The following is a 57,671-nucleotide window of genomic DNA, read 5'->3' as shown; positions in this document are numbered from 1 at the left end:
CCTGCACGTTCTGTCAAAACCGAAACAGGCATCCGGTTAGTTCATTGCACACATCACTCACAGTAACTTTCCGGTGCTGTGAATGCAACAATCCAATGAAAAACAGCACCACATAAACATGTTTGTGCAGCACATTAAATTGAAAAATATGAGGGTGGAAGTCAATTTTTGGGGAAAAAGCTACATATTACAAGAATATCCACCTTTAGACATTGAAACATACTATCGAACAGCCGCCTGCCCGCAAGCTGGAGCGGGGGCTTCAAAACCGGCACATTCAGCTGATCGCCCTCGGGGGCGCTATTGGTACAGGTCTTTTTCTCGGCATTGGTCCGGCAGCCGTACTGGCAGGTCCCTCAGTTATCCTCGGATATGCTGTGGCAGGCCTGATTGCATTTTTTATTATGCGGCAACTGGGCGAAATGGTAGTGGAAGAACCTGTTTCCGGGAGCTTCAGCCACTTCGCCTATAAATACTGGGGCACTTTTGCCGGCTTTGCTTCCGGATGGAATTACTGGGTATTATACATCCTGGTAAGCATGTCTGAACTTACCGCCATCGGCATCTATGTACAGTTCTGGTGGCCGGAGATACCCTTATGGGCTTCCTCCCTCTTCTTTTTCCTCACCATCAATGCACTCAACCTCAGCTCGGTAAAAGTATACGGTGAAGCAGAGTTCTGGTTCTCCATTGTAAAAGTGGTAGCCATTATAGCCATGATTATTTTCGGGGGCTACCTCCTGATCAGCGGCAATGGCGGCACACAGGCCAGTATCAGCAACCTCTGGAATGATGGCGGCTTTTTCCCTAAAGGGCTCCTTCAATCAAACGGAGCGGGCGGATACCAGGGCCTCCTGGCGGCACTGGCCCTCATCATGTTTTCCTTCGGCGGCCTCGAACTGATCGGGATTACCGCCGCAGAAGCCGACAAACCGGAAAAGACCATCCCCCGCGCCACTAACCAGGTGATCTACCGCATCCTGATATTTTATGTAGGCGCCCTCATTATCCTGTTTGCCCTTTCTCCCTGGAAAGGAATCACAACGGAAAGCAGTCCGTTCGTTACCGTGTTCGAAAGCCTCAAAGGCTTCGAGTTCACACTGTTCGGCAAAACGGTTTACTTCACCAGTCTTATCGCCAACGCCCTCAACCTGATCGTACTTACGGCTGCCCTCTCTGTTTACAACAGCTGCGTATACAGTAACTCCCGGATGCTCTACGGTCTGGCGGAACAGGGCAATGCTCCGGCTTTCCTGTCGCGGCTGAATAAGAATCACGTACCAGTACTGGCTACCATTGTATCAGGCCTGTTTGTAGCAGTTTGTATCATCATCAACAAACTGATGCCCGAAAACGCGCTTCATGCGCTGATGTCGCTGGTAGTATCTGCCCTGATCATCAACTGGCTCATGATCAGTGTGGTGCATATGAAATTCAGGAAGCATTATAAAAACGGGCTGGCAAAAACCAAATTCCCGTCTTTCCTTTATCCGCTTTCTAATTACATCTGCCTTATATTCCTGACAGGCATCCTCATACTCATGTTATTCACGGGCATGAAGCTCCCGGTAATACTCATTCCCATCTGGCTGATATTCCTGTTCATCTGCTTCTACGTCATTAAGAAAAGTAAGAACGAAACACGCTAAGCGTTACCTGATAAAGAAAAGCGGCAGGCCCTGGTGGACCTGCCGCTTTTTTATTTCCGGATGAATCTGTCAGTGTCTGCAATTATCCGCCGGGGTTTCCTGTAAGCAACCCGCAGTTACAGTAAGTATACCGTAATGGTACTGTAATGTATATAAAACCCTGCTTTTCCTTTACTGTATTGGGTTTGGTTCCGTTTTATATACATTTGATATACAGTATCCCTTCTTTTAACCTTCAGTAACCCTGCTTTATGTAAGGCTTACTTCAGCCATATGCATGCATCAAAGCACTACCAAACACGACAAAACAGTATAAAACGGCATTTTCTTCCCTGTGCTATTGAACCACCCACCAGTTGTAGCTTTCCGGTGGCAGCGTTACTGTCATTTCGGCTTCGAACTGGCGGTTGAGGGTATACACCTTAGGCGTTACTCCATTGGCCAGCAATCTGGCGGTGGTAGTAAGTCCGGTGTAGTACAACGGTACGCGGATGGTACGGGTAATGGCGGTTTTAAGCGGATTGTAAAGGATGAGGAAGCCCTTTTCTTTACCCTGCGGGTCGGCATGGAGGATGCCATCCCAATCGCGGCCATCGGCGCGGCGCAGGTGAATCACATCGGCATTGAGGATGTTGCGGTATTTTTTGTACCAGTTAATCATATCCTTTACCACGGTTTTCGTTTCTTCCGTATCATAAAGCCTCGGCCCGCGGTAACAGGCCTGGATGCCGGAACCATAGTACTGGAACATGAGCTGCTTATAGTCGTCCAGATGATCTTTCAGCGGCTCCAGCACAGCTTCGGGCCCACCGCCCTGGTACCTGGTGAGCGGTACAAATCCCCAACCCATGGAAGGCGTCTTCTCCCAGGTGCCATCATAAATATTGTGGCGGTTCAGTATTTTCTGCTGATCGCGGGAAAGAGAGAAGTTCACCTCACGATAGCCTAATGCAATTTTGTGAGTGCCGTCCAGGAAATACCAGTCGGGTGCATTGATGTAAATGCCCTGCTCGTTCAGATCGCGGTACAGCTTTTTCTGGATCTCCATCTGGCGCCATTGCGAATCATGCGCGTCTTTATGGCCGGGGTGCGTGGTGGAAGCACATACATCGCCTGGGTAAGGACCATCATTCTCCCAGATATCGAACCCGGTTTGGGTGATGAAATATTTGATTTTGTCGCGGTACGCAAGGCCCCATTCACTGCCGAAGCAGGGAGCGTTGCCAAAGAAGGCACCGCCCGGTTTGCCGGTAGCGGGGTTGATCACATCGTCTTTATCACTGATGCGGCGGGAGCTGAACAGGGAATAACCACCGATGAGGATGCCTTTGCCATGTGCATAATCGCTCAGCGATTTCCAGCGGGCAATATTGGCGGCAGCGGTATCTTCCATGTTAACATGACTGCCAAAGCTGAGGATCACGGCTTCGTACCCGGTAGCAGCGCATTGGTCCACCGCGTTCTTCACTTCCGCATCGTTTTTGCTGACAAGGTGCATGAAAATGGGGTTACCTGTTGTCCAGGGGGCGATGGTACGGTACATCTTCCGTACAGCCAGCCCTCTCCTTTCACGGTCGTAGCTGTCCATCAGCAGCTCCCAGGTGGCGGGCGATGTGATGCTTTCGCCATCGGCAACGGGCACATCGGTTACCTTATCAGGATATGCTTCAAACAGGCAGGGCGAATTGTAATCGTAGTTTACCTGCGAAGTGTAGGAAGAGTCGATTTTCCAGTGAGCCGTCTGATCACTGACGGGGTAGTTCATCGCGTTATTGAAAGCATAATTCGTTTCGAAGTAAATGCCCTGCGGCTTCTTCAGTTTTTCAGGCGAGCCTACCACGGTGCTTTCTTCTTCCACCATGCCTAAAATCTCATGTACGATGCGGTTCACCGAAACTGTGGCGCCGCTGTGGTTTTCCACGGTAGCCCATTTGGCGATGAGCGGCAAACCATCATAGATGGCGTAGTGTACAATCACCGTAACGCCTTTGGCTTCAGGGGCTTTGCTTTTAAAGTAAAACTCGAGCTGCTTACCCGTTGGCTGTTTACGGTTAGCCGCCCAGAAAGTGCCTTTCCATTGCACACGGGGTTTGATTTCTGAAATGGTATGACGTTCGTAGATAAAATCATTTTCTCCGGCCGTAAATCCATCGAGCCAGGCGGGCAGCAAATATGCATTCTCCTTCTGGCCGCGGAGGCCGCCTACGTTATACGATTTACCGTTGATTTCCACACGGGCTTCAGGCTTCACAGCCCGGAGGAGCTGCTGGCCGGTTACAGGATTGAGGTAATCATAGCAGGCTACGTTGGGCGCAATGCGGAAGGTACGCTGTACAAGGGTATTGCTCAGCGTGATATCCTTACCTTTTTCCAGCACCTGCGCTTTGGCAGTAACCGGTGTTACGAGCCAGTCGGGTTTGTAGGAACGGGTTACCTGCGCACCAGCCGAAGCGGCCAGTAACATGCATCCCATCATCAAAGTCCATTTCATATTCATATGGTAATAATAATTGTTTTACAGGAAAGTGACAGGGCCTTCAGGATTAAAAAGCCCGTGCCATAGCATTATTTAAAATTGGTAACATGATTTGTTTGTAAAAGGGCGCATACATGAGCAGAAACATTCTGTGTTTCCGCCCATGCGGTAGCGCCACTGCTGCTTTTCATACAAACCGGATTTCTTAATTAATATCGTTGTTCACTACGTGTTCCCCTAATGTACAAACCCCAAAGTTTTGGTTCAATTACCCTCAATAAACAATCGATTGAAATTTAATTCCTCATTACACATTAGCAAAATGCTATCAGGGTCAGATGAGGATAGCGATAACACCAGCGATTGGGCTTGCACCAGATGGGGAGATACGGGTTTGGGTAATGCATTGTTAATTAAGGGGCATTCTGCACGGCAGATTAAAACTTTTATTGAAATTTGTGAAGCAGTTATGGACGCATATCTCTCCTTCCACCATCCTCCTCCACTGCAGGCGCCACCATTTTGCATATATCCTTGCGCCAAATGAAAAACCAGACCGTGATCATCAATCAAGTAAAACTGATATCATATGTCCAGGTTATCTTCTAACAATTATCCGTCACGCCGCGATTTTATTGGACAGGCCGCCGTAAGTGCAGCTTCGCTGGGGCTGGCATGGCTTTCGTCTCCATTACCTGTGGCTGCTGCAGAAAACACTGCAATGGTCAATTCGGCGGACGATTGGTTCAAAAAAATTAACGGCAAACACCGGCTCGTGATCGATGCACCGCGGCCGCATGGTATTTTTCCCTTTGCATGGCCCAGGGTTTTCCTGATCACCAATTCCATGACCGGTACTGATGAAAAAGAATGCTCGGTGGTGGTGGTGTTACGGCACGATGCCATCCCATATGCCATGCGGAGCGATCTGTGGAGTAAGTACAAATTCGGTGAGATGTTCAAAGCCGATGATCCCGCCACAAAAGCTCCGGCTGTACGCAACCCCTTCTGGCAACCCGGGCCCAATGATTTCAGTGTGCCGGGTGTGGGACCGGTAGAAATCGGTATCGACCAGTTGCAGAAAAGCGGCGTTATGTTCTGCGTTTGCAGCATGGCTATTACGGTGTACAGCGCAGTTGCAGCCCAGGCAATGGGCATGGATGCAAACGTGGTAAAATCCGAATGGCTGGCTGGTGTATTGCCGGGCATCCAGGTGGTACCATCCGGTGTATGGGCTATCGGCCGGGCACAGGAAAAAAACTGCGGGTACTGCTTTGCAGGCTGAGCCATGCAATACCTATTCATTTTGCCGCTGGCCTTCCTTTTACTGATGGCCTGCCGGCGGCAGCAACATGCCCCGGCAGTTATCTGGACACCGCCGGATACCGCCACCATTGCACATTCACCTGCAGGCGATGAAATCCGTTATGGCCGTGAACTTATCGCCAACACCGCCAGGTACTTCGGTCCGGGTGGTTCCATTGCGAAAATCAGTAATGGCATGAACTGCCAGAACTGCCACCTGGCTGCCGGTACCATACCCTGGGGCAATAATCTCAGTGCGGCCCGGGCTACCTATCCCAAATACCGCGACCGCAGCGGCACTGTGGAATCGCTGGAGAAGAAGATTAACGACTGCTTCGAACGGAGTCTCAACGGGCGGCCGATAGACAGTACCGGGCGGGAAATGCGGGCTATGGTGGCATATATGCAATGGCTCTCCTATAAAGTACCCCGTGGCAACCGGCCCGCGGGCAGCGGCATTATGCAACTGCCGCTGAAGCCATCTGCCGCAGACCCTAACCGGGGCCAGCTGGTGTACATGCTGCATTGCGCATCGTGCCATGGAGCAGACGGCCGCGGTAAGCCCGCCGGTGCGGGATTCCTCTATCCTCCGCTATGGGGCCACCATAGCTTCAACACAGGGGCAGGCATATACCGTATCAGCAAAATGGCCGGGTTTATTTACAACAACATGCCCCAGGGCATCACCTGGCAAAAGCCCCTGCTCACCACCGAAGAAGCATGGGATGTAGCTGCATGGATATTGTCGCAGCCACGGACTTACAAACCTTACCGCGCCGACTGGCCCGATATACGGACCAAGCCTTTCGACCATCCTTTTGGCCCCTATGCAGATACCTTTTCAGAAAACCGGCATAAATACGGGCCTTTCGGGCATATGGTGCCGGCATCTTCCGTTAAACCTTAAATACAAACTGTATGAAAACACTGGTTTCCTTACTACTAATCTTATTCAGCACTGCTGCAGTTGCACAAAGCGTACCTTATAAAGTGGTGTTCGACCTTACGAGTAAAGACCCCGCCAACCACCAGGCCGTTGTGCGGCAGGCTAAAAGCATACTGGACGGGCGGCCCGATGCGCAGCTGGAAGTGGCAATTTACAGTGAAGCGCTCCCCTTCGTATGTGCAGAGAAATCTACCGTAAAGCCTGAAGTGGAAGCGCTTTTAAAAACCGGCCGCATGAAGTTTAAAGTATGCGGAGAAACGATGAAACGCAAGCAGGTAAATACTTCCGAACTCATTACCGGGGTAGAAGTAGTACCTGACGCGATTTATGAGATCCTTACAAGGCAGAAAGAAGGATGGGGATATATTAAAGTAGCGCAATAATGCAGGGTGCCTGCGGTGCATTTTTTCGCAGCCGGAAGCTTCGCTGAATTCATTAACTTGTGACGTTCGCGGCTCAATACGGCGACTGGCTTATGGAAAACACCAACGGCTCAATGCATACCAGAGGGCTTTTATCAATTTTTGTCGTGCTCCTGATCTGGGGCAGTTCATTTTCTGTCACCAAGTTCGTGGTATCGGAGCTTCCTCCGCTTACAGCCGCTACCATCCGCAATACCATAGCATGCCTGGCGCTGCTGCCTTTCTACATCGTGCGCAGGCGTAAGATGCGGGCGCCCCTGCCCTGGGGTAAGCTTACGCTGATGGGCCTATCCGGCACTACTTTTTATTATCTGTGCTTCAATACCGGCATGCATTATATACCTGCCAGCACGGGGGCTATCATTGAAGGTCTTGTTCCGGTAGCTATTGCCATACCTGCAGTCCTTTTCCTGAAAGAGCAGCTGAGTGCAAGGCTGGTGGCCGGCATCGTACTGTCGGTAGCTGGTGTGATACTGGTGGGCTTTGTCGGTAGTCCGGGAAAAGGGGACGGCAGTTTATTGGGCAGTACGCTCATCGTAGCGGCAGTGTGCCTTTGGAGTGTATACACCCTGCTGTCGCGCTCCGTAAAAGATCATGACACGCTGCAGGTAACGGCTGTGAGTATGATGATCGGTACGGTATTATCGGTTCCGTTCGGCTGGATGCAGGTGCAGCAACAGGGCTGGCCTGAGATTTCCTGGAAAGCCTGGCTGGGGCTTTGCTATTGCGGCATCCTAGCTTCTGCGGTAGCGTATTTCCTGTATAATAAAGCGCTGGAAAACCTGCCTGCCGCACAGGTGGGTAATTTCCTCAATCTTAATCCCGTGATCGGCGCCATCGTGGCATTCATCTTCCTGCAGGAATCTTTTACCGGCCTGCAATGGGCGGGAGGAATACTGGTATTGGCGGGTATCTGGCTCAGCTCCCAAAAGAGCACTCCCCTGCCGGAAAAATAGTTGTTCATTTTCCGGTTGCCTGCATTTCCGCGCGGGCCTATCTTTGATTAAAATCAACGCCATGCTTACCCGCGAAAGAATGTACCAGGCCATTATCGAAAAAGACAGCACGTTTGAAGGCACTTTTTTCACCGCCGTTAAAACAACCGGCATCTTCTGCCGACCCACCTGCACTGCGCGAAAGCCCAAACCCGAGAATGTGGAGTTCGTATCCACCGCAAAAGAAGCGATTCTCAAAGGATACCGTCCCTGCAAAGTGTGCCGGCCGCTGGAAAAAAGCGGTGAAACTCCTGAACATATCCGTACCCTGCTCGAAGCCCTGAGTGCCGACCCTTCGAAGAAATTCCGGGACGAGGCACTGCTGGAAATGGGACTGGAGCCCAGCGCCATCCGCCGCTGGTTCCTGAAAAACCATGGTATCACCTTTCACGCTTACCAGCGTATGTTCCGCCTTAATTCCGCCTTCCGCCACCTGCGCGATGGCGCCCCTGTTACCGGAACTGCGTTTGAATCAGGATACGATTCCCTCAGCGGCTTCGCAGATTCATTCAAATCAGTTTTTGGCGTAGCCCCGTCTAACAGTAAAAGCCGCAACGTCATCAACGCCATCCGGCTCGAAACTCCCCTGGGTACCATGTTTGCCTGTGCCGCAGATGAAGGCGTTTGCCTCCTCGAATTCTCCGACCGTAAAATGCTCGAAACCGAATTGAAAGATATTGCCCGGCTGCATAACGCAGAAATCATCCCCGGCGATAACCCTCATTTCAGGCAGCTGCGCAGTGAACTGGATGAATATTTCGAAGGGAACAGGAAAGTCTTTACCGTACCGCTCTTCACCCCGGGAACGCCCTTCCAGCAGGAAGTATGGCAACTCCTGCAAACCGTGCCTTATGGTACTACCAGCACCTACAAGCGCCAGGCTAATACACTGGGAAACCCATCAGCCATCCGTGCCGTAGCCCGCGCCAATGGAATGAATCGCATTTCCATTATTGTGCCCTGCCATCGTATTATCAGTGAAGACGGACAGCTTACCGGTTACGGCGGAGGTGTTCACCGCAAACAATGGCTGCTCGATTTTGAAAAACGGAATTCCTGATCCGGAGGCGGACACCTACTGTTCCAAAAACGAACACTTTATATTAATTCACAATTTGTATAGATTTAATAATAAAACACTCCCCGGTATGGCATTGCCTTGGCAGGGAGCATTGGCATGATCAGGAACTATCTAAAAATCGCATGGAGGAACCTCCTCAAGAACAAGACTTTTTCGCTGATTAATATCGCGGGACTGTCTATCGGCATGGGCGTGGCGCTGCTCATTGGCCTGTGGATCTACGATGAAGTGACGTTCAGTAAAAATCATAAAAACTACGACCGCATTGTGCAGGTGATGCAGCACCAGACCTTTAACGGTGAAACCAGCACACAGCAATCAGTCCCTTATTTGCTTGGCGAAGAGCTTCGGTTACAATATGGCAGCGACTTCAAACACGTTTCCATGGCATCCTGGAACAACAGCCACATTCTTACCCATGGAGAGGTGGCCGTATCGCATGTAGGCAATTTCTTCGAACCTGCATTCCCGGAAATAATGAGTCTGGACATGGTGGCCGGCACGCGCAACGGGCTTACCGATGTTAATTCCATCCTCCTCTCCCAGTCTTCCGCCAAAGCGATTTTCGTGGATAAAAACCCACTGGGTCAGATCATCAAACTCGACAATACTGCCCCCGTTAAAGTAACGGGCATTTATAAAGACCTGCCGGAAAATTCTGCATTTGGCGGATTACAGTTCATGTCTACCTGGGCGCTGTACCTCCGTCAAAACCCATGGATCGGGGAGATGACAAACCCCTGGCGTTCCAACTTCGTGCAATCATTCGCACAGCTGGCCGACCATGCAGACCTTGAAACTGTTTCTAAAAAAATCACAAAGGTGAAAATGGAAAAAGTGCGGGAAGAAGATAAAGGCTTTAACCCGCAGGTATTCCTTTTCCCCATGAGTAAATGGCATCTTTACAGTGAATGGAAAGCAGGTAAAAACGCCGGTGGCAGAATACAGTCTGTATGGCTCTTCGGCATCATAGGTGTTTTCGTACTGTTACTGGCGTGTATCAACTTCATGAACCTCAGTACTGCCCGAAGTGAAAAACGTGCGCGGGAAGTGGGTATCCGGAAAGCAGTCGGCTCACACAGAAACCAGTTAGTAGTGCAGTTTTTCAGTGAATCCATCCTGCTGGCTTTCATCGGATTCATATTGTCATTAGTATTGGTTCAGCTGGCATTACCCACCTTTAACGATGTGGCCGGCAAACACATTTCTTTGCCGCTCCTAAACCCCTTATTCTGGACGGCAGGGATGGGGTTCATGATCCTGACAGGACTTATGGCAGGCAGTTACCCTGCTTTATACTTATCCTCCTTTCAGCCGGTGAAAGTATTGAAAGGCACCTTCAAAGCGGGCCGTAATGCCTCCACTCCCCGGAAGGCACTGGTAGTGCTGCAATTCGCCGTTTCTGTAATACTTATTATTGGAACCATCATAGTATTCCGGCAGATCCGGCATGCGCAGAACAGGCCTGTGGCCTATAACCGCGATGGGCTGATCAACGTTTTCATGTCTACCAACGAACTGCGTAAAAACTATGACCTCATCCGGCAGGATGCACTGGCATCCGGAGCAGCCACCGATGTATCTCATGCCTCGTCTCCGCCCAGTGAAATTTATGCCATCAATAATGGCTATACATGGGAGGGAATGCCTCCTTCTGCTCAGGGCAACTTCGTAGCTGTAGATGTATCGCACGAATATGGGAAAACGGTGCAGTGGGAGCTGTTGGAGGGCCGCAACTTCAACCGGCAGCTTGCCTCCGATTCCAATGCTATTGTCCTGAACGAAACCGCAGTGAAATTCATGCAGCTGAAAGATCCTGTCGGGAAAGTCGTTAAAAAAGACGGAGTAGCATTTAACGTGATCGGCGTGGTGAAGGATATGGTCATGCAATCGCCCTACAACCCCGTGTTCCGCACCATATTCAGCCTGGATAAAGAACGTGGTAATATCATACTGCTTCGGCTCAACCCGAACAGACCCGTTGCCAATTCTATAAAGGAACTGGAAACAGTGTTCGCGAAACATAACCCCGGCGTGCCTTTCATGTACGAATTCGTGGATGTGCAATACGGACAAAAGTTTCTGTCCGAACAGCGCATCGGTAAACTATCAGCCTACTTTGCAGTGCTGGCCATATTTATCAGCTGCCTCGGCCTCTTCGGCATGGCGAACTTTATGGCCGAACAGCGTGTGAAAGAAATTGGAGTGCGTAAAGTAATGGGCGCTTCGGTATTCAGCCTTTGGCGGTTAATGTCCACCGACTTCGTAGTACTGGTATTCATTGCACTGGTCATCGCCATACCACTGGCATGGCTGGGTATGCAGCACTGGCTGAACGGGTTTGAATACCGCACCGAGATTACCTGGTGGCTGGTAGGCGCTACGGCCCTTGGGGCCCTGCTCATTGCACTGCTCACCGTTAGTGCACAGAGCATCCGCGCTGCGCTGGCCGACCCTGTTAAAAGCCTCCGCTCAGAATAGCTTTTCTTCTATCACTTGTATTTCACGGCCCCGTTTCCGGGGCCGTTTTTGTTACTGGAAGCCATTATCCTGCAATACAAACACCCCAACCGCCAGCCGGAATCACCTCCCTTCCATAGCAGGGAAGGAAGGATGTAAATTCCCCGAAAATCACTATCAAATGAAGAAGCTGTGTTACATCCCTCATTTCGGAGATATCTTCTATGAAAGTCCTGCAGAATACTACGATGCAAGCATCAAACGCAATGGGGTATACCTTGATTTTGACATCAGCTTTTCCGGTGAGCCGGTAGCACTTTCACAAATGGAGTCTATGCAAAAGATGATGGATGAGCTGGACGCTGCTGATGAAAAGTTAATGCGGTACCTCAGGGAGCAGGCTGCTGAGGAAAATGGTGGCATAGTGGGTAACTATACCAGCATGCTGATAAAAGAATTACCACCAGAGAATATGGCGGCACTTATTGCGCCTGAAAATTCTGATCCTCCGCATCTGCAGGTATTACGGCAAATGAACCTCGTAAGACTGGGCTTCATCCCGGAAGATGATTTCCAGTTCGCCATCTTCGACTATAGTATAGACATTTTTCTTACCCGCACCGTCATCACCATATATGTAAATGAGAAAGGGGATATTCTGGATTCGATGATAATTAAATGATTACCTCCGCATAAACAATCCCGACAGCAGGCGTACGATCAGCAGTGATAAAATACTGAATCCTGCGGTGATCCACCAGTCTATAGCCGGCATCATCTGTAGCCTTAATGCCGCTGCTACCGGGGGTATGAAAAGGCAGGCCAGTGTAACGCCCGCACTGAGGAAAATGGAGCCGATCAGGTATTTATTGCGCATCACAGGGCCACCCAGGAACTTCTCACGGGGTTCTTTCATGCTCAATGCATGGAGGAGCTGGGATAGGATGAGGGTATAAAACAGCACATTATTAGCTGCCCGCGCATCTGTGACACCTTCCCTGAAATACTCCGCGGCAAAAGCCGCACCCAGCGCACTGCCACCTATCACGGCGGCATATACCCAGATCCACGTCCACCCGTTCCTGCTGAGGATGGGCTTGCGCGGATCACGGGGCGACTTCTGCATCACGGTATCGTCGCCCTCCGTGAAGCCCAGCGCCATAGCGGGGAATACATCAGTGATGAGGTTGATGAAAAGGATTTGAATGGCGGCAAGCTGGAAGGGAATATTGAAAGTGGCAATTCCTCCTATGACCAGCAGCTCGCTCAGGTTGCAGGACAGCAGGAAGATAATGAAGCGGCGGATGTTTGTGAATATCACACGCCCCTGCCGTACTGCCATCACAATAGATTCAAAGGCATCATCCTTCAGCACCATATCCGCTACTTCCTGCGATACCTGCGTGCCCCGGATGCCCATGGCGATGCCGATATCGGCCTTTTTCAGTGCGGGAGCATCGTTGACCCCGTCTCCCGTCATGGCCACGATATGATGATCTTCCTGAAGGCCGTTCACCAGGTCGAGCTTCTGGCGGGGGCTTACCCGTGCAAAAACCGCGGCACCTTCCCAGGCAGCGGGGTCTTTTTCCAGCTCCCGGCCTGTAACAACCGGCTTCTCCCCTTCCTGAACGATATCAAGTTGCCGGGCAATGGTAGCAGCCGTAGCCGGATGGTCACCCGTAAGCATCAGCACCCTTATACCGGCTCCATGGCATTCCCGGATCACCTGCTTCACCCCATGCCGCGGCGGGTCCATAAAGCCCGTTATACCGAGGAATACGAGCTTCTGCAGCATCTCATCCGGACTTTCATTTTCCAGGCGGCAGGCATAGCCTAATGTTTTTAGTCCGGATGCGGCCAGCTCCTCTGTGGCAGCCATCCAATGTGCCTTTTCTTCCGCGGTTAATGGCTCATGGTTGCCGTTTTTCAGGATAGTGGTGCAATAGTCCAGCAGATCTTCCGTGGCGCCTTTGGCAGATACCCGGTATTGCCCGTTGCTTTGATGCAGGGTGGCCATTACACGGGTATCGGAGTTGAAGGGGGCTTCGTCCTGCTTACTGAATGCTGAACGGAGGCTGTTTACCTCCGCTCCGGTTTCTTCTGCAAACTGCAACAGGCTCACTTCAATAGGGTCGCCGATGCCTTTTTCCCCTTCCAGCGTGGCATTATTGCATAATACTGCCGTTTCCTTCAGGAGCCGGAATACGTCTTCTTCAGGCGCCGGTTCGCCCTGCTTCCAGGTTAAGGCATATAGCCGGGCGTCTGTCACCTGCATTTTATTCTCCGTGAGGGTACCGGTTTTATCTGTACAGATCACCGTAGTGGCCCCGAGGGTTTCTACGGCAGAGAGCTTTTTGACGATTACATTCTGCCGGGCCATACGGATCATGCCCCTGGCCAGGCTGAGGGTGGCCACCACCGGCAAACCTTCCGGGATGGCGGCAACGGCCAGTGCAATGGAGGTTTTCAGCATTTCAAGGATGGGCACCTGGTTAAGGACGCCGGCCACGAAAATCAATATCACGATGCCGACGGTGATGCCGATCAGGCGTTTACTGAAGCTTTCCAGTTTCTTTTCCAACGGGGTGGCCGACTTTTTCGCCCCGGCCACCAGGTGGGCGATATGGCCAAGCTCCGTTTGCATGCCCGTGGAAGTGCAGAGCACTTTCGCATTGCCGTTCCGGATGAAGGTGCCTTTATACACCATATTGGAGCGCTCGGCCAGCGGGGTGTCTTCCGGGAGTTCACCGGCCGATTTGTCTGCCGGGAGGGATTCCCCGGTGAGGGCCGACTCATCTGCCTGGAGGCTGGTGGCTTCCAGGATGCGGCCGTCGGCCTGAACCATATCTCCTGCATCGAGCAGGATGATATCGCCGGGAACGATGCTGGTGGAGAGGATTTCGGTGACATGCCCGCCCCGGAGTACCCTGGCAGACTGGGTGGTCATTTGCCTGAGGGCGTCCATGGCTTTACCGGCCTGGAATTCCATGATAAAACCGATGATTGCGTTCAGGAGGATCACAACGGCAATAGCGATGGCATCGAGCCATTCCCGGAAGAAGAGGGACATGCCCATGGCAATAACCAGCAGGTAGATGACGGGGCTCATGAACTGGTGCAGGAGGATCATCCATGGAGACTCCCTGTGGGTGGCCGCCAGCTCGTTGGGGCCATGCTCTGCCAGCAGCTGTTCCGCCTTTTCAGGGCTGATGCCGGTACCGGGATCGGTGCCATACTGCTGTATTAAATCTTTGATATTTACGGGATGGGCTTCCATGCGCAAAGTATTGGTTTGTCAAGACTTTACAAATCAGCTACAAATTTGTTTCCGAAACAATGATCCAAACACGCGTTTATATGGAAAATTCGTTGTAAATTAAATCAGAATCAGACTTCCTATAACTGTTACATATGCCAGCGCGTATCTTCGCTTTCGTGTGCCTTTTGATGCAGGGCAATGTCCTGCTTGCGCAAAACATTCATTTTGACGGCATTTATTCCGCCAGAGTTCATCATGTTTCCCAGTCAGACGACCGGCAATCTTACCTCCGTTTTTACCCGGACGGGGCAGTATTTCTGCAATCCGGGGTTTCGGACGATGCTAAGTCTGTGGCGGGATGGTTCGGGAGAGACAAAAGATACGCGCAAAAAGGCACCTACAGCTGGAAAGACGGAGAGCTGATCCTGCAATTAAATACCGAAACCCGGCCGGAGGGTGTTCAAAACCTTGCCCTCCGCGGCAAAGTAAATGATGGCCGCCTTCAGTTAACTGATCCGCTAGATTGCAGCGAGCTTTCTTTCGAATTCCATGAAGTAAAGGATACCACCGTTGTAAAATACAACCGTTATCAGCCCGAATTGCGCCTCCCCGGCACCTGGCAGATGCACCGTAATTCCAAAGATCCCCGTCAGGTAACCTTCACCAATGCAGATTCCACTGTGATCGCCATTGCCGTAATGCCCGGCGAAGCACTGGATGTATTCGTCAGCGAACGCACCGATTTCGAGAACGCCCTCGCTTATTATAACTGGGATAGCCGCACCCTGCGCGATGAAGCCCGCATGACGGTACGCAAGCTTTCTGAAAACCGTGAAAAAGCTTACATCTGCTGGCAGGCGAAAAACAGCCAGCAAAACATGTACTTCCTCTTCGGTACCCGCGGCAACAAACTCTTCAATTGCATGATCAAAGCTCCCGACATGCCGGAGCAGCAAAAAATCGACCTACTGGAAAAGGTATATGAAATGAATCACTTGTAAACCGTATACAACGGCTTCCAGTCGCTCTTCGGTTCAAAATGATTCCAGATCACTGCAGATACATTCCTGATAAATACTACCGCTTCATTATCATCCGACCAACGCTGGTCTTTATTGTTCTTCGTGGCTACATGAAACACATAATCGCCATGCGGCGCATTTACCAGCACCACTTCCGACCTTGTTGCATCCACTGATCCCGTTTTATGTGCGGCCTGCACATATGGAGGCAACTGCGAAAGAGAGGATTCGTCATAATATCCTCTGCACATTAACCGGTACATACGGTCACTCGCAGCCGGACTGATAATCTCTCCCTTCCTGATCATTTTTACAAGACGCGCCATTTCGCGGGGCGTGGTTTGCCCCCAGCCGTACTTCTTCCAAATCTCCGCCCTGCCCGGTGTTCTTGAATTCACGCGGGTATCCTTCAATCCGTATTGCTCCATCAGTTCATTGACCCGCGCACCACCGCCGGCCATAGACTGGATCATGAGCGAAGTGGTATTATCGCTGTAAGACATCATGAGCGCTGCCAGCACGCTTACTTCAGTAGCAGCACTGTCGCGGAAAAACTGCATGATGCCCGATCCTCCGTATTTGGAAGAATCCCGGTAAGTCCATGGCTGATGGTACTTCAGCTCCCCTTTCTCGATTTTATCGAACAGTCCTACCAGTAATGGCACTTTCACTATGCTGGCGGTAGGGAACACCGTATCCGCATTTATAGCCACAAATCTGCCTGTTTTTAGATTTTCCACATAGATGCCTGCCTCGCCCTGAAAGTTGGCAGCAAGCGCCTGCAATTTGGCAGTAAGCTTATGATCTTCTTTCTGGCAGAATGCAGCAATGGGAAAGGCCAGTAACAGGCAAAGGAAACGGAGTTGTAAGCGATGGTTTAACATGTTGGGAGATCTTGGGTTTGGCAAGGAATACTCCCAAAATAAAAAAAATCACCGGTATTCCATACTGTTATACGCCTACGTGCAGAAACAGGTTAACGCCTTCGGGTTCATGTTCCACCTTTATCTTCCCCGGATCAGCACCGGCGCTGATGGCCAGCTCCTTTAAATGCGCAGCGGAGCGGTGTATGAGATACCATTCACTGATGATCTCCATATAGCCACGGGTGGGGTTATGGTCTCCAAAATTTCCGATAATCACTTCACCACCGGGGTTCGTCCATCCCATCATTTTCCGGAGCAGCCGTACAAACACGGCATCGTCGAAATAATCGAACAGGCCTGCGCTCCATACAATATCAAAACGCTGGTCTGTATCAAAACGGAATACGTTGCGGTGAATGAATGTAATGTGATCCATGTTTGGAGCATTCAGCTCCGTTGCATATGCAATAGCCTGTGCATCTGCTTCCACGCAAACAGTCTGAAGCCTTGAGGGATCAATACGGGCATAGGCTTCTGACAGGTCGCGGCCCGGGCCGCTGGCAATATTCAGGAGGGAAGCTTTGCTTTTTCCCCTGAGCCATCTCCGGACCATACGGATGAAATAATCCTTACGGTTACGCACTGCGCGTGTGGCGGGCTGCTGATGCCAGAAGATGTCCCACTTACGAAGCAACGCATCCGCAGTTACTTCTTCGCGGTAGATCTTATCGATGATAAGGAAATCGCCTGCATAACCGAAAGGTTTGGCCCGGGCATGGCCCAGTATGGTGTGCCCTATTTCATCATCGGTTCCAAAGCCATTGTACAATGCTGCTTTTTCTGATTCGGAGAAAGCACCGCTCCGGAGTGCCGCGGCAATGGATTCAAAAACTTCATTTAATGCGCCGTATTCGCATGCTTCGGGGCCGCCATTACCAATGATGCGGCGGAGGAACTGTACGGGGGAGGATGTTGTATTCATATGGGGTAACGATTTCAGTAAAATTGGGCAGTTGGCCGCTATAAGGGATGGTGCAATTAACGGGAACGGCATCCGGGTTAATCAAAAGCACCCAATCATTAATCGGCATCCCGGCGCAGGACAGGGCTTATTACTTTCACGGAACAAAACCCCACTGTTATGCAACACATCGGCATCATCGGCGCAGGCCTCAGCGGCCTGGCTACTGCTAAAACCTTTATCCGCGCAGGTTACCGCGTTACCCTCATCGAAAAAGCCGCAGGTATTGGCGGCGTATGGGAAAAAAGCCGCTCCTACCATGGTGTAGCCACCCAAACCACCCGCGACGAATATGCGTTCTCCGACTTCCCCATGCCACAGGATTATCCTTTATGGCCATCCGGTGAACAGGTACAGCAATACCTGCAATCCTATGCGGATCACTTCGGTATTACACCGCACATCCGCTTCAACACCGCCGTATCCTGGCTCCGCCGCGAAGACGGCAGCTGGCTGGCAGATATTACGCACCTGCCTTCCGGCAATACCGATACTGTATCGTTTGATTTTGTAGCCGTTTGCACCGGCACATTCAGTACCCCCAGCATACCATCCTTTCCCGGTGCTGAAACCTTCCCCGGGAAGATCCTGCATTCCAGCCAGGTATCAGACCCCGCCATACTGAAAGGGAAACGCGTAGCCGTGGTAGGCTTCGCCAAATCCGCCACCGATGTGGCTACCCTGGCGGCAGACATTGCCCCTGAATGCCATCTCCTTTTCCGCAAAGCGCAATGGAAGGTGCCCCGCTATTTCGGGAACCTCATCAACATGCGCTACCTCCTTTTCTCCCGTTTCTCCGAAGCATTCTTCAACGCTCCTTATAAAACACCCTTTCAGAAATTCCTGCATACCGCAGGTAAACCCATGGTATGGATGCAATGGCGCGGACTGGAGCTGCTGCTCAAAAAGCAGTTCAGTCTAAAAGCCTGTAACATGCTCCCCACCCATAAAATTGAAGACCAGATCAGTTGCAGTTTAGGCGTTGCGCCTGAGGGGTTTTATGAAAAGGTAAAGAACGGCTCCATCCGCGCACAACAAACCGAAATTGAAGCGATCGACGGCAACACATTGCATCTTCGTAACGGCCAATCCATCCAGGCAGACATACTCGTGTGTGGTACCGGCTTCCGGCAATCGCTTTCCTTTCTCGATACAGAACACCGCCGGCATATTATTGGTGAGCAGGGGCACTTTCAGCTGTTCCGCAACATCCTGCATCCGGAGGTGCCCAACCTGGGATTTGTAGGGTATAATTCCAGTCTTTTCACCACACTTACATCCGAGATTGCCGCCAATTGGCTGCTGCGCTATGCACAGGGCCGTTTGCGTCTTCCCGCGCCTGATCAGATCCGGGACGATATGGCATATATGAATAACTGGCGGAAAACAGGCCGGCCAATTGCCGGGGAGTTTAGCGGTACCTGCGTGGCTCCATTTAATTTCATGCACCTCGACCAGCTGATGCGTGATATGGGCCTGCGGACTACTGCCACCCGCTGGGCTCCTTATGAATTTTTTAAGCCAATCAACCCGAAAGATTATCGTATTTTACTGGCAGATTCCGCGCAGAAGGAACAACCCCAGTCGCAACCGGCCTCCCGGTCTGCAGACGCCATTGCCTAGAAAACATGAAAGCTTCTGAACAAATCGCAGCATTGAAAAACCGGATCAGGGAACTGGAAGCAGCTGCTTCCTCCTCACATCCTCAACCAGCTTCCGATGCCCCTTCCGTTAAAGTACCGGCGGCATTCGATCTGTACTTCCGGAAAGCGGAAGAAAAAGTAAAAGCCTATTTCTCCGACATACGGATGCGGCCATCAGAAGGCACCATCGAAATTTCAGGAGAAAGGTATGTGCTGATCAGGGCATCGGCTTTATCGAAAGACTTTCTGGACAGTATTCTCAAACTTTATGGAGACAGAGGAGAAAGCGAAGCATTCGGAATAGGGAGAGATTTCCTGTTTGATATATCGCATGCCATCGGTATCAATGATGCCAAATCATTTCATGGTAAAATGCATGTCACCGATCCATTATCCCGGCTGTCTGCCGGGCCGGTGCATTTCGCATATACGGGTTGGGCATTCGTGGATATTTTACCGGAAAGCTCCCCTACTCCTGACGATAATTTCTTCCTCTACTACCATCATCCATTTTCGTTTGAGGCGGATGCATGGTTGCGGGCGGGTGTGCAATCCGCAGCACCGGTGTGTATTATGAGTGCGGGCTATTCCACAGGCTGGTGCCAGGAAAGCTTCGGCGTTCCGCTAACGGCAGTAGAGGTAAGCTGCCGGGCAAAGGGTGATGAAAACTGCACCTTCATTATGGCTCCTCCTCACCGCATCAGCGGGCACCTGGAGCGTTTTGCCAGAAACAAAGGACAACATGCAGCTCCGGTAACCTCACCGGATATACCTACTTTCTTTCTTCGTAAAACCATTGAAGAGCAACTGGAAAAAGCACGGGTGCTGGCGGAAGAATCCTCGCAGGCCAAATCGGAGTTCGTTGCCAATATGAGCCATGAACTGCGTACCCCGCTCACCGCTATATTGGGCTTCACTGAACTGCTGAAGAAAACCCGGCTGTCGGCCCGCCAGACCGAGTACCTGGAAGCCATTTGCACTTCCGGCAGCAACCTGCTGTCTACCATCAACGATATCATGGACCTCAGCAAGCTGGATGCCGGCAAGATAGCCGTGGCCTCTGCCCCGTTGAGCATCCCCCAGATGCTGCATGCCATTGGCCTCATGCTCGATCCTAAAGTGCGCAGTAAAGAGCTGCAGTACACCTGTACCATTGCGGAGCAATTAGCACAACCCTTACTGGGAGATAGTATGCGTGTATCCCAGATTCTATTGAACATCATTGGTAATGCGGTGAAGTTCACCGAAAAAGGAGGCATTTCGATCACCTGCAGCGTTGAATCGGAAACCCAGCATTCCCTGCGTGCCATCTTCCGGATACGCGATACCGGTATAGGTATTTCCGCATCTAAACAGGCGGCAGTATTTGAACGATTTACCCAGGCCGACACTGCCATATCCCGCAAATACGGTGGTTCCGGATTGGGTCTGGCCATTGCAAGAGAGCTGGCGCAGATCATGGGCGGAACAATTGAGCTGGAAAGTAAGCCCGGTAAAGGAACCGAGTTCATCGTAAAACTTCCTTTTGTAAAAGCCGCTGCACATATTGTTGCGGAACAGCATGAAGCCCCTGCTGCGGTGGAAGGCGCGGGCTGCAGGGTGCTGGTAGTGGAAGATAATGTGCTGAACCAGAAAATGACGCGCCTCATGCTGGAAAATAACGGCTACACCGCCTTCGGGGTTAACAGCGGCACCAAGGCCCTGGCATGGCTGCGGAAGAATACGGCCGATCTCATCCTTATGGATATTCAGATACCCGGCATGGATGGCTACGCCGCCACCCGTAAAATACGGGAAGAGCTGGGGCTGCAAACCCCAATTATTGCCATTACGGCGCATGCCTTTAGTGGTGAAAAAGAGAAATGCATTGCAGCGGGTATGAACGGTTATCTCTCCAAGCCTTTCCGGGAGCAGGAGTTACTGTCGGTGATGGCAGGTAACCGTGCGCCGGCGGTGGTAGACCTCCGCTTCCTCCGGGAGCAAACGCGGCAAAATACCGCCTTTATGCAGGAGATGATCCGGACCTTTCTGCAGCAATCCCCTAAAGACCTGAAAGCCCTTGAAAAAGCAGCGGCTACGGGCAACGGGGAGCAGCTATATAAGATCGCACATACCATGAGTACTTCGGCAGGCTTCTTCGGGCTGTCGGAACATATAGGTCCGGAGTTGCAGGTACTTCAGCGTACACGCACAGCGGAGCCTGCGCAGCTGCAAAAAGTGAGGCGGGTGCTGGAGCAGGCATGGGATGAGTTGCGGCAGGTTACACCGTCCGCTTTGTCATCAGCATCATAAAATCTTCTTTCTTTTTAGGGGAAATAGCTACCATGGCACCATCGCTCATAATAGCGTAGCCACCGTCGGTCTTCACCCAGCGCTTTACATCTTTCAGGTTGATGATATTGGAGTTATGGATACGGAAGAAGCCGTATTCCTGGAGGGTATTTTCATATTCCTTCAGGTTGCGGCTTACCATGATCTGGCGGCCGTCTTTCAGGAAGAAAATAGTGTACGGCCCTTTGGCTTCGAGGCGTATGATGGTGGAAAGCGGTACGAAATCAACACCTTCGGAGGTGGAGAGGCTGATGCAGAAATCTTCGCCGGAAGGGCGGGAAATATTCTTTAAGAGGAGATCGAGGCGGTTATCATCTCCGGTATCATCCATTTGCCGCAGGGCTTTGGCTACAGCCTGCTGCAGCTCGTCGAATGCGATGGGCTTCAGCAGATAATCTACTGCAGAGAACTTGATGGCGCGGATGGCATAGTGGTCGAATGCGGTGGTGAAAATGACATGAAATTTGTGGCCTGCAGCGCGTTGCAGCACGTCGAACCCGGTGCCCGTTTGCATCTCAATATCGAGAAAAACGAGTTGCGGGGCATGTGATGCGATCATCTGAACGGCTTCGTCTACATTAGACGCGGTGCCGGCAAGCTCCAGCTGGGGACAGTGCTCGCGGACCATATTGGAAAGAAACTCGCGGCTCAGGATTTCATCCTCTACAATGAGCGCTTTGCATTTCATATAAGGGTTTTGAGGTGGCAACAAGATAGGATATTTTTCTCAGCGGATCGTGATGACGGCGGTGTTTTCGCGGCCATTCCCTTCCACAGCTCTCCGGCTTTCTATTGTTACATGTTTATCGTGTAATGCATTGTACCTGCGGATGCGTTCGTGCAGCATATCGGCATGCCCTTCAGCATCGCGCCCGAAAGCGCCGCTGATCCCGTTATCGGTTACTTCCATGCGGATGCTGTTGCCTTCCGGCTTCACCAGCACACTGATAAGCCCTTTCTCGGTATGGCCCAGGTGGAGCACGCCTTTGTAGAGGGCTTCTTCCACCAGGTGGTGCGTCAGGAAAGGCGGTATATCTTCCAGTCCCGCATCGCCCTCCAGCTGAATTTTAAAATCGAACCGGTCGGGGAAACGGTATTGCTCCAGTAACAGGTAATCGCGCACCAGCTCCGTTTCGTCGTGCAGCTGGATGGCGGTTTCATCTCCGAACTGGATCATTTTACGGAGAAACGCCGAAAAACGCCCGATGTACTGAAGGGACGTTTTCTTATCATCCAGACTTATGAAATACTGTATGGAATTCAGGGAGTTGAAGAGAAAATGGGGGTTGAGTCTCGCCTGCAACATTTTCAATCCCAGCAAACCCTCCATTCTCTCCAAATCAGCCCCTTGCTTACGGAGCAGTTCTTTCTGAGCCCTCAATCTTTTACGCAGCCGAACCGTACATCCATACGATCTTACCCCCCACATGATCAGTAACCCCGATGCAACTGCGCCGAATATCCAACCTGTAACCATAGAACTGCTCCTCTGCTTTGAACAACGAAGTTGACGAAATAAACGACTGTAAGCCAGGGTGAATTAACGGATGAGGCATTTGGGTTAACGGACAGGGATACGGAGGTAACAGCTACTTTTACCCGGATATTTCCGTAGATTAGCCCTTATTGCTATTTTTTATCGTTTTGTATGCAACCACGCCGTGAATTTCTGAAGCGCGCAGGATTGGGGGGCCTTGCCACCCTGCTGCCATCGCTCTCCTTCGCTATCCCTCATTCTACGGGGTACCGTAAGCCTGTCCGCATTGGGTTTATTACTGACCTGCACCATCTCCAGTTCGGGAAAAATGAAGAACAAAGGATGCAGGCCTTTATGAATGCCGTCGTGCAGGAAAAGCCTGATTTCATCCTCCAATGCGGCGATTTCTGCCGGCCTAAGGGATCAGACCGCATCATGGCCGAATGGAACCGGTTTACCGGTCCTAAATACCATGTTATCGGCAATCATGACATGGATGTATGCGACAAAGCCACCATTATGGCGCTATGGGGCATGAAAAGCAGGTACTATTCCTTCGACCTGGGTGGTTTCCATTTCGTGGTACTGGACCGCAATTACCTCCGCGATAAGGAGGGCAAACTGGTGCATTACGATACCTCTAACTGGGGGCCTTTACCATCCGAACAACGGTCTTTCACCGATCCGGAACAACTGGAATGGCTCAAACAGGACCTGGCAGGGGCTAAATACCCCACCATCGTATTCATGCACCAGCCGGTTTTCCTAAGCGAATGGACGACCGAACTTGGCAATGCGGAAGAAATTCTGTCCATTTTTGACCGGCATAACTACACCGCCAGCCAATCCGGCTCAAACGCCACTGTATGTGCGGTGTTCATGGGGCACGACCACGACGACCGCTATGGCGAACGCAATGGGGTGCATTATTTCATCATCAACAGTGCCTCCTATGTTTATACCGACACCGGGGCGCATTACTATAACGATTCCCTTTTCGCCTTTATCACGCTCGACCCCTCAGGGAAACTTCATATTGAGGGCCGCAGCAGCAGTTATCCTGCAGGCACTCCGGAAAAGGTAAAGGCTGTGTATCAGCCCCGTATCAACGACCGAAGTATGCGTGTGTTTACGCCATCAGGTAAAAAAGGCTAAAGGCACATTCGTGGGATAGGGGATTTGCCGGAGAATCGTATCTTACGGGTGCATATTTTTATCCTATCCTATGAAGAAGACCCTGCTCATTGCCCTGGGAGCCTTGTGCCATACCTATGCCTCCGCCCAGGAAAATCTTTACCAGATAGCCGATTCCATCCGTTCGGAAGGCATATTGCTCTACCAGCATCTGCAAATCTGCAGAACAGGTGTGGAACTGCTGGAAGCCGATACCACCGGCCGTGTACAATTACAGGCCTCCGGGTTTCTCAGCTACCGCGATGGTAACGGTTACATGCTGATGATGCCACACAGGGCATCCAGCAACCGGCCCGTTATTACCAGCTACCGGTTCGACTCTACGCTTAATGCGCAAACCGCCCGCCGGCACGTAGGCCGTGAGATGACTACCTATGAAGCGGAAGTATGGGAACTGTGGAAAATGGTGACCCTCATGGTGCAGAAAGACCCGGGCTTCAAAAAGGTACGGGACACTTACTTTATGGTGGTACCCATGATAGAAGGGGAATCGCGGAAGGTGTATGTTTTATCTGCCGCCACGAGGAATAATTTCTTCGCACTGGGAAACGATTATCTCCTGCACTTTAACAGCGCATTTGAACTCGTTTCGAAACAACAGTTCCATACCCATAACCTGATGACGCCATATGGCAGAAAATCGTCGGGGCACATCCATTCAGAAAGCGCTCCTTACATTTCCGCCACCGATGTTTGCGCTTTCATGCTGCATCCCAAAGCTTTTGCCCAGGAATCACTGAAGGTGTATTCCCCCACATTCGTTTCCGAATGGAATTTCAGGGACAAAACGCTGGACATCATTCCAAGGATCTCCCAATAAAAAAGCAGGCAGGCCGTAAATCGCAACGGCCTGCCTGCACCAATTACACGCTAACACCTAGTTCCAGCTGTTAGCGATATCACTCGCCACATTGGGGTTCGTATCTTTCTCCTGCTGCGGGATGGGCAGCAGTACATTTCTGTCAAGGAAAGTTTCAGCGCCATATTGCGCTTTCAGTTCTGCATTGAGCACCTGCTTCAACAGGCCCCAGCGTAGCAGGTCGAAATAGCGGCTCTGCTCACCAGACAACTCAATACGGCGCTCCCGCATGAGAATGTTCATAGCATTAGCCTTTGCTCCCAGTGTAGTATACTGGAATGCAGCAACGCGCTGGCGTACCTGGTTGATGAATGGTCTTCCTGCTTCCGCATTATCTTCCTGAATATAAGTTTCCGCAAGCATCAGCAGTACATCCGCATAACGGATCACAAGGGAGTTAATGCCGCTGGCAGGACCGCCATAGCTCTTCACTTCTTCGTAATACTGATATTTCCTCCAGCGGTATCCGCCCTGGCTTTCTGCAAATGGATATACCTGCGTGCCTTCGGGGCACTGGTTACAGTAATCGGTTTTACCGCCACTGGCAGCATTACCATAGAATACCGATTTAGCGCGGGGATCCACATAGGCGTTACCGGCTTCGTTCGTATAACGGAACGCATTCACCAATGCGTCGGATACAAATACGTTGCGCCAGTCGTTGAATCCATATTCCTGTGCCCGGTCGCTATGTGTGGCCTTGTTACCCCATGTTTCCTGTCCGCCGAAAACGTAGTACTGGTTACCAATCCCCCAGTCAGTCCATTTCGCGTGCATCACCTGGAATAATATCTCAGGGTTAGACTGGTTGTTCTGTGTGAACAGATCGTCGTAACTGGTGCTCAGCTGATACGTGTAAGGCGCCTGTGTAAGCGGTTGCAGTGCGGCTCGGGCTTCTGCCCATTTCTTCTGGAACAGGTATACTTTACCCAGCAGCGCACTGGCAGCTCCTTTGTTTACGCGGCCCAGATCATTGGACGCCTGATCTTTCGGATATGGCAGATCAGTCACTGCAGCCTTGAGATCGTTCTCCACGGCAGTCCACAGCTCTGCAGCAGTATTACGTTTGGGATAGAGGTTGCTCATTGCCTCCGAATAGCTTGTACGGAGCGGCGCGCGGCCCCACAGCATTACCAGGTGCATATTGGCATATGCCCGCAGGAACTTCGCTTCAGCGATGTATTGCTTCTGCAATGCCTGATCTGCAGGAGTAGCCGGCTGCCAAACGGTAGCACGGTCGATCACCACATTGGCACGCAGTACGAGGCGGTACATGGATGCCCATAAGCTGGTTAAGATACTGTTGGATGGCGTGAAAGTGAAATCTGACAGGGGTCTGATATCTCCCTGAAGGGGAGCATCTCTCTTCGCATCATTACCCATCAGATCGAAAATGAAATAGTATTCGCGCGACCACATACCATTATGCAGCAGTACGGCGTAGGTAGCAATCACGGCTTCGTTCAGCTGAGCCGCTCCGGTGAAATAGTTGTCATAGCCGTAGGCGCCGGGATTTTCAACATCCAGCTTCGATTTGCTGCACCCGAATCCTGTGAGCAGCAGCACGGCCAGTATGATGGAAAAACTTCTTTTCATGATTCAAATGTTTCTGGTGATGGAATTAAAGTCCTACCTGTAATCCGAACAATACGGTTTTGGGCTGGCCCAGCTGGCCACGGTCTATACCCCGGGCGAAAATAAAGTTGGAGCCTGCCGGTGTGCTGATCTCGGGATCATACCCGCTGTAGGATGTGAGCGTGATGAGGTTTTCTCCCGAAACATAGAGCCGCAGGCTGCTAACCACACCTTTACTGAAGCTGTTCAGGAAGCTGCGGGGGAAAGTGTATCCCAGTGTGAGCATCCGTACACGCATGTAATCGCCTTTTTCAGTATAAAAATCCGAAGGTTGAAGATTGGCGCTCTGGTTCTGGCCCGCACGGGGATATTGGGCTACATCACCATCCTTCCTCCAGCGTTGCAGCATTTCAGTACTCACGTTATGCAGCGCAGCAGTACCCAGCAGCACATAATTCTGTTCTTTATACAGCGTTACGCCAGACACACCGGCTACAGCTGCATTGAAGTCGAAATTCCCGTAGCCCAGGCTCACCGTTGCACCATACACGAATTTGGGAATGGGATTGCCCAGCACGGTCATATCGTTATCATCGATGATGCCGTTGCCATTGATGTCCCTGAAAATGAAATCACCCGGTTTGAGGCCCGCCTGGAATACCGCCGCGGGGTCGTTGGTTGCTTTACGGGCAATCTCATTATACCGGTCTATGTCTGCCTGATTAACCGCCACATGATCTACCAGTCTGCCGTAGAACGAACCAATGGGGTAGCCTTTTGCGGTGTAGGTAGCGGCGCTGTTCTGGTTGAAAGCACCATCACGGATAGGTGCAGCAAATTCATTGCCCAGTGAATGCACGATATTTTTGTTGTAACCTCCGTTTACGCCGATGCTGTAGGTGAATCCGCCTGCGGTTTTATTCCGGTAATTAATGGCTGCTTCCACACCGGTATTCTGTGCAGAGGCCGCGTTGCTCGCCAATGTAGGGCTCCCGGTAACACCACCGGCACCTGTTGAATTAGGAATTGGTACGTTCACCAGCAGGTCATTGTTCTTTCGTTTGTACCAGTCGAACGTAACGCCAAGGGTATTATTGAACATGCTGAGATCGAAGCCTGCATTGGTCTGCACCGTTTCTTCCCATTTCAGGTTGGGATTAGGGATGGAATTAACGGTGGTGCCGGAAAACCAGCCTTCACCCGGACCGAAGCTGTAAATCAGGTTGCCGGTAGGGCTGCCACTGTAAGTAAGCGGCGAAGTCTGGAAAGCGCCGATGTTGTTATTACCCGTTTTGCCCCAGCTCACGCGTACTTTCAGGTCGGAGATGAAAGCCGCCTGTTTCATGAACTCTTCGTTGGATACGTTCCACGCCAAACCTATGCCGGGGAAATTACCGAACTTATTCGCCGGGCCGAATACCGATGAACCATCCCTGCGGATGGAGGCAGTGAGGATATAGCGGTCGTTGAAATTATACACGAGGCGCCCGAAATAGGAGATGCCCACGTTGTTGTTACCATATCCCGCGTTTGCACCGGTCACTGTATTGGTAAGCGCAACGGAAATATTACGCACCTGGTCATTGGCAATGCCGGTGCCCTGTGCTCGCAGGAAAGAACTGCGGCCACGGTCTTTGTAAGAGTTACCTACCGTTACTTCCACATTATGTTTTCCAAAGCCCTGGTTCCAGGTAGCATAGTTTTCCAACAGGTACCAGTTAAAGCTGGAATGTGATTCTGTAGCGGAACGGCCGGTAGAGAGATCGTTCCCGTCAATGAAAGGCAGCTGGTAGTCGCTGGTGTTGTTACCGCCGTAAGACAATGCGATCTGCGAACGAACCCGCAGTGATTTAATGGGCCTGATTTCTCCGAAGAACTGCGGATAGAGCAGGTAGTTGCGGTTAACGGATTCTTTTGTAAAGACCGGCGCCAGCGGATTACCGGCATTGCTCAGGTCTTTCACGTTCGTGGCTGCCGTGTAGCCTCCCAGCCTGGAGGGGTCGTAAATATCGAAATACGGAGGCATATAGAGTGCAGCCGTTAGGTCGGCGGAGTTGCCTGTGTTTTTGAGGAACTGTGCGTTGAGGGATTGTCCGAAGCGGAAAATACCGATCCTTTCTTCCAGCCCGATACGGAAGTTGGCAGCGCGGTAACGGTAGTTCTGCACTACTGATTCCTGGTTGATGTATCCTGCGGAGAAATTATACAGCACATGATCCGTTCCGCCATTTACGCTCACGGCGTTGTTAGACAGCATACCGGTACGGAAGATGGCATCCTGCCAGTCGGTACGTGTAACATCGATATCCGGACTATTGAATTTAGAAGGAAGCGTGGCGCTTTGTGCCGCGGCGTAATCCTTTGCCAGCTCGTGGTATTGCTGTGCATTGAGTACATCGAGTTTTTTACCTCTTTTAGCAAAGCCCCACTGCGTGGTGAATGTAACCCTCGGCGCACCGCTTTTAGCTTTCTTAGTAGTTACAAGCACTACGCCATTGGCTGCCGCAGCACCGTAAATGGCTGTGGAAGCTGCATCTTTCAGGATGGTGATGCTTTCGATATCCTGGGGGTTAATGGCATTGAAAAGTCCTGCGTCGCCCTGGATGCCATCGATCACATATAAAGGGCTTACGTTGGTAAAAGAACCAACCCCACGGATGACGATGTTGGCACCGCTGCCCGGGGTGCCGCTGGTGTTTACCACCTGTACACCCGTGGCCTTTCCTGCGAGGAGCTGGCTGGGTGTAGTGGCAGAGTTGTTACCAAAATCCTTGCTGGAAATAGTATTGATAGCACCGGTCACATCTTTCTTACGCGCTGTGCCATATCCGATCACTACCACCTCACTCAGATCCTGATTTACTTTCAGGATTACATTCAGATGGTGCTGATCACCAACGGGGACCGATTGTGAGTTGAACCCTACGTAAGATATATTGAGCTTTGCGTTTGAGCCTACAGTGATAGTGAAGTTGCCCTGCCCGTCTGAAAACACACCGTTGGTGGTACCTGCTTCCTGAACGGAGGCGGCAGCCAGCGGCTTACCGCTTTCGTCCGTGACACGGCCGGTGACTTTTACCTGTGCCATGGCAGCCAATCCGCTCAGCAGGCACATACAGAAGAATATTGGAAGTACGACGGCTTTCCGGAACACGGATTGCCTTGCTTTCAAGGGTATTTTTTGTTGCATGTTTTTCATTTTAAATGGAATTGTGGAATGATGATCAGTCTGTTCAAATAATGGCTACGTGGTGTTTAGCGGTGAAACTACATGTGTCATAAGCTGACTTTTTATTTTGGTTGAGTTAATCTGCTGATACTGATTTCCTTTCCGTGATAACGCATTTCCGTATCTGCTGTAGCGGCAGGATCAAAGGAACGGGGGGTATTTTTTCCTATCCAGACTACTCTGAAAACCCGTTGTTCCAGCATACCGGGAAAGCTTCCTTTACGCGCGCCAATTGTAAGCTCGCCCTTACTGTCATTATACCGGACAGGGATGTTACTGAACCGGCCTTTTTCATATCCGTAGGTGGTATCTTCATCTTCATAGAGGTTAAAAGATGCATCACGGCCGGTGTATACAAACAGCGTTATGGTATCGGCCGGTTTCTCGGCAGTGTACTGCAGTGCAGGGCCTGCGGGGAGAATGGAACCTTCGCGCACATACACGGGCATCCGCTCATAAGGAGCCTCCACACGGATGTGCTTCCCTCCTGCCTGCCATGTACCATTGTTCAGGTCATACCACCCCTGCCCGCCCGGCAGATACAGTTCCCGGGTACGGGCACCGAATGTATAAACAGGGCTGATAAGAAGTGATGGACCGAACATATACTGATCACCAATTTCGCGCGACAGCTTATCCTGCGGGAAATCCATGATCAGTCCGCGCATGATCGTATAGTCGTTATGATAAGTCATCCCTGCCAAAGAGTAGATGTATGGCATCAGGCGATAGCGGAGTTTATTGTAATAGAGCATGCTTTCATATGCCGGGCTTCCTTCTTCCGACACATGGAATATTTCCCGGAAAGGGAACTGGCCGTGGGAGCGGAACAATGGAACAAATGCCCCGAACTGGAACCACCGCGTCTGTAACTCGCGCCATTCTGCAGAATCTGATGGCAGGCCCTGTTCATAACGTTTCTCTACGGCAAACCCTCCGATATCCATTGTCCAGTATGGCAGGCCCGACATGGAGAAATTAACGCCCGCCATAATCTGTGCCTTCATGTCTTCCCACCGCGATCCGATATCTCCGCTCCATATGGCTGCTGCATACCGCTGCGATCCTGCAAAGCCGGAGCGCGTCAGTAAAAACACACGCTTCATGGAATCTGCAGAGCGCTGCCCTTCATATATGCCCCGTGCATTTTCAAGAGGGTATGCGTTGAGATATTCCGCCGCCAGTCCGGCAGACAATGGCGTCATCTGCGCCAGTCTTTTTTCGGGGGATACGTTAGAAAGAATATCGGGTTCACTGGCATCCATCCACCAGGCATCTACCCCGCGGGAATAGAGTTTCTTATTCAGCAGGTCCCAGAACCCGCGGCGTGCCTTATCATTAAATGCATCATAAAAAGTGGAGATGTACCCCTTCCCTATCCAGTCGCGCTGGCGGTCGGCGATGTTGCGCGGGTATAACCATCCCCTGCCTTCGAATTGCTGGTAAACATCAATCCCTTCATACACTTTGGGCCATACTGAGATCATAAACCGGGTGTTGTATTTGCCATGCAGGTCGCGGATCATTCCATTGGCATCGGGGAAACGTGCTTCGTCGAAGTCCTGGCTGCCCCAGTCATTTTCTTTCCAGTAGCTCCAGTCCTGCACCACATTATCGAGCGGGATGCCCCGCTTACGGAATTCCGCAGTGGTATTGAGGATATCTTCCTGCGTTTTATAACGTTCGCGGCTTTGCCAGAAGCCCATCGCCCAACGGGGCATTACAGGAGCTTTGCCTGTGAGTGTGCGGTAACCTGCAATCACCTCATCGGCATTTTTACCTGCTATGCAATAGTAGTCCAGCTGCTTCCCTGCCTGAGAAGCAAAAGTAAAAGCATCGCGGTCTTCTGCGGGTACGGGGTTCAGCCATTTCACGGTGAGATAGGAGGCACCGCCATCGGGTATCCATTGTATTTTCAGGGAGTGCTTACGGTCTTTTTCCAGCGGCAGTTTTAAGGAGGCGGAGCCCTGGTTCCAGGACTGGCGCCAGTTGTCAATTATGAGCTTTCCGTCGAGCCAGATCTTCACATATCCGCCATACACCACCCGAAAGGTGTGATCGCCGGTAAACCCGGAGGCAATAGCTCCCTCCCAGGTAATGGCACCGTCCTGTAAAGGGAAACCTTCCGGTATGTTCTTCTTGGTATCGTCGAGCCAGGCATAGTCTATTTCGGATTCTGCCCGGGTAAAAGCAACTGTTTCCGGCTGCCGGGAGTTATTTGCGTAGGAAGCAGTCAGCCAGCCTTCCTTACCTTTCTTATCGAAAAGGCGCAGGCGGGATATGGGCATCATTTCTCGGGCATCCCCGGCAAGGGTATAACTGTAATTATCCCAAAGCACCCCATAATTCCGGCTGCCCAACAGGAAAGGCACTGCCACTTCGGTGTTGTTCTGCCAAAGGAAAACCTGCTGTCCTTTATAATTATAGATACTCTCCTGGTGCTGCCCCAGTCCGAAAAAGCCATCGTCGGGGCCAGACTCAAATGTTTGGCGGATGCTCCACGATGGTTGTCCTTCATAAACAACCGGTGCTACCTGGCGGCCATTCCAGTTACGCTCTGCTATCAGCGGCTTACCGGCCGGGTCAGTGAATGCCACCGAGCCGGTACTCTTATTAATCCGGGCCGTAATACCGGGGGCTTTCAGCACCAGGGCTTCCCCTTTCTCATCGAGGCTCCATTGTACGGCCTGCGGTGTAAAACGGGTCATCAGTGTCTTCGGTTCCGGAAATGTTTTGTACGGCGATGCGGACACACGGATGATGTTGCCCCGTACCACCTGCAGGCGCACGGCTTTTACCCCGCCCGAGATTCGGGCGTCAGGATAAAGGATCACGCCATCGCGGGTGCGGACGAATGTCTTTTCCTCCCCTCCTGCCCTTGCGGCTCCGAACCATAAAATACATGCAATAAATAAGCTGACAGTTCTCCTGTAACGTGTAATAATGAATCCCTCCATAGTGATCGTTTCTCTGGGTGCGTGGAATACTCCGTTGGTAAATCGGTTGCCCCGAAGCTACGGTTGCCGCATAAAATGGAGGGTACAGGAATGTCTATAAAAGGGTAGGCAAATGTCAACCCGGCATATTAACAAATTGATTTTCAATTATGAATTATTCGCCCGAACGGTTTTTCAGGTAAGTACTGGGTACATCGCCGTAGGTTTCCTTAAATACTTTCGCGAAGTTTTTAGGGTTATTGAATCCCACCTGGTATGCCACTTCGGCAACCGTGGTGGTGCCCCTTTCAAGCAGTTGTTTGGCTCTCTGCAAACGAATATGCCGGATGAACTCTGCCGGTGTCTGGCCGGTAAGGTTGAACAATTTCTTGTACAGGGCTGCCCGGCTCAGGAGCATTTCACGGCTCAGTCCTTCCACAGAAAGCCCGGGATCGGAAAGGTTGCGTTCCACATATTCGAGGGCACGGCGGACAAAATCATCGTCGGCTGCGGGCAATGGCGCCGGTTCGGAAGCTACTACCTGTACCTGTTTCTGATATGTTTTACGGATGGTTTCCTGCTGATCCAGCAGATTGCGGATACGGGAAAGGAGGATCTCTACGTTGAAGGGCTTGGTCATGTAATCGCTTGCCCCTGTCTGAAGGCCTGTCAGCTGCTGCTCTTCCCCTGTGAGGGCGGTGAGGAGAATAACGGGGATAGATGCGGTGCGCCGGTCGTCCCGGATCTTACGGCACAGATCAATGCCGTTCATTTCCGGCATACTGATGTCTGACACGATGAGGTCGGGGTGATGGGCTAATGCCTTTTGCCAGCCTGATTTACCATCTCCGGCTTCGAGCACCTCATAATAAGCCTTCAGATTGTCCTTTATATAAAAGCGGAAATCTTCGTTATCCTCAACTACCAGAATAGTTTTACGCTTCCCTTTCATAGGGAGCTTTGCTGCCTGCGCCTCAGCTTCTTCAGTTGCTTCCGGTTCAAGCTCCGTATGCTGTAGAATTACCGGCTCCACATCTTCACTTACCACAGCCACCGGAAGGGTAACCATGAATGTGCTGCCCTCCTGCTCCCGGCTTTCCACCGTTATCGTACCACCATGCAGGCGGATAAACTCTTTCGTGATCGACAAACCTATCCCGCTGCCCTGGTTCACCATAGACCCCGGTACTGCTGCCTGGAAGAAGCGTTCAAATATCTTCTCCTGTTTTTCCGGGGCTATGCCTATGCCTGTATCACTAATCCGTATCTGCAGCGCACCTGCTGCCGGCGGGCCATCCATGGTAACGGTTACCGCAACGCGGCCGCCTGCCGGGGTAAACTTAAAGGCGTTCGATAACAGATTAAACAATACCCGCTCAAGCTTATCGTGGTCGAAAGCGGTGAACAGCCGCTCGCGGTCGGCATGGAAGGCGAAGCCAATCCCCTTATTCTCCGCCATATCTGAAAATGAAAACGAGACTTCCTTTACAAACCCGATGATATCGCCCGGTGTTTTAACGAGCCGCAGCTCATGCTCTTCCAGCTTCCGGAAATCGAGCAGCTGGTTTACCATATTCAGTAACCGGCGTGCATTCCGGTGAATAAGCTGGAATTGTCTTTTCTCCTCGGGCTGTTCAGATTCCCGCACCATTTTTTCTACGGGTGAAATAATAAGTGATAACGGTGTACGGAATTCATGACTTACATTGGTAAAGAAACGGATCTTCATCATATCCAGCTCATGGAGGCGCTGTGCTTCCTGCCGCTCCCGCTCCAGCCTGAAGCGCCCTCTTGCACGGCGGAGTACCAGATGCCTTGCCAGCAGCAATGCTGCAATAAGCAACAATACATAGCCTACCCATGCTACCTTCGTAAGCCACCAGGGTGGCAGAATACGGATACTCAGTGCAAGCGGAGTGGCGGCCCACTGCCCGTCTTCCCCGGCAGCTTTCACCAGCAGGGTGTACTGTCCGGGATTGAGGTTCGTGAAAGTAGCTTTACGGTTGTGACTGTCCGTATACAGCCATTCATCACTGAAACCCTGTAACTGGTATGCATACCGGATCTTATGCGGATTGAGGAACTCCAGTGCCGCAAACTCTACGGTAAATACATTTTGATTATACCGGAAAGTAAGTTCCTTAGCCGATGAAACCGACTCGGGCAATACGATCCGCCCATTGTATTCCTTTCCGGCGCGTACCGGCTGGTTAAAAAGCTGAAGATCTGTGAACACTACCTGCGGGGCGGCCAAACGGTTCCGCAATGAGGTAGTCTGAAAGATATTGAATCCGTTAGCCCCGCCAAACACCAGTTCTCCGGCAGTGGTTTTCAGGGCTGCGTTCTCATTGAACTGGCGGCCCTGCAGACCGTCTGCCTCATCAAAATTGCGTGTTTGCAAGCGGAGGGAATCGCCATCGGAAAGCACCGTAGCACGGCACAAACCATTAGGCGTGCTGAGCCATAGATGGCGGTCGTCATCTTCCAGCAGCGTGAGGATGGTATTGTCCGGCAGACCCTGTTCGCGGCCATACCGAATGAATGCGTTACGTGAAGGATCCCACCGGTTAAGGCCATCGTGTGTGGCGATCCATATCAGTCCGCGGGAGTCCTGGCAGAAAGCGGTGACGTTATTATGGCTGAGGCTGCTGCCGTCCTGCTCCCGGTGCTCGTAGTGCCGGAAGAGGCCTGTGCGGTGGTCCAGCACATCGATGCCGTAAGAAGTACCGATCCAGAGATCACCTGAACGGTCTTCAAGGATCGCGGCTATGTAATCGGACCGTGAGCCCTGCGGCTTGAATTTCCTGAACTCCCCTGTTTTCCGGTCAAACTGGATGAGTCCCTGACTGAGCGTTCCGATCCATAAACGGCCCTTACTGTCTTCATAAATCTCCCACACCCTGTCGTCTGCCAGACTGTTGGGGTCTGCATCATTATGCCGGTAATTGGTGAACCGTTTACCATCGAAGCAGTCGAGTCCGCCGAAATAGGTGCCGATCCATAATTTACCTTCCCGGTCTATCAGCAGGCTCACGATTACATTGCTGGAAATACTGTTTGCATTGGATTGATGAAGATATTGGGTATACTTCCCGGTGGACCGGTCATAGTACAACAAACCGCCGCCATTGGTACCTATCCAGAGGTTACCTTTTTTGTCTTCCACAAAGCGGTTCACATCATTGTAAGGCAGCGAACCCGCCACGTTGGGGCGGTGCTGGTAAACCGGGAACCTGGGGTTTGCGGAATGATAGCGGTTCAGGCCTTTCTTGAAAGTGCCCAGCCATATGATACCCTGATCGTCTTTATAAATAGTATTGATACTGTTCTGGCTGATGCTTCTGTCATCCTGTTCGTTGTTGACGATATACCGTACCGTAAAGTCACTTTTATCGAGCACATTAACGCCGCCATGGTCGGTAGCGATCCAGATAAGCCCTTTTTCGTCCTGCGTTATGCCATTCACGATATCGGTATTGAGCTTACCTTCCCCGCCGCTTTTACGAACCGGCGTGAGCGTTCCGGAAGCCGGGCGGTAGCAGGCTGCTCCTCTTGATGTGCCGTAAGCGTATATCCACACATCCCCGTCACTATCGGTAAAGAGGCGGTATGCCGGATTGGGTAGTGCATCCAGTTTACGGAGGTCATCAGTACGGTGTAAGCGGCGGCTGGTGGCAGGGTCGAACTGATCGATGATGCCTTCTGCATAGATGACCCACACTGTTCCATCAGGCCCCGGGGCGGTACCTGCCACATTGGAGGAAAACAGTGGCAAAGCGCGAAGTGGCTGACGCTTTACAGGATCATATCCGAATAATCCTTTACCCGGAACGGTAAACCAGAACCGGCCTGCACCATCGCGCATGAGAATGGTAAAATTATCGTCGGGTACTCCCATGGCTGCCAGATGTGGACGGATGCGGGCTGTAAATGTTTCCGTGCGGGGATCATAACGGTTCCAGCCATTAGGGGTTTGCACCCAGAGGGTATTATGCGGACCGGGTACAGCCTGGTTAATGAAATCGTCGTTGAGGGTAGCAGAATCGCCTGCTATATGACGGAAAATGCGAAAGGTATGACCATCGTAACGGTTGAGCCCCGCAATGGTACCGATCCACAGGAAACCATCGGGCCCTTTCACGATGGAATTGATCTGATTGCTGGAAAGCCCGTTGCGGCTGTCGAGCAGATCAAACTGCCACAACGTTTGCCGGGCCTGTAATACGAGACTGCAGCATATAAAGAAGGCCAGAAAAAGGAGCCTTAACATGGAATTACTATTTAACTGTTCACTTACCGGCAGGGGCCGGACAGGTAAAAGATAATACAATTTTCAACGCAGACATTACCTGCTATTCCAAAGCACCTTCATTTTAGCCTGAATACCCTGCCATAAAAAAATCCCGGTGCAGCAGCAGCACCGGGATTTTCTATGTTAGTTAAATTGGCTATCTGTTGGGAATACGGCCCAGCGTTTCGGCCAGAGTGGTACGTTCAAGCCCGTCACCGTCGGTGATGCTCCAGATCAAAGTCTGAATGCTGTTTGCTGTCATGAAGTACTGATCGAAATCCGTGTACTCGCTGCGGGCGGTGCGTTTGTTCTTCAACAGGTTGCACAGTTCTCCCAAAAGGGTGCTGCTGGAAACCGGGCCAATTTTATATGTTACTGAGCCGGAGCTGGGTAACCTGGAACTGTTTACACAATAGAAATTAACACCCACACGCGTCTTTTTCTTTGCTTTCAGCAAGACCGTGGATGTTTGAATGAGGAAGCCGTGTTGATATTCCGCATTATCAGAAATAACGATCAGGCCTGCGGGCAGGGTAAGTGTAACATCCTGGGTATTGTTGTTGACGAAAGCCACACATACCTCTACCAGGCCGCCACTGCCTACTTCATACGAAGTATCACAAACCGCACCTTTGATAGGATCGCCGGAGAAAGTAATACCGGCAGGTAATGTGAGGGCTGTGCCCTGGGGAGTGCCTGCTGCTGTGCCCAATCCGGGGATCTTACCGGCTTCTTCCTTCGGAGTGCCGGGTTCATCATCCTTCTTATCGGATTTGCTGCAGGAAATAAAAGTAAATGCCGCCAGGCAGGCAGCGGTTAACAACGCAAGGGTACGCCTTTGCTTCATAATGAAATGGTTTTAGATGATAGAATAATCAGACATGGTTATGCCGTGTTTCCGTTTATGCTGCTTAAAAATCGTAATATGCTGTCTTTGACAATGGTCATAAAACTGACCCGAAGAGGCAAAAATAATACCTGATCCTCAGCGAATTGTACTTTTTCTGGAAAATACGTGGAAATACGTGCGGCAAACTCCGTCAACTAAACAATTCCCGGCAGCGGTTGTAGTATTTAACGAACCTAAAAACTTCGTTCCATGCTCATGTTTGTTTACCCTGTGCAATACATATGAAAAGAAATACCCGCCTCGCCATTGCCCTCCTGCTGATTGCTGCTGGTTCCCTGATATGGTACCTCTGCGGCTACCGTCAAAGCCTCGCATATGATATATCAGCCCTCCTGCTGATAGCGGGTGGCTGGCTCATGCTGGGCATGCTATGCTTTGGTTCCATCTGGAAAGCGGACGCATCACGTTACCAGCCAGACCGCCGTAACTGGCTCCGCGGGCGGAGGATGTTAGTGCTGGTAGCCATAGCTTTACTCATCAGCGGCAATGCCTGGTGGGCGGATACTGCTTCCGACAGGCTGGCAGCATCCTGGCTACAGGGGCCATTAGTAGCAGTTACTGCCACAGTACTGAATGTAAAAATGGAAGCAAAGCGGCAACAATACTTCTATGAAACCAACATCCGCTACCGGGCGGGCACCCGGGAAATGGAGGAGACTTTTAAAAGCTCCCGGCACTATAACCCCGGTGATAATTTACAGATATCTTATTCAGCGGAACATCCGGAGGTCTTCCGGGTGGAGGGCCGCAGATGACGGCTGGAGGGTTTTACACAACGGTCCGTGGGAAATTTCAGGTGCATCTAACGGAATCGGGGCAGTTTGCATCAAAACAAGTAGCGCTATGCTGATATTGATGATAGTTCTGGGCGTAAGGAGATGGTTGCGGAAAAACGGGCACCGGTTCATAAAACAACAGTAGCGTTTGTGACGGGAGTTGCATACTCCAAAATTCCGTAACTTCATATCCACCCCAAAAACCCGTCATCCAATGGCTACCCCAACACATGCACCGGGCCAGGCCTCCCCGAAAAGTGCCAAACCTTTCTTCGGAAACAAGCCCGAATCAACACCTCCTTTTTTTACTCCCGCCCCTCCCTCCATCCAGAAACAGGATGCTCCTGATGCTCCAAAGAAAGAGAAGGAAGACGATGTTCCCATCTCATTTGGATCTATGGAAGTTTTCTGTCAGCTTTTCGATGACCTGATCATTAACTGGCCTAAAAGATGGCAGCAGTCTTATCAGTCTGCCAAAAAGAATGGCGGCACCACACTCTTCGATCCCAAGTTCGGGCAGGAGCTTATCAGTAAGGAAATCATGTCGCTCTGGAATATCTTCTATGCTATCCAGCTACAGGCCGGCTCACCTTATAAAGACAAAGTAGACTTCTCCAAAGGCCTCGAAATGGCCGAACAACTTACCGGTGTTTCCGGCACATGGATCAACCTGGCATCTATTGCCCTGCACATGGACATGGAAAAGTACCTCGGTGAAAAGATCCCTGTATATGCCAAACGCAACCTCGGTGTGTTCCTCATTTCAGGTGCCTTACTGCAAAGCGGCCTTGTAGGACTCAACGCTCTCATGGGCAGCGAACTTAACTTCACCTCCCTGCTGGGCCCTGCCACTAAAAAATGGACTGCTCCACCCACAGGATTCGCAAGGCCTTTCGTACTCGATAATATACCGGACGACCGCTGGCGGGCGCCCTTCTACACGCCACCCAAAGCCTTCGAACTGAAGTATTCCGGAACAGACGAAAAAGCGGAAGAGAAAAAGCTCAGTCTTGGCCTTGGCTTCAACCTGGCCTCCGCACTTGGCAAATACCCCACTAACGAAAAGGATTTGCCTAAATACAAAGGCCCAGAGTTCTTCCCCTACTTCCAATACTCCCACTCCTCGCCTATTGAAGGTAAGCCGGAGCCTAAAGAGCAGCATAAGTTCCTGCTGGGCGCTTATGGTGGCGATAAAGGTTTGTACGGTCTCCTCGAAGGCGGCGGCCGTTTTAATGGCGACCAGCTCCTCGAAGGATACGGCCGGGCAGGCTTCAACATGCGTAATTTTGGAAAGCTGTCACAGTTGAATCTTTCCGGGGAAGCCAATTACCGGCCCGAAGCGGAAACACCCTGGCGCGGAAGACTCAACGCCGGCGTCAATTTCAACATCCTCGATTCTAATAAATACGATTTCAAATTCGGCGCTGCCGGTGGCTATTTGTTACCCGGCGGCGGACAACCCGGTGCGGCCGACTTCCGGACCAATCTCTCCTTCATGCATAAATACGCCGCAGAGGGCTTCCCGCAGCCGCTGAAAACCGGTGTGGACTTCACCTTCAATTACGGTAAACAGGACCCCTTCAGCGCACAGTCGCCCAATATGATAGGCATGCAGGGCAGGCTTACTTTCTTCGACATGTTCAAAACAGGATTGGAGTATTACAAAATCAACCAGACGGATGATAAACTGCCTTCCAACGATCTGCGGTTCTTTATGGCGGTAGATTTTGCGCCGGCATTGGTGAAACTGACGGGTAAATAACCGGCATGAAACATTCTGGCATCCGGAAGCGTTAATTCTTCACTATGCTATCTTCCATCCTCGACAACGACTTCTACAAATTCACCATGCAGCAGGGTGTTATCCGGCTGTTTCCATACGCCCGTGCGCGTTATCGTTTCATCAACCGGGGTAAACACTCTTTCCCTCCCGGATTTGCCGATGCCCTGCGTAAAGCCATAGATGAAATGGCGGGCCTGCAGCTCACCCGGAAAGAAAAGCAGTTCCTGCAGATCACTTGTCCATACCTCGACCCCGTGTACCTCGACTTCCTGGAAGGCTACCGCTACAACCCGGAAGAGGTTCATATTTCACAAGAGGGCGACCAGCTGGAAGTAGGTGTGGAAGGGCTTTGGTACCGGACCATACTTTGGGAAGTGCCCGTCATGTCGCTGATCTGCGAACTGTACTACATGCTGAACCATGCGGAAAGAATTTCCAACGAAGCCATCCTGGAAAATACCCGGCATAAAATAGAGCAGTACCGCCAGCTGGGAGTAACCGTGGCGGAGTTTGGCACACGGCGACGTTATTCCTACAAAGTGCACAAGCTGGTGGTGGAAGCCCTGAAGCAATATGGCACAGGCTCTTTTATAGGCACCAGCAATGTACACCTCGCTATGATGTTCCAGACAAAACCCATCGGCACCCATGCACATGAATGGTTCATGTTCCATGCCGCACGTTTCGGGTTTAAAATGTCTAACGCCACAGGATTACAGAACTGGGTGGATGTGTACAGGGGTGATCTCGGCATTGCATTGTCTGACACCTATACCACGGATGTTTTCCTCCGGCAGTTCGATAAGATGTATTCCAAACTGTTTGACGGTGTGCGGCACGATAGTGGCGACCCATTGGAGTTCACCGATAAAGTGATCCGGCATTACCAGCAAATGGGGATCGACCCGCTGAGCAAAACCATCATTTTCTCCGACGGGCTGAACGTGGAGAAAGTAGCCCGCATAGCAGAACATTGCAGGGGAAGGATCGGGATGTCGTTTGGGATTGGTACCAGTTTAACGAACGACGCAGGGCCGGAAGCAATGAATATCGTCATTAAAATGACGGCTACCAGTCCGCATAACGGAGAATGGACAGAAGTCGTAAAACTGTCGGATGAACCGGGTAAATACACCGGCAGTGAAGAGATGATCCGCCAGGCGAAGCTGGTATTGGGAATCGGAGATGTGTAAAAATGCTAATTTTGGAGGATGATGGATACACGCGCTTACCTTGATGCACATTTCCCGCAGTTTGAAGACGAGCTGAAAGATGAACTGGCAGCAGTTGCAGAGATACGCCACATTCCCGCAGGCGAGCCCCTTATGCGTACGGGGCAAAACATCCGCTCTACCGTTCTGGTAGCAGAAGGCCGCCTTAAACTTTACCGCGAAGGTCAGGAAGAAGGTGAAATCTTCATGTATCACCTTGAACCGGGTAATGCCTGCGCCCTGTCTATGGTTTGCGGCCCGCAGCAGGAAACAAGCGGCGTTATGCTGAAAGCTATTGAAGACAGCACGGTGATCCTCATCCCGGTTACTTCCATGGAAAACTTTATGCAGCGCTATAAAGGCTGGTATAACTTCGTAGTGGAAACCTACCGCAACCGTTTTGAAGAACTCCTCACCCTCATCGATCATATTGCTTTCCGCGCCATGGACGAGCGCCTCGTTTACTACCTCGACACACAGCGTCAAAAATCAGGATCTTCCAAACTCCACATTACACATGGCGAAATCGCCACCGACCTTAACTCTTCCCGCGAAGTGATCAGCCGGCTGTTGAAAAAGCTGGAGCAGCAGGGAAAAGTGAAGGTACACCGCCAGTATATCGAGTTATTATGACGGTGACCAAGGTCACCATTATTGCCGCCGCCTTACCTGAATTTTGCAGTATCAAAAACCAACTGCATGGAATGGACAGGTTATATAGCGGCGATATTCATTGGTATATCCCTGGGATTAACGGGTAGCGGAGGCTCCATCCTCACGATGCCCGTGCTCGTTTACCTGTTCCGCCTTGAACCAACCATCGCTACCACTTACTCCTTATTCATTGTAGGCAGTACCAGCCTTGCCGGTGCAGCGGGCAGCTACCAGCGCAGGGAGCTTTCTCCGGTTACCGGCATTCTATTAGGGCTTTCAAGCGTGGCGGCAGTATTGCTGACACGGCATTTCATACTGCCGGCTATTCCGGAACAACTTTTCAGCATCGGGGCCATGGCCGTATCCCGTGATATGGCCATGATGTTACTCCTATCGTTGCTTATGCTGGTTTCCGCATGGTCAATGATCCGCGGGCGGGAGGCCGATGGCGCAGCGGTAATGCCCGGTAAATGGCTTTTACTCGTTTATGGGGCAGGAACCGGGATGGTTACGGGCCTACTGGGCGCCGGGGGCGGCTTTTTGCTTATTCCCGCACTGGTAAACCTGCTGAAGATGCCGCTCCGTACCGCCACAGGTACCAGCCTGTTCATCATCGCTCTGAATACGTTGGCGGGCTTTGCAGGCGACCTCGGCCATTATCAGCTCCAGTGGCCCTTGCTGCTGACACTTACTGCCCTTGCGCTTGCAGGCATGGCCATCGGGAGCAGGCTGGCACTGCACATACCTTCATCCGGCCTGCGTAAAGGGTTTGGATGGTTCATCCTCGCCCTCGGCATTTTTATCATCGTCAAAGAACTATTCATATGATAGCATTTTTCCAACAACCATGGCCATGGTATGTGGCCGGGCCGCTTATTGGCCTCCTTGTACCCGCATTGCTGCTCACGGGCAACAAAACATTCGGCATCAGTTCAAACTTCCGGCATATCTGCGCAGCCTGTGCCCCGGGTAATATTCCGTTCTTCAAATTCAACTGGAAAAAGGAATCCTGGAACTTCGTGTTTGCCATTGGCATCCTTGCCGGCGGGTGGATCGCGGTAACCTTACTTGGAAACGGGCAGCCTGCATCTATTCATCCATCACTGGCGGCAGACCTTGCAGTATACGGTATCCAACCTGAAGTTGCGATGGTTCCTTCTACACTATTCGGGATAGATCAGTTGTTTACTGTAAGGGGGCTTATTCTTATGGTGGGCGGCGGCCTGCTGGTGGGATTCGGAACCCGTTATGCCGGCGGATGTACCAGCGGGCACTCCATCATGGGCTTATCTGCCCTGCAATGGCCTTCGCTGGTTGCCACTGTGGCATTTATGGCCGGAGGCTTCCTCATGGCGAATCTGATACTTCCCTATTTGCTCGCACTCTAACTACTTAATATCATGAAATATCTGAAATACCTTCTTTTTGGCATCCTGTTCGGCATCATACTCGTTAAAGCGGAAATGATCAGCTGGTTTCGCATACAGGAAATGTTCAGGCTGCAATCGTTCCACATGTACGGCATTATTGGCAGCGCTGTGCTTACCGGTATTATCTCCGTCTGGCTCATACGCCGGTTCAACATTAAAACCATCCATGGCGAAACCGTTGTGATACCGGAAAAGAAATTCAACAGGGGGCAGATCTATGGCGGTTTGCTATTCGGGCTTGGATGGGCTATGACGGGGGCATGCCCCGGCCCGTTGTTTGCTCAGGCAGGTACAGGCGCAGCAGCAGTGAGCGTTACCATCCTCAGCGCTATTGCGGGAACGTGGCTCTATGGCCGGTTCCGGGAAAAACTGCCCCATTAACGCATGAATGAAATCAGGCCTGGCGATGACGGCCGTCAATGCACAGGGGAATGAATTAGAAGACCTTTGCAATGTGATCATAGTCACCCAGCCAGCCAGGATATATTCGGAAATTTGTAAAAAGAAAAGCAATGAAAATTAAACAATTCGAAGATAAAGCACTTGCACATTTCTCATATGCCATCACAGGTGCCAATGGCACCATTCTGATAGACCCCAGCCGCGACCCGCTCCCTTACCTGGAGTATGCCGCAGCTGAAAACTCATCCATCATAGGGGTAATTGAAACCCACCCCCATGCGGATTTCGTAAGCAGTCACCTGGAGCTGCATAATGCAGTGGGGGCCACTTTATACTGTTCCCGCATCCTCGGAGCCACTTATCCGCATACCACATTCGATGAGGGAGACTCCATCGATTTGGGCGACGGCGCCATTTTAAAGGCCCTTAACACCCCCGGCCACTCGCCAGACAGTATTTCCATTGTACTGGAAGAAAACGGCCTTCAAACCGCCGTATTCACCGGGGATACATTGTTCATAGGAGATTGCGGCCGGCCGGATCTGCGTGAGAACACCGGTACCGTATCCGCCAAACGCGAAGCCCTTGCGGCAGACATGTATCATTCCCTCCGGAATAAACTCATGACCCTGCACGATGATGCTGTGGTATACCCGGCACACGGCTCCGGCTCCCTCTGTGGCAAAAGCCTCTCACCGGAAACATCCGGCACTATCGGCGGAGAAAAACGTACCAACTGGTCGCTGCAGGAAATGACGCAGGACGAATTCGTGAAAGCGCTGCTCTCCGACCAGCCATTCGTTCCAAAATATTTCACATTCGATGTTTCCATTAACCGCACCGGTGCAGAGGATCTCGAAATTGCATTGAAAAGAGTACCCGGCTGCTCAATGTCATCCGCACTGATCGTTGACACACGGCCGGAAAAGATATTCAAGGAAGGCCACATCCCCGGCGCCATTAACCTGCAGGAAGGTGGCATGTTCGAGACATGGCTGGGCAGCATCGTATCTCCCACCGAGCCATATGTGCTGCTGGCGGGCGATGATGCATGCCTTGGCCGCGTGGTTTACAGAACTGCTAAAATCGGCTACGAATCCTTCATCGCCGGTACCGGTATTGCCAAAGGCGGCACAACCGTAACACCCGCGCTGGATGTGGAAGCTTTCCGCGCTCAGCCCGAAAAGTTTACCATCGTAGATGTGCGGAACGCCGGAGAAACTGCCGTTAAAAAACTATTTAAAGATTCAATCAGCATCCCGCTGCATGAGCTCCGTGAGCGCACAGGGGAAATACCAACGGAAAAACCCATTGTAGTGCATTGCGCAGGTGGTTACCGCAGCGCGGCAGGCAGCAGCATTGTAGCTGCGGCATTGCCGGAAGCAACCGTATACGACCTCGGGGAAGCTGTAAAAACATTCCAGGGCTAACGCCCATACGCATCAGGTTAAGACTGGGCTGGCTCTTTTGGGCCGGCCTTTTTCATTTAACCCTGCATGAAGTTCTTCACGAAGCGGTAGCCGTTCTCAAAAAAGAGGTTGTCCGCAAACTGTTTTACATCCAGATCCCGGTACCAGTCAGATGCATCTTCCAGTTGTGAGAGGTACCCCCGGAAGTCGGTACGGATATAACGCTTCAGCCGCTCCATGTCTTTAACGCCCGGCATGGTGATAAAAGGATTGATCAGCCCGTCGAAGTCACTGCCAATGGTAATGTGCTGAATGGAGGTGCTTAACGGTATACCGGCACGAAGGCAGGTTTGAAGATAATGCTTGAGGTGCAGGAAGATATGATCGTAATACCAGCGCTCCTGTTTACTCTGATCTCCCCAGTTGGCATGGAGCTTTTGAACAGTTAGGCAGGCCATAGGATTCACTTTCTGCTGATATTTTCCAAGGTCGATGTTCAACGCATCCCATTCCGCCTGCGATATGAAATCGGTATCTACCACAAAGTCGCCATCCAGCCTGCCGTCTACATCCGCATCGAAAGGATCTACGTACCCGAGGATGCGGCGGTCCATGGAAAGACCGATCATTCCCCCGTGCGCCACGATCCAGGCGATCTCTTCATCAAACAGGTTGATGGTGGTCATGTTAAAAGTGGGGGCACAATCCTGCGAGGGCACACTGTCTGCCGCAAAGGACTTTGCCATTTCCACTCTCACCACCGGTCCTTCCGCCCGCGCAAGACTCATGTACTCCGGCCATGCTTCGAACGGAATGCCGGTGAAACCCGCATGGGTGCAAAGCAAAGGCATGGGTGCATGCAGCGTGATGTCGCCATCACCATCTACCGCCTCCATCAGATCGCGGCGCGATTTGTAGCTCATATGCTTCAGATCGGGATGGATACCCCGGTCGAACAATGCCTGTGCAATATCGTACCCATCGGGCTGCATGCCATTACCCGTAGGGAAAAACGGTGCGGGGTTGGTGAGCTGAATACCGAATGCGTGGTTGCAGAGGCTCGATTGCTGCATATGGGTGAGGTTAACGGCCAGTATGGGAATATCCCGTGCCAGCAGGGTATCGAGGTTATCGATGATCTCCGTAACGGGGAACACCTTGCCATCGCCCGTACGGTTAACGCTGTCTACAAAGGAATGGCATCCTTCCACTACGAAGAATATATTGATTTTATCCGTGGGCAACCCGTTGGCAAACGTATCACTGGTAATAACATTAAAGATGTTGCTGTTATCCTGATAGGCTTTCAGCGTACGGTTGACGAGGAAGTCGGTAAATGCCTTGTAATCGTTGAGCACGATCTTCTTCAGCAAGGGCTCCGACAGTTTATGCTGCGATCCCGTACGCAGATGCTGCCGGAGGGGTATTACCTCTGCCGCCAGAAAACTTTCCATACTGTACAGCACAATGCCCAGCAGTACCCCTTCCGGGTATTGGGCCAGCTGCGAAGGGTGGATCTGCGACTGGATGATATTAGGAATGTCTGTACACTGCGTTTGCAGCACTTTTACTTCATTACGGCCCAGCATGTCGGTAACGCTGCCGGTTTCACTGAAAAGCTGTTTCAGAATGGGATGGGTGTGAAAATCAAAGTATTGCATGACTATGGGGTTTGTAAAACGGGGTCAGGAAACGACGTTACGTGGCTGATGGGGCTGCTGATACGGGGCTATGCTTCGGACTATGTAATTTAAGGATTTTTTGCATGCAGACGGGCAGCGGCGGCATACCCGGCATAAAAAACTGCCGGCACCTGTAAGATGCCGGCAGTGTATAAGAAGGTGGGAATATGCTATACAAAAGCGCTGAAACCTGTAATGGCACGCCCTACTATGAGGGAGTTGATCTCTTTGGTGCCCTCATAGGAGTAAATGGCTTCCGCATCGGCCACAAACCGGGCCACATTATATTCAAGCAGGATACCGTTGCCACCCATTACTTCGCGGGCACGGCTCACGATATCGCGGGTACGGAGGGAGCAGAATACCTTCGCCAGGGAAGCATGCTCATCTTTCAGCAGCCCCTGATCCTGCAGTTCCGACAACCTGAACACCAGCGATTGCATGGCGGTGAGGTTAGACAACATTTCCACGAGGTGGTTCTGTATAAGCTGGAACGAGGCGATGGGTTTCCCGAACTGTTTCCTTTTACGGGTATAATCGAGAGCGTTCTCATAAGCCCCACGCGCACAGCCTACCGCCATCCATGCCACGCCTGCGCGGGTCATCTGCAGTACGCGTGCTGTATCCCGGAAGGAATTGGCGTTCTGCAACCGGTCTCTTTCTTCCACCACACAGTTTTCCATGGTAATAAGTCCATTCTGTACGATACGCAGGGCCATTTTGCCTTTGATCTTATCCACTTTGAAACCGGGCGTGCCCTTACGCACCAGGAACCCTTTCACTTCGCCGTCTCCCAGATCTTTGGCCCATACAACGGTCACATCCGCAAAGGGGGCATTACCGATCCATTTCTTCTGGCCATTCAGCACCCATCCTTCGGCCGTTCTTTGCGCGGTAACGGTTAGTCCTCCCGCAGCACCGGAGCCAACCTCGGGCTCCGTAAGGCCAAATGCGCCTATAATTTTGAACTGCTGCATACCGGGGAGCCATTCCTGCTTCTGTTCCTCGGAACCACACAGATAGATAGAGCCCATGGCAAGACCGCTCTGTACCCCGAAGAAAGTGGCAATGGAAGCATCCACCCTTCCCATTTCCATGGCAATGATGCCTTCCATAAGGAACGACCTGCCGGGACAGCCATAACCTTTATAGGTAAGTCCGCATACATTCAGCTCCGCCAGTTTGGGGATCACCTCAAACGGGAAATCATCATGCAGCCAGTAGTTATTTACGACAGGGGCTATTTCCCGCTCCATAAACTCACGGACCTTCAGCTGCAGCGCCCTGTCTTCATCGCTCAGGCGGAGGTGCAGCTCATAGAAATCGGCATTGATTTCAGGAAGTATTTTTTCCTTCTTCCCTCCTTCCATCATTTTCATCAATCCTTTCAGCTGCTTGTCGTCCAGTTTCGAAAAGCCTTCCATTACCTTTTGCAGATCCACTTTCTTCGACAGTTTGTTGAGCTGTTCGAAGTCGATGGATTTGAACAGGCGATAGGCCTGCCGGATCTTTTCTAACGTTCCTGCCATGATATGTCGGTTTTATTAGTTGCTAATAATCTGCCCGGAGAATCATTTCTTCCATGAATTCTTCGCCCCCGTTGGCTTCCGTACGGATCACCATGGTGCTTTCCAGCATTTTTGAAATAGGGCATGCCTTCGCGATCTGCAATAACCGTTCCCTTTGTTCCTGGGTTGTATCCGCATGGAAATACACGTCCCGGTCAATAAACGAGATCAGTGTTCCATCGGTTATCTTCTGGGAAAGATTGCAGTTCACGCTGATGTTGGGGATATCCCACCCTTTACGGTCGATGTACATACGCAGGGTGGCCAGGGTGCAGGATGCGAGGGAGGAAAGGAAAAGCGTGAAAGGATCAGGACCACTATCCTGCCCGCCGGACTTCTCCGGTTCATCAGCAATAAAGCTGCCGTTCCGCCATTCAATCACACAGCGGTATTTCACTTCTCCGATGGTGCCGCGCACCGGTTTATCCATTTTGTACTGCATGCTGCAATTTACGGCTTATACGGCAGTTGTGTCAATACTTACATCCTGCCTTTAGGCGGCTGCCGTCAATCCGGGAATTGCGATTTATCTATTTTGGGAAGAATGCGGAGGGCGTTCTTGTAGTAGACCTTCTTCAGGATATTGTCTGACAGGTTGAGGCCGTACATGCGCCAGAAAGCGTGGTATTTCTTGTGATAAGGGAAGTATTCATCGCCGGTTTCCAGTACCCGGAAATAGGTTTCATATTCTTCCGGCACCCAGGAGTCTTTACCAAACAGTATCCTGTCCTGGTACTTCTCGAAGAATGCGCGTGCCATCTGCGGCTGGCGGCCCAGCTCTGCGATCACGGCTCCAAATTCCACCACAATATTGGGCATCTGATCCATCAGCTTGCCCAAATGCGCCAAATCGTTGGCGTACCAGCCAAAGTGCGCATCTATAAAAGTGGTTTTAGGATGCTTTTTAAACATGCGGTGCTGCTCGGCAATGAGGGTTTCCCAGGGTGCCGGGTTATCCGGCCCGCGTTTACGGCCGGGATGGGTTACAATTTCCATCCAGCGCTCGTTATGCTCGTCTGCAGGATCCCAGAAAGGTTTGGGATCAGCGGTATGGATAAGAACGGGCATTTTCAGCTCGCCACATTTAGCCCAGATGGCATCGAGGCGCGGATCGTCTACCGTTACGCGGTTGCCTTTGTTATCTTTCACACTGAGGCCCAGGTTCTTGAATACTTTCAGCCCGCCTGCCCCTTCGCGTGCGTCCTGCTCCAGCTGGGCTACGGCTTTGGCGGTCCAGCCTTCTTCACCGATACCGCTGAAATTGATATTGGCGAAAACGACGAAGCGTTTAGGTGCATTGGCTTTGATGCTGCTGGTCATTTCCTTCAGCCCGCTGCCGTAGCCGCCGCTAAGGTTCACCATTACCTTCATATTGAGGGCATCCATAGCTTTGGAAAGGCGTGCCAGTGAAGCGCCGTCCATATTCCGCTGGTGGTTATGTACGTCAATGAAAGGGAATTTAGCGCGGGGCACCCGGTGCTCCGGCACTTTCAGTGTGGATACGGGATCATACTTTTCGAAATCCATTTTCTGCTGTCCGAGCGCAGTAGAAGCGATCAGGAGGCAGCCGGCGAAGGCATAAGTTCTGAGCATAAGCGTGAAGGGTAAGATAGTCAGCTAAATCTACACAATACCGGCGAATGTGCAAGCCGGAAATGACGAGCGGCAGCTCAGGGAGCATCCGGCAGCGGGTCTGCAGCAGCAGGGCTTGCAGGATCATAGATAGCCACGCCCACCCTTGAATCCGCGCATCCGTAATACAGATACCACTTGCCACCATAATACGCCATCCCTTCAATGAACACGGTGCCATCGCGGTACTGGCCGCTTTTCTCAAATGGCGCCATAGGCCGGAGGAACGGTACATCCAGCCGGGCAATCACTTTAGTAGGATCTGCGGAATCGAACAGCACCTGCCCTGCGCAATAGGCATTGGCATTGAAGCGGGGATCGCGGCCTGTGTTGGATTTGTTCTTACCGTTATAAAGGAGCAAAATGCCTGAAGGGGTTTTAATAGCCGGGGGGCCGCACTCGGTTAAGTCACTGTCGAAATATCCATTACGCGGACGGATGAACGCTTTTAGCTCTCCTGTGGAGTCCGTCACCGGCTCCCAGTCGGTCAGGTTATCGGACCAGGCCCCATGCACACCACGCTCTCCCCAGTACATGAAGTACCTCCCGTTCAATTTGGCAATTACCTGCTTACCATCTTTTATCTCGGTAACGAGTGAAGCGGATTTGCTCCACGACTTATTAAACTTACCATCGTACGCCTGCTCAAAGGCCGGCCCGTGCTTTTCCCAATGTATGAGATCACGGGAGGTGGCCACGCCCAGCCGGGCAATGGTGCGGTTCCACTGGGTATAGAGCATTACATATAACCCGTCTTCCGTTACCGCCACCCGCGGGTCTTCACATCCTCCGGGCCATTCATTCGCCTGCTGACTGTCAACGGCAGGGTACATCACCGGTACGGGCATCCTGTCGAATGTAATACCGTCGGTACTAACTGCATGCCCGATGCGGGAAGTGCGGTGGCCGATCTTTACACCCGATTTATCTTCTGCACGGTACAGCAGTACTATACGCCCGTCTTTCACAGCAGCGGCGGGGTTAAAGGTATCGTTCGACTGCCAGGCAACGGAGTCCTCATGCATGGGGCACCAGAACCGGATAAGGCTGTCTGGAGAAATAACCGGGTTGCGGCCTTCAGGGCGCACAAAGCCACCCATGGCCCAGGCGGGCAAACGGTGCTGGGCAATAGCCGGGTGGAGAATTAACAGCAGTAAAAGCGCGGAAAGAATACGTGGAATTTTCATAAGCCTGAATATACAAAAAACCCGGAGGATGTTTCATCTTCCGGGCTTAAGGGAACGGCGCATAAAGGCACGTACTTCATCATTCACATCTTCCGGCAGCAGCATTCTGAAATGATGGTTAAATTGCTGCTGTCCCGGCACCTGTGCTATCTTCTGAAAACACAGGTTATCAGGGAATGATTGTGAGAAAGGGAACACCACATGCAGGAAGTTTTTACCCAGCTGCGTGATGTAAGCAGCATGACCATCCGGACCTTCCACCACCAGCATGGATTTGGTGGAAGCAACCCCGGCAGCCCCTTCTTCCCGGAAGGCCGCTACAAAAGCATGGTAGAGGGCCAGGGCTTCGGGTGTTTTATTTTGCAGCAGCGGATGGGTTTCGCTCATGGGAGGTTCATTTCCCGCAAGGTACAAAACTGCATCAACCTGCGCGGCGGCTTTCCTCTTCGCTGCCTGATTTTCTTTCGCGGGCACCCTCTACTTTGGAGTTACCGAAGCGGTAAGTGAACGTCACATTCAGGGTTCTGTTCTGCCAGCGGTTGTTCACCTGCAGGTATACGTTGTTGAAATCTGCAGTACCCCTGAAGCGGGCCGAAGCAAAGATGTCGTTCACACTTACTTTCAGCGTTCCTTTCTTCTTCATCATCGTTTTCTGTATGCCTGCATTGGCAGCCCACATCGGCTCCGAACGCCAGATGCCGTACACATTAGGCGCTTCATACCAGCCGCTCAGCTCAATCTTGAAATCTTTCGGAAGGGTGAAGGTATGGGTGGTATTGAAATGCCAGGAAAGACTTTTGGTAGTGAAGTTACCCAGCGAGTCTTTGATCCAGTACTGGTTGTGGTAAACAGACGCGTTGGTATTGGCGTTCCACCATTTGGTGAAATCTACCGGCACACTCACTTCAAACGAAATATTCTTGCGTGTGCCCAGGTTCCGCGAAGTACTGGTGGTTACTTTCGTTTCGTTGTTCAGCATCAGGTATTCGTCGATCACATCATTGGTTTGCGTGTACCCGGCCGTAAAAATGTATTTGTTCTTAAAGGTGTAGGAAAGCTCTGTGTTATGCGTGTATTCCGGCGTCAGGTAAGAGTTGCCGCGGAAGAAGGTGTATTTGTCGAGGAAGAACATGAACGGGTTTAACTGGCCGTAACCCGGACGGTTGATGCGCTTGTTGTAAGTGAAGCCCATCTTGTTATTGTCGTTGAACTTATAATCTGCCGTGAAGTTGGGGAAGAAATCGAGGTAGTACCGGCGGATGCGGTTCTTCAGCGAAATCGAATTTGCATCGGAAGTAGTGTGCTCCAGCCTGAGGCCTGCAGTGAGGTCTACCTTCTTCCAGTTCTTCTTCAATGTGGCATAACCCGCAATTACATCTTCGCGGTACACAAACTGATCGTATTGGGAAAGTACCGGTTTGTATACGCCGCTGATGAGGGAATCCAATGCCATGTTGTTGTCTGTTTCCACAAAACTTGCCTTGGCACCGGCTTCCAGTTTAAACGACTTTGTGATGGCCTGCACCCAGTCGGCTTTTATACTGCGGATCTCGATATTGGTAAACGGCAGTGTACGAAGCCCACTCTTGTTGAGGATCATTCCATCATTCACCCGGCGCATACTGTCTGCCAGGTAGGTATGCATGCGGTTGTAGAACTTCGCGTAATCCGCATCCATGCTAAACTCCGAACCCAGCGTATCCATCTTGAGTTTGTAGTTCAGGTTAGCGGAAATACCGCGGAAACGGTTATTGCCCACCACATCGGAATAAAGGACGGAATCGGCCGGCTTGCCGGGATTCATTACCTCCGTGGCGCTGGGGGCAGAACGCCAGAAAGCATTGGAGTAACCATTTACCATTACACCGATGGTCTGCTTATCATTCACGAAGTAATCAAAACCCACTTTACCGGAACGGTTGAGAAAATCGTTTTTCTGCAATACGCTCTGACGGTAATACAACGGATCATCGCCACCGGTCCTCCGGTTCAGTTCCCGTGTATTGAATCCCTGGCGGTCGCCCCAGTTGAGGTTACCGAAAGCATTGAACTTTTTGGTTCTCCAGTTGAGGGTAAGACCGGTGCTGTAATAGAAGTATCTGCCCACACCGCCGGAAAGACTTACCGAGCCGTTGAAACCGGTAAGCTGTCCTTTCTTGGTTTTGATATTGATGATACCCGATGAGCCTGCGGCATCGTATTTAGCACCCGGACTGGTAATAATCTCTATCGCAGACACCCCTTCCGCATTCATGCTTTTAAGGAGTTCCGCGAGGGCTTCGTTGGAAAGGTAAGTCAGCTTCCCGTCGATCATTACGGTAACGCCCTGTTTGCCTTTCAGGACGAGGTTATCATCCTTATCCACGGTTACACCGGGAGCGCGGCGGAGGAGGTCCAGCACGGTGTTGCCTGCTGCGGCCACACTGCCTTCCACGTTGAGGATGGTTTTACCTTCTGCACGTTCTATGAATGGTTTCTGCGCAGTTACTTCCACACCTTTCAGGCTTTTGGGAGCAGTTTGCAGTACGAGGGTATTGAGGGTGATATTTTTCTCCTGCACCTGGAACACATCCGTGCGTGCAGCAGTGTATCCCATTTGTGAAGCTTCGATGAAATATTTGCCGGGGTTAACGGATTCAAACTGAATTTTACCGTCGGTATCACTCATCTGCCCTTTTACGAGGGAGGAATCTGTTGCTTTCTTTACCACTACGCTGGCGAATGGAAGGGGGCTGCCGGAAGCATCTGTGACTTTGAGGTAAATGTTCCGCTGTGCATACGCGCTAACGTATGAGCACACCAGCAAGGTCAACGTGAGGAGAAAGGAGCGGAGTTGCATAAACAAGGTAAAATAGTTGCTGAAAAGGATGATGATAAAGTTCGGACGGATGTTCGGATTTCAACTCCCGTTCATCCCAAACCTGCGCCACTGGATTATTTCAGTAGAAATACGTACCGCAGCGCATACCCCATAAAGACGATGGTGCCTGCTGAAAGTTGCAGGTGAATGACGGGTGGTTGAAAGGCAACATGAGTGGCAGGAAAACACAGGGCACCGGCAAACGATTGCCGGCGCCCTGTAACACTTGATAAGCAGACCTCAGTAAACTGAAATATGCTATTGATTTACAGCTTAATATCGGTGGGTTTCTGACCGGTTACACCCGGCTTCGCAACATAAAGATCACCGGCAGAGGGGTATTGTGCCAGATCAGTTTCCTTAGCAGCAGTAGTGATGAGCAGTGTCTGCAGATCTTCTCCTCCGAAGCAGCAGGCTGTTACATTCGGTACGGGCACTTCAATAAAACCGGTCTGCTCCCCGGTGGCAGGGTTCCACCTGCCAACGCCATGGCCGCCCCAGATCGCAATCCAGAGCATACCTTCCGCATCGCAGGTCATGCCATCGGGGAAGCCCATCGAAGGTGGAATAGTGATGATGGTGCGCTCATGCTGCAGTGTACCGTTGGGGTGATAATCGAAAGCTATGATGGTACGGGCCAGACTGTCGGTATAATACATGGTTTTGCCATCGGGCGACCAGGCTATGCCATTGGAGCAGGCTACTTCCGGATAACGGACTGCTGCCTGCAGGTCTTCACCGATCAGGTAAAGATCTCCGCCGCCGGCACGATGGTCGAATGCGGTGGTACCGATCCATAAGCGCCCCTGTGCATCTGCGGCTCCATCGTTGCAGCGCAGTTCCTCCCACTGTAATCCCATATCCGTAATCCGTTCCGTTTTGCCGGTTGACAGGTGAAGGCGGGAGATGCCTCCCTGTTGTGCAATCACCAGCTCGTCTTTACCTGCGGGCAAGGCCAGCGAAACGTAATTGCCGGGAGCATACGTACGCACTTCACCGTTGAGGTGATCACATACGAAGATTTCTCCCGCAACAATATCTACCCAAATCCATCGGTTGTGAACAGCATCCCAGCGCGGCCCTTCTCCTAACTTTAATCCTGCTTTCCGCCAATGCGAAGCAGTGATTCTTTCATGCATTTCCATCAGGAGGTAAATTATTAAATAAATCCTTGTCCGCACACTATTTCAGCCAAAATATTCCTATCTTTCGGGTACGTACCCGTAATAACGGGTTATTCCTTCCATGTGTGTGATAACGATTATGTATACCCGATGAAAAAATGGCTTTCTTATTTGCTGCCGGCAGTAATACCGGCAAGTGTATTTTTGTCCTGCAACGAACCGGCCAACAGGTTCTCCCAGCCGGTAACCGCCGCGCTGGAACTGGATTCCGGCATTATAGGCATCTCCACCGTAGCAGAAGGATTAAATGTTCCCTGGGAAATCTGCTGGGGGCCGGACGGGCATATCTGGTTCACGGAACAGAGTGGTACGGTCAGTAAAATAGATCCTGCCACGGGCAAAAAGAAACAGGTACTCTCCATTCCTGAAGTGTACCGCCAGCGCTCACTGGGTTTGCTTGGCATGACGGTGCATCCCACCGAACCTTTCGTTTACCTTGATTATACCACCCGTAAGGCAGACTCTTCCATCGTTTCACGCCTCGTGCGATATAACCGTGGAAATGATACCCTCACGGATCCTAAGATATTACTTGAATTCCCCGGTAATACGGGCCATAATGGTTCCCGCGTACTGGTAGGCCCGGATGGGAAAGTGTATTTCTCTACCGGAGATGCTGCCCACGACGAATTTGCAGGAGACACGGCATCGCTGAATGGCAAGGTGCTGCGCCTCAATGCAGACGGTTCCGTTCCGGCAGATAATCCTTACCCGGGCAATTACATGTGGTCGCGCGGGCACCGTAACATACAGGGCCTCGCGTTCACCGACAACGGCCAACTCTTTGCTTCCGAACATGGCGACGCTACCGACGATGAGCTGAACCTCATCCAAAAAGCAGCTTATTACGCATGGCCCCATATCGAAGGCTTTGCAGACCGGGCTGATGAAAAGGCGTATGCAGACAGCTTCCCTTTCAACCCGCCCGCCAAAGCCTGGACGCCTACCATCGCACCTGCAGGCATCAGCTATTACAACCACACCGCCATCCCCGACTGGCAGAACACGATATTACTCGGCACCCTCAAAGGCGCCAGCCTGCATGTACTGCAACTGAACGATGCCCGCGATTCCGTGATGGGGGAAAAGATATACTTCACGCAGCAGTTTGGCCGCATCCGCGATATCTGCGTATCGACCGAAGGTGATATTTACCTCGCCACCAGCAACCGCGACTGGAACCCCGGAAAGGGCTTCCCCATCCCGGCAGACGACCGGATCATCCGCCTCTCTCCCATTAAGGAATCGAAAGGACTTACCATCCTCCCCGGTCCTGCCGCTGCTCCGGTATCTCCCGTAGCCAAAGGCCCTGCCATCTATAAAAGCTATTGTGAAGCCTGCCATAAGGCAGACGGTAAAGGCGTTGCGGGTTCATTCCCTGCCCTCGCGCAAAGCAAAATCGTAACCGGTAAGCCGGAGGCATTGCTGAACATACTGCTAAATGGCAGTAAGTCATCCGCCACAGAGCACATGCCTGCATTCTCCTTCCTTTCCGACGAAGATATTGCCGCTGTTGCCACACATATCCGCAGCGCATGGGGCAATACGGCCGACAGTATTTCCGCCACCGCCGTACAGGCACTGCGCAAACCCGCTAAGTAAATCAGGAACCATCCATACCGGAAAGGGCTTTCTCTGCAAGAGGAAGCCCTTTGTTATTCCCTTTATCATCGTGTACCAGGATAAGACCCCACAACCTGTATACTTATTCCAGGACGAAACCCGAAAACCCCAAAGGCCGATTACAGGCCAATTAGAGGCCGATTACAGGCCGATTACAGGCCGATTAGAGGCCGATTAGCGCGTTTTTTCAGCACATTGTCTTACACTGAAAAAACTTTACAGGGTTAGGGGGTTAAGTACGGGATTGGCTTGACAGCATTGTCGTTAAACACTGTTTTCGCTTTACAGTTACTTGGCTTGCGATCAAATTCGCTTTACAATTG

Annotated in this window: 41 protein-coding genes; 22 read left to right on the top strand and 19 right to left on the bottom strand. The window is 51.5% G+C overall.

Annotated features, from left to right (window positions below):
• Positions 1 to 212: 212 nt before the first annotated feature.
• Positions 213 to 1,649, top strand: coding sequence for an amino acid permease (locus tag DEV76_RS14695; protein WP_198652074.1), 1,437 nt, complete (start codon positions 213 to 215; stop codon positions 1,647 to 1,649).
• A 337-nt stretch (positions 1,650 to 1,986) separates the two neighbouring features.
• Here the strand turns inward: DEV76_RS14695 and DEV76_RS14690 are convergent, their stop codons facing one another.
• Positions 1,987 to 4,140: an alpha-galactosidase gene (locus tag DEV76_RS14690; RefSeq protein ID WP_109699017.1), complete on the bottom strand. Its 2,154-nt coding sequence runs from the start codon at positions 4,138 to 4,140 to the stop codon at positions 1,987 to 1,989.
• A gap of 574 nt (positions 4,141 to 4,714) precedes the next feature.
• Between DEV76_RS14690 and DEV76_RS14685 the strand changes: the two genes are divergently transcribed.
• From DEV76_RS14685 to DEV76_RS14655, 7 genes are all read left to right on the top strand, one after another.
• Positions 4,715 to 5,410, top strand: coding sequence for a twin-arginine translocation signal domain-containing protein (locus DEV76_RS14685; protein ID WP_109698683.1), 696 nt, complete (start codon positions 4,715 to 4,717; stop codon positions 5,408 to 5,410).
• Positions 5,411 to 5,413: 3 nt separating this feature from the next.
• Positions 5,414 to 6,337 carry a c-type cytochrome gene (locus DEV76_RS14680; protein WP_109698682.1) on the top strand — a complete coding sequence of 308 codons (924 nt, stop codon included), beginning with the start codon at positions 5,414 to 5,416 and terminating at the stop codon, positions 6,335 to 6,337.
• 11 nt (positions 6,338 to 6,348) lie between these two features.
• Positions 6,349 to 6,759 carry a DsrE family protein gene (locus DEV76_RS14675; protein WP_109698681.1) on the top strand — a complete coding sequence of 137 codons (411 nt, stop codon included), beginning with the start codon at positions 6,349 to 6,351 and terminating at the stop codon, positions 6,757 to 6,759.
• Between the two features lie 59 nt (positions 6,760 to 6,818).
• Positions 6,819 to 7,754, top strand: coding sequence for a DMT family transporter (locus tag DEV76_RS14670; protein ID WP_109698680.1), 936 nt, complete (start codon positions 6,819 to 6,821; stop codon positions 7,752 to 7,754).
• 61 nt (positions 7,755 to 7,815) lie between these two features.
• Complete coding sequence (locus tag DEV76_RS14665) at positions 7,816 to 8,853, top strand: bifunctional transcriptional activator/DNA repair enzyme AdaA (protein WP_109699016.1); 1,038 nt, start codon at positions 7,816 to 7,818, stop codon at positions 8,851 to 8,853.
• A gap of 117 nt (positions 8,854 to 8,970) precedes the next feature.
• Positions 8,971 to 11,355 carry an ABC transporter permease gene (locus tag DEV76_RS14660; protein WP_109698679.1) on the top strand — a complete coding sequence of 795 codons (2,385 nt, stop codon included), beginning with the start codon at positions 8,971 to 8,973 and terminating at the stop codon, positions 11,353 to 11,355.
• A gap of 160 nt (positions 11,356 to 11,515) precedes the next feature.
• Positions 11,516 to 12,016 (top strand): DUF2004 domain-containing protein, encoded by a 501-nt coding sequence (locus tag DEV76_RS14655; protein WP_109698678.1) that lies wholly within the window; start codon positions 11,516 to 11,518, stop codon positions 12,014 to 12,016.
• Here the strand turns inward: DEV76_RS14655 and DEV76_RS14650 are convergent, their stop codons facing one another.
• On the bottom strand, positions 12,017 to 14,611 hold the full coding sequence (locus DEV76_RS14650) for a cation-translocating P-type ATPase (RefSeq protein ID WP_109698677.1): 2,595 nt from the start codon (positions 14,609 to 14,611) through the stop codon (positions 12,017 to 12,019). It lies immediately after the preceding gene.
• A gap of 134 nt (positions 14,612 to 14,745) precedes the next feature.
• On the opposite strand from DEV76_RS14650, the gene DEV76_RS14645 reads away from it, so the two are divergent.
• A complete protein-coding gene (locus DEV76_RS14645) occupies positions 14,746 to 15,594 on the top strand; it encodes a hypothetical protein (RefSeq protein ID WP_157962903.1) in 849 nt (282 codons plus the stop codon).
• Here DEV76_RS14645 and DEV76_RS14640 read toward each other — a convergent pair.
• Both DEV76_RS14640 and DEV76_RS14635 read right to left on the bottom strand, forming a co-directional pair.
• Entirely contained in the window at positions 15,585 to 16,499 is a 915-nt protein-coding gene (locus DEV76_RS14640; protein WP_109698675.1) for a serine hydrolase, read from the bottom strand. The genes DEV76_RS14645 and DEV76_RS14640 overlap by 10 nt on opposite strands.
• Before the next feature lie 67 nt (positions 16,500 to 16,566).
• The gene (locus DEV76_RS14635; protein WP_109698674.1) at positions 16,567 to 17,463 is read right to left on the bottom strand and encodes a class I SAM-dependent methyltransferase; all 897 of its coding nucleotides are present in this window, start codon (positions 17,461 to 17,463) and stop codon (positions 16,567 to 16,569) included.
• A 159-nt stretch (positions 17,464 to 17,622) separates the two neighbouring features.
• Here DEV76_RS14635 and DEV76_RS14630 point away from each other — a divergent pair, with 159 nt between their 5' ends.
• Positions 17,623 to 19,125: a flavin-containing monooxygenase gene (locus DEV76_RS14630; RefSeq protein ID WP_109698673.1), complete on the top strand. Its 1,503-nt coding sequence runs from the start codon at positions 17,623 to 17,625 to the stop codon at positions 19,123 to 19,125.
• A 5-nt stretch (positions 19,126 to 19,130) separates the two neighbouring features.
• Positions 19,131 to 21,437, top strand: a complete 2,307-nt coding sequence (locus DEV76_RS14625; RefSeq protein ID WP_109698672.1) for a response regulator — start codon at positions 19,131 to 19,133, stop codon at positions 21,435 to 21,437.
• On the opposite strand, the gene DEV76_RS14620 is transcribed toward DEV76_RS14625, so the two are convergent.
• Positions 21,406 to 22,164 (bottom strand): LytR/AlgR family response regulator transcription factor, encoded by a 759-nt coding sequence (locus DEV76_RS14620; RefSeq protein ID WP_109698671.1) that lies wholly within the window; start codon positions 22,162 to 22,164, stop codon positions 21,406 to 21,408. The genes DEV76_RS14625 and DEV76_RS14620 overlap by 32 nt on opposite strands.
• A 39-nt stretch (positions 22,165 to 22,203) precedes the next feature.
• Positions 22,204 to 22,806 (bottom strand): sensor histidine kinase, encoded by a 603-nt coding sequence (locus tag DEV76_RS14615; RefSeq protein ID WP_232826969.1) that lies wholly within the window; start codon positions 22,804 to 22,806, stop codon positions 22,204 to 22,206.
• Between the two features lie 318 nt (positions 22,807 to 23,124).
• Here DEV76_RS14615 and DEV76_RS14610 point away from each other — a divergent pair, with 318 nt between their 5' ends.
• The gene (locus DEV76_RS14610; protein WP_109698669.1) at positions 23,125 to 24,108 is read left to right on the top strand and encodes a metallophosphoesterase family protein; all 984 of its coding nucleotides are present in this window, start codon (positions 23,125 to 23,127) and stop codon (positions 24,106 to 24,108) included.
• Positions 24,109 to 24,178: 70 nt separating this feature from the next.
• Positions 24,179 to 24,967 (top strand): hypothetical protein, encoded by a 789-nt coding sequence (locus DEV76_RS14605; RefSeq protein WP_109698668.1) that lies wholly within the window; start codon positions 24,179 to 24,181, stop codon positions 24,965 to 24,967.
• A gap of 57 nt (positions 24,968 to 25,024) precedes the next feature.
• On the opposite strand, the gene DEV76_RS14600 is transcribed toward DEV76_RS14605, so the two are convergent.
• From DEV76_RS14600 to DEV76_RS14580, 5 genes are all read right to left on the bottom strand, one after another.
• Positions 25,025 to 26,602: a RagB/SusD family nutrient uptake outer membrane protein gene (locus DEV76_RS14600; protein WP_109698667.1), complete on the bottom strand. Its 1,578-nt coding sequence runs from the start codon at positions 26,600 to 26,602 to the stop codon at positions 25,025 to 25,027.
• Between the two features lie 25 nt (positions 26,603 to 26,627).
• Positions 26,628 to 29,771, bottom strand: coding sequence for a SusC/RagA family TonB-linked outer membrane protein (locus tag DEV76_RS14595; RefSeq protein ID WP_157962901.1), 3,144 nt, complete (start codon positions 29,769 to 29,771; stop codon positions 26,628 to 26,630).
• A gap of 101 nt (positions 29,772 to 29,872) precedes the next feature.
• The gene (locus DEV76_RS14590) at positions 29,873 to 32,767 is read right to left on the bottom strand and encodes a TIM-barrel domain-containing protein (protein WP_109698665.1); all 2,895 of its coding nucleotides are present in this window, start codon (positions 32,765 to 32,767) and stop codon (positions 29,873 to 29,875) included.
• 154 nt (positions 32,768 to 32,921) lie between these two features.
• Positions 32,922 to 37,016, bottom strand: coding sequence for a hybrid sensor histidine kinase/response regulator transcription factor (locus DEV76_RS14585; protein ID WP_109698664.1), 4,095 nt, complete (start codon positions 37,014 to 37,016; stop codon positions 32,922 to 32,924).
• 178 nt (positions 37,017 to 37,194) lie between these two features.
• Positions 37,195 to 37,884: a hypothetical protein gene (locus tag DEV76_RS14580; RefSeq protein ID WP_109698663.1), complete on the bottom strand. Its 690-nt coding sequence runs from the start codon at positions 37,882 to 37,884 to the stop codon at positions 37,195 to 37,197.
• A gap of 284 nt (positions 37,885 to 38,168) precedes the next feature.
• Here DEV76_RS14580 and DEV76_RS14575 point away from each other — a divergent pair, with 284 nt between their 5' ends.
• The 8 genes from DEV76_RS14575 to DEV76_RS14540 all read left to right on the top strand — a co-directional run bounded on the left by DEV76_RS14575 (position 38,169) and on the right by DEV76_RS14540 (position 45,633).
• Entirely contained in the window at positions 38,169 to 38,702 is a 534-nt protein-coding gene (locus tag DEV76_RS14575) for a DUF3592 domain-containing protein (protein WP_109698662.1), read from the top strand.
• Positions 38,703 to 38,937: 235 nt separating this feature from the next.
• A complete protein-coding gene (locus DEV76_RS14570) occupies positions 38,938 to 40,485 on the top strand; it encodes a hypothetical protein (protein ID WP_109698661.1) in 1,548 nt (515 codons plus the stop codon).
• A 44-nt stretch (positions 40,486 to 40,529) separates the two neighbouring features.
• Positions 40,530 to 41,699 carry a nicotinate phosphoribosyltransferase gene (gene pncB / locus DEV76_RS14565; protein WP_109698660.1) on the top strand — a complete coding sequence of 390 codons (1,170 nt, stop codon included), beginning with the start codon at positions 40,530 to 40,532 and terminating at the stop codon, positions 41,697 to 41,699.
• A gap of 18 nt (positions 41,700 to 41,717) precedes the next feature.
• Complete coding sequence (locus DEV76_RS14560) at positions 41,718 to 42,350, top strand: Crp/Fnr family transcriptional regulator (RefSeq protein WP_232826954.1); 633 nt, start codon at positions 41,718 to 41,720, stop codon at positions 42,348 to 42,350.
• Positions 42,351 to 42,416: 66 nt separating this feature from the next.
• Positions 42,417 to 43,199 (top strand): sulfite exporter TauE/SafE family protein, encoded by a 783-nt coding sequence (locus DEV76_RS14555; RefSeq protein ID WP_109699014.1) that lies wholly within the window; start codon positions 42,417 to 42,419, stop codon positions 43,197 to 43,199.
• Positions 43,196 to 43,759 (top strand): YeeE/YedE family protein, encoded by a 564-nt coding sequence (locus DEV76_RS14550; protein WP_109698659.1) that lies wholly within the window; start codon positions 43,196 to 43,198, stop codon positions 43,757 to 43,759. The genes DEV76_RS14555 and DEV76_RS14550 overlap by 4 nt, the downstream gene beginning before the upstream one ends.
• A 12-nt stretch (positions 43,760 to 43,771) precedes the next feature.
• On the top strand, positions 43,772 to 44,182 hold the full coding sequence (locus DEV76_RS14545) for a DUF6691 family protein (RefSeq protein ID WP_109698658.1): 411 nt from the start codon (positions 43,772 to 43,774) through the stop codon (positions 44,180 to 44,182).
• A gap of 131 nt (positions 44,183 to 44,313) precedes the next feature.
• Positions 44,314 to 45,633 carry an MBL fold metallo-hydrolase gene (locus DEV76_RS14540; RefSeq protein ID WP_109698657.1) on the top strand — a complete coding sequence of 440 codons (1,320 nt, stop codon included), beginning with the start codon at positions 44,314 to 44,316 and terminating at the stop codon, positions 45,631 to 45,633.
• A gap of 56 nt (positions 45,634 to 45,689) precedes the next feature.
• Here DEV76_RS14540 and DEV76_RS14535 read toward each other — a convergent pair whose 3' ends face one another.
• The 8 genes from DEV76_RS14535 to DEV76_RS14500 all read right to left on the bottom strand — a co-directional run bounded on the left by DEV76_RS14535 (position 45,690) and on the right by DEV76_RS14500 (position 55,680).
• Positions 45,690 to 47,273 (bottom strand): hypothetical protein, encoded by a 1,584-nt coding sequence (locus DEV76_RS14535; RefSeq protein ID WP_109698656.1) that lies wholly within the window; start codon positions 47,271 to 47,273, stop codon positions 45,690 to 45,692.
• A 191-nt stretch (positions 47,274 to 47,464) separates the two neighbouring features.
• Positions 47,465 to 48,823: an acyl-CoA dehydrogenase family protein gene (locus DEV76_RS14530; RefSeq protein WP_109698655.1), complete on the bottom strand. Its 1,359-nt coding sequence runs from the start codon at positions 48,821 to 48,823 to the stop codon at positions 47,465 to 47,467.
• Between the two features lie 22 nt (positions 48,824 to 48,845).
• On the bottom strand, positions 48,846 to 49,304 hold the full coding sequence (locus DEV76_RS14525; protein ID WP_109698654.1) for an OsmC family protein: 459 nt from the start codon (positions 49,302 to 49,304) through the stop codon (positions 48,846 to 48,848).
• Positions 49,305 to 49,369: 65 nt separating this feature from the next.
• Positions 49,370 to 50,455 (bottom strand): amidohydrolase family protein, encoded by a 1,086-nt coding sequence (locus DEV76_RS14520; protein ID WP_109698653.1) that lies wholly within the window; start codon positions 50,453 to 50,455, stop codon positions 49,370 to 49,372.
• Between the two features lie 77 nt (positions 50,456 to 50,532).
• Complete coding sequence (locus DEV76_RS14515) at positions 50,533 to 51,681, bottom strand: glycoside hydrolase family 130 protein (RefSeq protein WP_109698652.1); 1,149 nt, start codon at positions 51,679 to 51,681, stop codon at positions 50,533 to 50,535.
• A 33-nt stretch (positions 51,682 to 51,714) separates the two neighbouring features.
• A complete protein-coding gene (locus tag DEV76_RS26125) occupies positions 51,715 to 52,068 on the bottom strand; it encodes a hypothetical protein (protein WP_198652073.1) in 354 nt (117 codons plus the stop codon).
• 34 nt (positions 52,069 to 52,102) lie between these two features.
• Positions 52,103 to 54,520, bottom strand: a complete 2,418-nt coding sequence (locus DEV76_RS14505) for an outer membrane beta-barrel protein (RefSeq protein ID WP_109698651.1) — start codon at positions 54,518 to 54,520, stop codon at positions 52,103 to 52,105.
• Positions 54,521 to 54,807: 287 nt separating this feature from the next.
• Positions 54,808 to 55,680, bottom strand: coding sequence for an SMP-30/gluconolactonase/LRE family protein (locus DEV76_RS14500; protein WP_157962900.1), 873 nt, complete (start codon positions 55,678 to 55,680; stop codon positions 54,808 to 54,810).
• 189 nt (positions 55,681 to 55,869) lie between these two features.
• Here DEV76_RS14500 and DEV76_RS14495 point away from each other — a divergent pair, with 189 nt between their 5' ends.
• Positions 55,870 to 57,327, top strand: a complete 1,458-nt coding sequence (locus DEV76_RS14495; protein ID WP_232826953.1) for a PQQ-dependent sugar dehydrogenase — start codon at positions 55,870 to 55,872, stop codon at positions 57,325 to 57,327.
• Positions 57,328 to 57,671 lie beyond the last annotated feature (344 nt).

Origin of the sequence: Chitinophaga deserti (assembly GCF_003149455.1) — a bacterium.
Taxonomy (GTDB): domain Bacteria; phylum Bacteroidota; class Bacteroidia; order Chitinophagales; family Chitinophagaceae; genus Chitinophaga; species Chitinophaga deserti.
This window is presented reverse-complemented; position numbering and strand designations above follow the sequence as displayed.

Bases quoted from the DNA above. Each gene is read 5' to 3' on its own strand.
- DEV76_RS14610 (WP_109698669.1), top strand. From the start codon at position 23,125: ATGCAACCACGCCGTGAATTTCTGAAGCGCGCAGGATTGGGGGGCCTT.
- pncB (WP_109698660.1), top strand. From the start codon at position 40,530: ATGCTATCTTCCATCCTCGACAACGACTTCTACAAATTCACCATGCAG.
- DEV76_RS14595 (WP_157962901.1), bottom strand. From the start codon at position 29,771: ATGCAACAAAAAATACCCTTGAAAGCAAGGCAATCCGTGTTCCGGAAA.
- DEV76_RS14575 (WP_109698662.1), top strand. From the start codon at position 38,169: ATGAAAAGAAATACCCGCCTCGCCATTGCCCTCCTGCTGATTGCTGCT.
- DEV76_RS14625 (WP_109698672.1), top strand. From the start codon at position 19,131: ATGAAAGCTTCTGAACAAATCGCAGCATTGAAAAACCGGATCAGGGAA.
- DEV76_RS14680 (WP_109698682.1), top strand. From the start codon at position 5,414: ATGCAATACCTATTCATTTTGCCGCTGGCCTTCCTTTTACTGATGGCC.
- DEV76_RS14555 (WP_109699014.1), top strand. From the start codon at position 42,417: ATGGAATGGACAGGTTATATAGCGGCGATATTCATTGGTATATCCCTG.
- DEV76_RS14520 (WP_109698653.1), bottom strand. From the start codon at position 50,455: ATGCTCAGAACTTATGCCTTCGCCGGCTGCCTCCTGATCGCTTCTACT.
- DEV76_RS14620 (WP_109698671.1), bottom strand. From the start codon at position 22,164: ATGAAATGCAAAGCGCTCATTGTAGAGGATGAAATCCTGAGCCGCGAG.
- DEV76_RS14540 (WP_109698657.1), top strand. From the start codon at position 44,314: ATGAAAATTAAACAATTCGAAGATAAAGCACTTGCACATTTCTCATAT.
- DEV76_RS14515 (WP_109698652.1), bottom strand. From the start codon at position 51,681: ATGAAAATTCCACGTATTCTTTCCGCGCTTTTACTGCTGTTAATTCTC.
- DEV76_RS14505 (WP_109698651.1), bottom strand. From the start codon at position 54,520: ATGCAACTCCGCTCCTTTCTCCTCACGTTGACCTTGCTGGTGTGCTCA.
- DEV76_RS14615 (WP_232826969.1), bottom strand. From the start codon at position 22,806: ATGGAGGGTTTGCTGGGATTGAAAATGTTGCAGGCGAGACTCAACCCC.
- DEV76_RS14660 (WP_109698679.1), top strand. From the start codon at position 8,971: ATGATCAGGAACTATCTAAAAATCGCATGGAGGAACCTCCTCAAGAAC.
- DEV76_RS14650 (WP_109698677.1), bottom strand. From the start codon at position 14,611: ATGGAAGCCCATCCCGTAAATATCAAAGATTTAATACAGCAGTATGGC.
- DEV76_RS14560 (WP_232826954.1), top strand. From the start codon at position 41,718: ATGATGGATACACGCGCTTACCTTGATGCACATTTCCCGCAGTTTGAA.
- DEV76_RS26125 (WP_198652073.1), bottom strand. From the start codon at position 52,068: ATGAGCGAAACCCATCCGCTGCTGCAAAATAAAACACCCGAAGCCCTG.
- DEV76_RS14690 (WP_109699017.1), bottom strand. From the start codon at position 4,140: ATGAAATGGACTTTGATGATGGGATGCATGTTACTGGCCGCTTCGGCT.
- DEV76_RS14530 (WP_109698655.1), bottom strand. From the start codon at position 48,823: ATGGCAGGAACGTTAGAAAAGATCCGGCAGGCCTATCGCCTGTTCAAA.
- DEV76_RS14525 (WP_109698654.1), bottom strand. From the start codon at position 49,304: ATGCAGTACAAAATGGATAAACCGGTGCGCGGCACCATCGGAGAAGTG.
- DEV76_RS14685 (WP_109698683.1), top strand. From the start codon at position 4,715: ATGTCCAGGTTATCTTCTAACAATTATCCGTCACGCCGCGATTTTATT.
- DEV76_RS14580 (WP_109698663.1), bottom strand. From the start codon at position 37,884: ATGAAGCAAAGGCGTACCCTTGCGTTGTTAACCGCTGCCTGCCTGGCG.
- DEV76_RS14585 (WP_109698664.1), bottom strand. From the start codon at position 37,016: ATGTTAAGGCTCCTTTTTCTGGCCTTCTTTATATGCTGCAGTCTCGTA.
- DEV76_RS14675 (WP_109698681.1), top strand. From the start codon at position 6,349: ATGAAAACACTGGTTTCCTTACTACTAATCTTATTCAGCACTGCTGCA.
- DEV76_RS14590 (WP_109698665.1), bottom strand. From the start codon at position 32,767: ATGGAGGGATTCATTATTACACGTTACAGGAGAACTGTCAGCTTATTT.
- DEV76_RS14550 (WP_109698659.1), top strand. From the start codon at position 43,196: ATGATAGCATTTTTCCAACAACCATGGCCATGGTATGTGGCCGGGCCG.
- DEV76_RS14640 (WP_109698675.1), bottom strand. From the start codon at position 16,499: ATGTTAAACCATCGCTTACAACTCCGTTTCCTTTGCCTGTTACTGGCC.
- DEV76_RS14500 (WP_157962900.1), bottom strand. From the start codon at position 55,680: ATGCATGAAAGAATCACTGCTTCGCATTGGCGGAAAGCAGGATTAAAG.
- DEV76_RS14545 (WP_109698658.1), top strand. From the start codon at position 43,772: ATGAAATATCTGAAATACCTTCTTTTTGGCATCCTGTTCGGCATCATA.
- DEV76_RS14535 (WP_109698656.1), bottom strand. From the start codon at position 47,273: ATGCAATACTTTGATTTTCACACCCATCCCATTCTGAAACAGCTTTTC.
- DEV76_RS14655 (WP_109698678.1), top strand. From the start codon at position 11,516: ATGAAGAAGCTGTGTTACATCCCTCATTTCGGAGATATCTTCTATGAA.
- DEV76_RS14605 (WP_109698668.1), top strand. From the start codon at position 24,179: ATGAAGAAGACCCTGCTCATTGCCCTGGGAGCCTTGTGCCATACCTAT.
- DEV76_RS14630 (WP_109698673.1), top strand. From the start codon at position 17,623: ATGCAACACATCGGCATCATCGGCGCAGGCCTCAGCGGCCTGGCTACT.
- DEV76_RS14570 (WP_109698661.1), top strand. From the start codon at position 38,938: ATGGCTACCCCAACACATGCACCGGGCCAGGCCTCCCCGAAAAGTGCC.
- DEV76_RS14635 (WP_109698674.1), bottom strand. From the start codon at position 17,463: ATGAATACAACATCCTCCCCCGTACAGTTCCTCCGCCGCATCATTGGT.
- DEV76_RS14600 (WP_109698667.1), bottom strand. From the start codon at position 26,602: ATGAAAAGAAGTTTTTCCATCATACTGGCCGTGCTGCTGCTCACAGGA.
- DEV76_RS14645 (WP_157962903.1), top strand. From the start codon at position 14,746: ATGCCAGCGCGTATCTTCGCTTTCGTGTGCCTTTTGATGCAGGGCAAT.
- DEV76_RS14665 (WP_109699016.1), top strand. From the start codon at position 7,816: ATGCTTACCCGCGAAAGAATGTACCAGGCCATTATCGAAAAAGACAGC.